Source organism: Allocoprococcus similis, from assembly GCF_054660775.1.
The window spans coordinates 1-57,671 of record NZ_BAAHSG010000034.1; the positions used below are offsets into that span (position 1 = coordinate 1).

Below are 57,671 nucleotides of genomic sequence, written 5' to 3' on the forward strand. Positions count from 1 at the left end.
AAGAAGAAAAACAGAGAAAGAAAGAAAACGGACAACAGAAGGAGGGGAAAGGGTAGATTAATTCTGAGGAAGAGATGATGATTGAGCTGGAATTTCCGGGATATGGAAAAAAACAATTTCTGAAAGCATTTGGCGAAGTGGAAGTTTTGAAAGGCTTATAGAGAATGGCAATACAAATTGCTTACTGAAAGACTTTATCGATAAAATATTTTTTCATGAAAGGGCATATGGAAGTGAATATTTCTTCACCTCCATATGCCCTTTCATGAAAAAGTGAAGATTTATTCATAGAATTATCGCGATAATTTTATTATAATTTCAATAAATTTTATGAATATTTTATTTATTTCTAAGGAGGTAGCAATATGGATGCTATGAAAATCGCCAACAGTATACCGATGTGGATCGCCTGTGGAATCCCGGTAATACTCGTTATCGCACAGGCCCTGATCTTTGCAAAAAAATCTTATTCGGCAGGAAAGAAGATCGGACTTACGGAAAAGCAGATGAAGAACGCGATCAAGAGCAGCGCGATCACTTCCATTGGACCATCTATTGTAATCTTAAGCGGAATGCTTTCCCTTCTGATCACTGTAGGAGGACCGATGGCGTGGATGAGACTTTCCCTGATCGGTTCGGTTATGTTTGAATCTATCGCAGCAGGTTTTGGTACTGCATCAGTTGGTGTACAGCTTGGAGCAGATACACTGACACCACTGGCACTTGATATGGCAGTATGGACCATGATCCTTGGATCGATCGGATGGATCATCTTTGCAACAATTTCTGCAAGCCGTATGGACAAGGTACAGCACAAAATTTCAGGTGGAGATCCGGCAAAACTGATGGCAATTTCAAGTGCGGCTATCATTGGTGCATTTAGTTCAATGTCATCTTCTCATCTGATCAAGCTGAATAAAAACTCAGTTGCCTGCGTACTCGGAGCTGTATTTATGGCAATACTTTTAACTATTTCAGAAAAAAAGAATATCAAGTGGCTGAAAGAATGGAATCTTACGATCTCAATTCTGGCAGCAATGATCATCACAGCTGTGATTTAAGGAGGAACGAACATGGAAAATAAAGGTTTTTATGAAGGCGAATATATGCCGCAGATGCATAAGATCGGTAAACTTACCGGATTTCTTGGAGCGATATTATCGTTCTTACCGGCACTTGTACTTGCAGTTGTTTATGGACTTCTTCCGAAACCGGCAGCACTTGCTACTGCATTCATTTCAGCAGCCAGCGCATTCGGATTCCTCTGGATCGTAGAGCCGATCTCTTACTTTACCGTACTTGGCCCGGTAGGTACATATATGGCATTCATGTCAGGAAATATTTCCAACATGAGAGTTCCTTGTGCCGGTATGGCACAGGTTGCAGCAGAAGTTGAACCAGGAACAGAAAAAGGTTCGATCATTTCAGTAATCGGTATGGCGACATCCATCGTCATCAACGTATCTGTGCTGACGATCGGAGTTATCCTCGGAAGCTCTGTACTTTCAGCAATGCCGGCAAGTGTGACAGAGGCATTGAATTATCTGCTTCCGGCACTGTTTGGTGCCCTGCTTATGCAGTTTGGACTGAAAAGAATCAAATTTGCAGGTGGTATGCTTGCATTTGCAATTCTCATCGGTATTGCAATCAACGCAGGTCTTTTCAACTGGCTTCCGGGAGCAGCAAACTATCTGACAACTCTTGCGAGTGTATTCGTAGCAATCGGTGTAACACTTGCAACCTATGGAAAGAAAAAAGAAGCCGGAAAGTAAGAATGGTGTATAATTAGGTGGAAAAGGAGAGGTAGATATGACGAAAAAAGAGATGCTTGGGCAGATGGAGGAGCTTAAGTCTACCTGCGTGGACATCTGCACTAATTTATGGAATAATCCTGAGACTGGCGGGAATGAGCAGAAGTCAGCGGATATGATCCGTGAGCTTCTTCATCACGAAGGTTTTGTAATTGTAAATGAAGAACATCTTCCACATGCATTTTATGCAGAGTACGGAAGTGGCAAACCGGTGATCGCAGTGCTTGGGGAATATGATGCACTTCCGGGACTTTCACAGAAATGCCAGATTACAAAAGAGCCGGTAACACCGGGGGCAGCAGGACATGGCTGTGGACACAACCTTCTGGGAGCAGGAGCTGTGACAGGTGCGATCATGATCAAACGGTTTCTTGAGCAGGAAGGAATTCCGGGAACCTTAAGATTCTATGGATGCCCGGAAGAAGAATTGTTAAGTGGAAAAGTAAAAATGGCATATTATCATATGTTTGATGGATGCGATATGGCACTGAGCTGGCACCCGATGTCTGCAAACATGATTTATGATGAAGGATATCTGGCTAGTGCATCTGCGAAGTTTTATTTCAAAGGAAAAACTTCACATGCAGCATTTGCACCGGAAAGAGGGCGGAGTGCACTTGACGCAGTGGAACTTATGAGTGTAGGCGCCAACTATTTAAGAGAGCATGTAGTTGACAAGGCAAGAATCCACTATACTACAGACAGTGGCGGATTTTCACCGAATATCGTGCCGGATAAAGCAAGCGCATGGTATTTTACAAGGGCTCCGCACATCAGTGATGTAAAAGATATTCTCCGCAGACTGACACTTATAGCAAAAGGTGCTGCAATGATGACAGAGACGGAGGTTGATACCAGGATTGAATATGGCTGCTGCGATATGGTCAGTGAAAAATCATTTGCAGATCTGACATGGAAGAACCTTCAGGAGGTCGGAACACCAACTTATACGGAAGAGGAAATGGAATTTGCAAGGCAGCTACAGGCTACCGTTGATCCGGCGATCAAAGACAGAGATCAGAGAATGTATGAAGCAAAAGAAAAGGCATTAGCAGATGGCGTTGTTTCCAGAAACGCCTGGGAAAAAGCACCGCTTACTGCTTCTTCGGACAGTGGAGATGTGAGCCAGATGATGCCGATGAACCTCTTTACCGCAGTTTGCTGGCCGGTTGGTGTTGCACCGCATACCTGGCAGAGCTGTGCATCTGCTGGAAGTACGATTGGACAGAAGGGTGCATTTTACGCAGCGAAAGTCATTGCGGCAACAGCATATGACCTGTATACACAGCCGGAACTGCGAAAAGAAATTCAGGACGAATTCGATGCGCAGGACAGAGAACCATATGCACCGATGTATGACGGTGAATAAGAACAAGAAAAAGTAAAGAAAAAAGGTCCCGGAGCCGTAAGGTTTCCGGGATTTTTATGAGGAAAAAAAGTAAGTGTGTGACTGGATTTGACAAGAATTTTCATGAATGTTACACTGAGAAAATAGGAGAAAAACAGACTGTTCGAGGGGGATAAGTGCAGTCAGGCAGGAGACAAAAATGGGTATCGCAATACAGGAATTATTATCGCAGGACTATTTTAAGGAGTTTTACGTTCTGGCGGGGGCAAAGGGACTGCACCGTGAGATCCAGGGGATCACAGTTATGGAGGCACCGGATGCATTTCACTGGACGAAAGGGAAGGAACTGGTACTTTCATCAGGGTACGTTATTGCAAAGGAACCAGATTGTATTGAAAAAGCGTTCCGGGAGGGAAGTGTCCAGAAATCGGCGGGAATGATGATCAAAAGAGAACGGTATCTGGAGAAGATACCGGAGGAGATACTGAGGCTTTTTGATCAGTATGAGGTGCCCCTTATCTCCATGCCGTTTTCAGCACCATGGATGGAAGTGATGAGCCAGATTAATACTGCTGTGCTGAACCGGACCATACGCAGGCTGCGGATCAATACCAGTCATATGACATTTCAGATGTCGAATTTTTCATATAAAGAGCAGAAGATCAAGCGGATCCTGCAGGCGATGGAGGCTGAGATGGGGTTCCCGGCATTTTTATATGATTTTGTAGAAGAAGAGGCGTATTACAGTTCGATGAATTTTCAGAAGATAGCGAAAGGATTCGGACTTGAAACAGAGGATTTCTGGGAGCCGTCAATGCCGTATACCCGGCATACACTTTGTGATTATATGGACATGGTGAGATACCGTCTTGTGAATCAGAGTCACCAGGAGGGACCGAGAATCAGCTGGATACGGATCCCGATTTCTGTAAATGGAAGTGTACAGGCGTATTTTGCCGTGATGGAAGCGCGGGAATTCCTGGATTATTATGATGAGTACAGTATCCGGATTGCCTATCTGATGCTGCAGGGATTATATGAGCAGATCGTAGCGGCACAGAACATGGGAAATATCGGATTTGAGAACTTTGTGTTATACGCTTTGAGTGCAACGGAAGATGATACACAGAAGATGATGTTTCAGGCGAATGTACAGGGGATTTCCATGAGTACAAAATACAGGTATGTATTGTTCCGGCGTGCGGACAATCAGGAAGAACTTCCAAACCGGAGAAAAGAGATCCTTGAGGCTTACCGGAAAAGCAGTCTGATCAAATATGCCAGAATCGCAATGATCGGAGAAAATGTGGGAATTCTTTTTTTGGAAGACAGAGAAGAAGACTGGGAGAAAGGTCATATCCTTGCACTTCTGGAAGAATTCCGGAGAAGAGTTCTGAAGAGCTGTCCGGAGACGGCACTGGAATTTGGTTATTCACTGGATGCCGCTTCTCTTGGGCATATCCGTCAGAGCATAGAGAAATGCCAGAAAGCACTGAATATGGGGAAAATGATTTATCCAAGCCTTTTTGCATGGGAGTATTCTCAGCTTGGTGCACTTGCATGGCTGGATATTCCGGAAGAAGAGCTTACTCATATGCTCTCGGCTTACAGTGTGCTCCTGAAAGATGAAAAGAATATCGAGCTTTTAAAGACTTTAAAAGTATATCTGGAAAATAATATGAACTACAGCGCAACGGCTGAGAAATTATATGTACATATCAATACGATCAGGAAGAGGATCGACAAGGTAAACGAACTTCTGCAGATTGACTGGAGCGATAATATTGCACGGCTGAATGCAGAGCTTTTACTGCGCTTTTTGAATCTGGAAGAAAAAATTTAACATTTCTTTGAACAGGAATTGATGATTTTCAGGGTAAAAGATGATACAATGTATATTGTGTGAAAAAAAAGACAAAGAGGGAGATGCCTATGCCAAAGAAACAGAAGGCAAAGATAAAGCAGAAAAATAAATGCCCTGAAAAGCTGATCCGGACAGAAGCTGCAAAAGAGATTGCAGAGATAGACTGTTCACTTCAGAATCAGAAGTATCAGCTCAGATGCAGAGCTGCAATCGATCTTCTTACAGCAAAGCTGAATATGATAAATGCAGATCTTTCGCGCAAGAAACGCCATGTTGTGATCAACCAGATCAGCAGCAGAGTGAAGACGGCAGAGAGTATTTATACAAAACTGATCAGGAAAGGTCTGGAGCCGGATTTTGACACGGCAAGAGCAGAACTGAAGGATCTGATCGGGATTCGTGTGGTCTGTCCATTTGAAGATGAAGTGTACGAGGTTGCAGATCGTCTGAAAGCGCAGGGAGATGTACAGATCATCCGGGAGAAAGATTATATTAAGAATCCCAAAAAGAACGGATACAAAAGTCTGCACCTGATTGTGGAGGTCCCAATTTATTCATCCAAAGGACCACTGAAGGAAAAGGTGGAGATCCAGCTCCGTACGGTGGCAATGGATTACTGGTCTGTGCTTAAGTACCAGTTATTTTATAAGAAGACAGAGAATGAAGAGGTTGCAAAGGAATTAAAAACCTATGCAGATGAAATTTCTGAGCTGGATGCAAAAATGCTGAAACTCAGGGATAAGATTGAAAAAATGTAGTAGAAACACAGGAAAAGAATGTGCGAAGGCGCATTCTTTTTTTGATACAATCAGGAAATCAATTGCATAGGCATTCCAGTTAGGTTATAATCTAGTACAGTATGGACAGATAAATTACAGAATGGATATGAGGAAATACCATGAAAATGATCAAGACAGATAAACTTGTATTTGAATATGCAAAGCGTGACGAAGAAGGTAATGTTATAGGGAAAAGCCGCGCTATTGATGAGGTATCGCTGGATATCGAGCCGGGACAGTTTATTGCAATCCTGGGGCATAATGGCTCTGGGAAGTCTACACTTGCAAAGCATATGAATGCTCTGCTGGTTCCGTCTGACGGAACTATGTGGGTAGACGGAATGGACACGAAGGAAGATGAGCATCTGTGGGATGTACGTCAGAGCGCCGGAATGGTATTCCAGAATCCGGATAACCAGATCATCGGAACAGTCGTTGAGGAAGATGTAGGATTTGGCCCGGAGAATCTGGGCGTGCCGACAGAGGAGATCTGGCAGAGAGTGGAAGACAGCCTGAAAGCGGTTGGGATGATTGAATACCGTCACCATTCACCGAATAAATTATCCGGTGGGCAAAAGCAGAGGGTTGCGATCGCCGGTGTCATGGCAATGCGTCCAAAGTGTATTGTACTGGATGAGCCAACTGCGATGCTGGATCCGAACGGAAGAAAAGAAGTACTTCGAAGTGTGATGGAGCTGAGAAAAAGAGAACACATTACAGTGATTCTGATCACTCATTATATGGAAGAGGTTGTAGATGCAGACCACGTATTCGTAATGGATCATGGTCATGTGGTAATGCAGGGAACACCGAGAGAAATCTTTTCACAGGTGGATACGTTAAAGCACTACAGACTGGATGTGCCGCAGGTGACGATTCTTGCTGACGAGCTGAGAAAAAGAGGACTTGATATTCCGGCGGGAGTTTTGAAGAAGGAAGAATTGGTGGAGATATTATGTCGATTAAATTAGAACATATCAATTATGTATACAGTGAAGGAACCGCATATGAAAAGCATGCGCTGAAGGATGTGTCTCTGGAAATCCCGCACGGTGAATTTGTCGGGATCATTGGTCACACCGGCTCCGGTAAATCGACACTGATCCAGCACCTGAACGGACTGATCAAGGCGACAAGCGGAGCACTTTATTACAACGGAGAGAATATTTACGGAGAAAACTATAACTTACGTGAGCTGAGAAATCAAGTCGGGCTGGTATTCCAGTATCCGGAGCATCAGCTTTTTGAGGTCAATGTACTTCAGGATGTCTGTTTTGGACCGAAGAATCAGGGACTTTCACCGGAAGAATGTGAAAAGCGGGCAAGAGAGGCATTGCAGCTTGTTGGTCTCAAAGAAAAATATTACGATCATTCCCCGTTTGATCTGTCAGGCGGACAGAAACGGCGTGCAGCAATCGCCGGGGTACTGGCAATGCGTCCGAAGGTACTGGTTCTGGATGAACCGACTGCAGGACTGGATCCGAAGGGAAGAGATGAGATCCTGGATCAGATTGCCTATCTGCACGAAAAAGCAGACATGACTGTCATTTTAGTTTCCCACAGTATGGAAGATATTGCAAAATATGTGGATCGTATTATTGTGATGAATAAAGGCAGTGTCATGTTTAATGATGTGCCAAAGAAAGTGTTTGCACACTACAAAGAACTGGAAAGTGTGGGACTTGCAGCACCACAGGTAACGTACATCATGCATGCGCTGAAGGAAAAGGGAATGGATGTTCCGACAGATGCAACCACGATAGAAGAAGCAGCGGATGGCATTATGAAAGCACTGAAGAAGGAGAGGGCAGCCAAATGATTCGAGACATAACGATTGGACAATATTATCCGGCTGACAGCCGTATCCATAAGCTGGATCCGCGTGTGAAGATTGTATGCACACTGCTGTATCTGATTTCTCTTTTTACATTTAAAAGTATTTTGGGATATGTACTTGCGACTGTGTTCCTGTTTGGATGCATCAAGCTGTCAAAAGTACCGTTCAAGTTCATCGTCAGAGGACTGAAGCCGATCGTCATTCTGCTTCTGATCACAGTAGGATTCAACTTATTTCTGACACCGGGCGGAGAGACACTGGTCCATGTAGGTTTTATCAAGATCACGGAGTACGGCTTAAGCACAGCGGTTTATATGGCGATCCGGCTGATCTATCTGATCATGGGATCCTCACTTATGACACTGACAACTACACCGAATTCACTGACAGACGGACTGGAGAAGCTCCTTAACCCGTTGAATAAGCTCCATGTACCGGTACATGAGATTTCGATGATGATGTCGATCGCACTTCGTTTTATTCCGATCCTTCTGGAGGAGACGGATAAGATCATGAAGGCACAGATTGCCAGAGGTGCGGATATGGAAAGTGGAAATCTGATCCAGAAGGCAAAGGCAATGATTCCGATCCTGGTTCCGCTTTTTGTATCCGCATTCCGTCGTGCCAATGATCTTGCAATGGCAATGGAAGCAAGATGTTACCGTGGCGGTGACGGTAGAACCAAGATGAAACCTCTGATCTATAAGAGTACAGACCATGTGGCGTATCTGATCACGATCCTGTATGTGGTGGCAGCATTTGTTGTCGGAAGATATGTTCCGTTTAAACTGTGGATCTTTTAAGGAGCTGTGGGATGAGAAGAATCAGATTAACCGTAGCTTATGATGGAACAAATTATTGTGGCTGGCAGATCCAGCCAAATGGAATTACGATCGAGGAAGTTCTGAATAAGGCAATCTGTAAGCTCACCGGAGAAGAGATCCAGGTGATCGGGGCGAGCCGGACGGATTCCGGGGTTCACGCAAGGGGAAATATTGCGGTATTTGACACCGAAAGCCGGATTCCGGCGGAGCGCTTTTCCTACGCACTGAATCAGCGGCTGCCGAAGGACATTGTAGTCGTGAGATCAGATGAAGTGGACCTTACCTGGCATCCACGTTATCAGGATACTCTGAAAACCTATGAATATCACATCATCAATACGAAAGTGCCGATTCCGACAGAGAGGCTTTATAATTACTTTGTAAGTTTTGATCTGGACGTGGAGCAGATGAGGCGCGGAGCGGCTTATCTGGTAGGAGAACACGATTTTGCACCATTTTGCTGTATCCGTACGAATGCAAAGACAACGGTGCGGACAATCACGGATTTGCAGATTCTGCAAAGCGGAGAGCATATTACGATTCGGATTACGGGAAATGGATTTTTGTATAACATGGTGCGCATCATAGCCGGGGTACTGGTGCGTGTCGGAAGAGGATTTTACGAACCGGAAAAGGTAAAGGAACTTTTGGAAGGCGGAGAAAGAACCAGGGAAGCGGTCACAGCACCGCCGCAGGGACTCTGCCTGATGGAAATCAGCTATCAGAATAAAGAATAGTGCATGAGTCTGCTTTTTAGGCAGGCTCATTTTTTTAACATGAAATTCCAAATAGAAGGTACTACATATCGGAGGAATTTTTACAATAGAAAAACCCTATAGAGGAGTTAATCTATTCGGATAAACAATAAGTAAAACAGGCAGTTTTATTGAAGAAATATTGTGAAAATGTTATCCTAATAATCAGAGGCATTTTGGAAAAACAGCATAGAAACAGGATGTCATTAAAGAGAGAAAAGGGAAGAAATATGAATTATGTAGGAATTGATATCGGATCAACAGCATCCAAGGTTGTTGTTGAAGGAGATAAGAAAGAACATTTCGTACTGCCGACAGGATGGAGCAGCAAAGAAACTTGTGAAAAGATCAAGAATAAGCTGCTTGAGATGGGGGTAGATGTTACCTCAGATGAGACAAAGGTAGTTGCTACAGGATATGGAAGAATCGCAGTTGATTTTGCAGATCATGTAATTACTGAGATTACCTGCCATGCCAGAGGTGGTCGTGAACTTGCAGGGGGGGACTGTTCAATCATTGATGTGGGAGGACAGGATACGAAGGTGATCGTTGTACAGAATGGAATGGTAGCCGATTTCCAGATGAATGATAAATGTTCGGCGGGAACCGGAAAGTTTCTGGAAATCATGGCGAACCGCCTGGGTGTTACGATCAATGAATTATTTGATATGGCGGCAGCAGGAGAAGTTATTCCGATCAGTTCACTTTGTACGGTATTTGCCGAATCTGAGGTGATCAACTATATCGGAGAAGGAAAAAAGCGTGAAGATATTGCGGCCGGAGTGGTAGATTCTGTTGCCAATAAAGTAGTGCAGCTTGCGCAGAAAAAGGAACTTGGAGACAGAGTGATCCTGACCGGAGGACTCAGTCACAGCATTTATTTCACAGGAATCCTGTCAGACAAGCTGGATCAGAAAGTGGAATCAGAAGAGTTTGGCCGTTTTGCGGGGGCATACGGGGCAGCACTTCTTGCCAGAGAAAAGAAAGACAGAAGGAGATAATGAAGATGGAACTGATTAAAGATTTGCCAGAGGTATTTGAAGAATTTGCGGAGCAGAGGCAGAAATCATTTTTGGCTGTTAAGGAGCTGAAAGAAAAAGGTGTTCCGGTTGTGGGATCTTACTGTACATATTTCCCGAAAGAGATTGCAATGGCGATGGGAGCAGGATGTGTAAGCCTTTGCTCGACTTCGGACGAGACGATTCCGGAGGCAGAAAAGGATCTTCCGAAGAATCTCTGTCCGCTGATCAAATCAAGTTATGGATTTGCAAAGACAGACAAATGTCCATTCTTCTATTTCTCAGACGTAGTAGTTGGGGAAACAACCTGCGATGGAAAGAAGAAGATGTATGAATATATGTCAGAGTTCAAAGATGTATTTGTCATGGAACTTCCGAATAGCCAGAGAGAACCGGGACTTCAGCTCTGGAAAGGCGAGATCATCCGTTTCAAGGAATATCTGGAACAGAAATTTGGCGTGACGATCACGGAAGAGCAGATCCGTGAAGCTGTAAAGACAGAGAATAAAGCACGTCAGTCCTTAAAGAAGCTTTATGAAGTAATGAAACATGATCCGGCTCCGATCAAAGGACAGGATCTGTTCAAAGTTCTGTACGGAAGCACCTTCAAATTTGACCGTTCCCTGATCCCGGGCGAAGTGGATGCTCTTACTGCGAAGATTGAAAAAGAATATGCAGAAGGCAAGATGGAAGAGAAGAAACCGCGTATTCTGATCACAGGATGTCCGATCGGAGGAGCAACAGAAAAAGTGATCCGTGCGGTAGAGGACAATGGCGGTATTGTTGTAACTTTTGAGAACTGCAGTGGTGCCAAATCTATTGACAAGATGGTGGATGAGGATGCCGAAGATATTTACGATGCAATCGCAAGAAGATATCTCAGCATCGGATGTTCGGTTATGACACCGAATCCGAATCGTCTGGAGCTTCTTGGAAGACTGATCGATGAATATCAGGTAGACGGTGTAGTGGATATGATCCTTCAGGCGTGTCATACTTACAATGTGGAGACTAATACGATCCGTAAGTTTGTAACAGGTGAAAAGGGAATTCCGTATATCAGTGTGGAAACTGATTACTCTCAGGCAGACATCGGACAGCTGAACACCAGACTTGCTGCGTTTGTTGAGATGCTGTAAATGAAGAGTATGACGAAGAAAAATGCGTTTCAGTTCCGCAGGGCGAATGAGGAGGATCTTCCTGAAATTTGCCGTATGGTAAAGCTTGCAGGAAAAATTGTTCCTGTGAAGGAATGGTTTGAGGCAGAGGACGAAAGATTTCTTGCAAAGCATATCTGTGAGGAAGGATTTACCCTGCTGGCAAAGAAGGATGGACAGACAGCGGCGATAATGATTGTCCGTATCCCGGGAATGGCAGAGGATAACCTGGGAGAATATCTGAAGATTTCCCGGGAAGAAATGGAAAGGGTTGCGCATCTGGAGATCGCAGTTGTAGAACCGGAGTATCAGGGATATGGTCTGCAATATGAGCTTTTCTGCCAGGCAGAAGAAATCGTAAAAAATAAGCAGATGCGGTATCTGATGGCAACAGTTCATCCGGATAATATATACAGTTTTCGCAATATGGAAAAGCTTGGAATGAAGGCAGTTCTTGAGACAAAGAAATATGGCGGGAAACGAAGATATGTCATGAGTAAAACATTAGAATACTAGAAAAAGAGCGAAAGGGCTTGCAGAAAGTGTAATGAAACATTTTTTGTAAGCTCTTTTTGTGTATCCCAAAAAGAAGTAAAATGAGAAATTTTCTTAACTGATAATTTCAATATTGACATACTAACTAATAATAATATAAACTATTCTAAGTTAGAACATACAAACAAAGAGGAAACAAAATGAAATTCAGAAATATGATCAATGCGGTCTGTCTGTGTGTATCTGTATTTGCAGGCGGATGCGGTCAAAGTGGACAGGATACGACAAAGAGTATAAAAAGTGAAAGTACAGCCAGTTCGAAAGAGAGTACGGAGCAGACTTCTACGGATACCGAGGCGTCGAAAGACATTTTTGCAATGGACACTTATATGACAGTGACTGCATATGGAGAAAAAGCACAGGAGGCAGTGGATGCTGCTGAGGCAGAGATTAAAAGACTGGATGCACTTTTATCGACGGGAAATGCAGACAGCGAGATTGCAAAACTGAATGAACAGAAAAGTGCAACACTTTCAGAAGATGGAGGATATCTTGTGAAGCGCGCACTGGAACTGAATAAGGAAACGGATGGGGCATTTGATATCGCAATTTATCCGGTTATGGAGGCGTGGGGATTTCCGACACAGAATTTCCGTGTGCCATCAGCTGACGAACTGACAGGGCTTCTGAAGCATGTGGATGCAGCGAAGATCTCATACGATAAGGATACGAGAGAACTCTCTTTTGAAGATGACCAGATGAAAATCGACCTCGGAGGAATTGCAAAAGGCTATACTTCTTCGCGGATTATGGATATTTTCAAAGAAAGCGGGATTACAAGTGGTCTGGTAAATCTGGGTGGAAATGTACAGGCACTCGGAACCAAGACAGACGGAAGCGACTGGCGGGTTGCGGTACAGAGTCCGGACGACACGGAGGATTATCTGGGAGTTTTATCCATTCGGGATAAAGCGGTGATCACATCCGGTGGATATGAACGCTATTTTGAACAAGATGGTATGACCTATCATCACATTATTGATCCGAAGACCGGATATCCGGCAGAGAACGGACTGGTATCTGTCACGATCGTAAGCTCGGACGGAACCCTTGCAGACGGACTTTCTACCTCGCTTTTTATCATGGGAGAAGAAAAAGCGGCAGAGTTCTGGAAGGCGCACAGCGATGAGTTTGAGGCGATCCTTGCGACAGATGATGGAACGATTTATGTGACAGAAGGTCTGAAAGACAGCTTTACAACGGATCTTGGCATGAAGGTTATTATGAAATAATTTGCATGAAATGAGAGGATAATGAGAGATGGACATCAAAGAAACCGGTAAAAAATTAAAACCGTTTGCACCCGTTCTTTCAGTTGCACTGGTTACGGCGTGCGTGGCAGGCTCCTTAAGCGGATATGAAGCGCCGGTCTATGCAGCGACGCAGGAAGAAACACCGGTAAAAAAAGAAGAGACAAAAGAGAAGAAAGAAGAAAAAAAGACAGCAGCCAAAGGTTCGTTTGATCTGGAGGACGGTGTGTATAAAGGAACCGGAACCGGGTACGCAGGAGATATTACGGTATCGGTACAGATCAAGGATAAGCAGATCGTTTCGATTGACATTCTGAGTTCTTCCGATGATGCGGCATTTTTCTCGCGGGCAAAAGCGGTGATCGACAAGATCATTGAAGGACAGACACTGGATGTGGATACTGTATCGGGAGCAACTTTCAGTTCCAGAGGAATCATCAGTGCGGTGAAAAATGCGCTGACCGGGGAAAAGGATAACAGCACGACAGGACAGGCACAGTCCGGCCAGACAGCGGCGGCAGCAGGAAGTTCGACCAGTGTGGCAAAAGTAGAGGATGCGGCAGCATATAAGGATGGAACCTACTACGGTTCAGGAACCGGATTTGGCGGTCCGCTGAAGGTTATGGTAGAAATCAGCGGAGGAAAGATTGCATCGATCCAGATTGTGGAGAACAGTGACGGAAGCGATTACATTTCCAAAGCAGCTTCTCTGATAGATTCTATCATCGCAAAGCAGAGCACCAATGTGGATACGGTGTCCGGGGCAACCTACAGTTCGGTCGGAATTATTCAGGCAGTGCGGGATGCACTGGGCCAGGCGGCGGTAAATGGTACATCAGATACTTCACAGAATAACAATAACAACAACAGTAATAACAATGGTTCATCAGACAACAATAATTCTACCGTAACCGGAACCGTTCCGTACAAGGAAGGAATCTATTACGGAACAGCAGAAGGCTACAGCGGGGATGTATCCGTTGCAGTCGTGATCCAGGAAAAGACGATCAAAGCGATCCTGATCACAGAAAGCTCCGATGATGAAGCGTTCTTCAATCGGGCAATGGATGTTGTGAAGAAAGTGATCAAGACACAGAAGACAGACGATGTAGATACCGTGTCAGGAGCAACCTACAGCTCCAAAGGACTGTTAAATGCAATCAAGAATGCACTGAAACAGGCTGAGAAAGTGACAAATGGAGAATCCATTGATGAGAAGCCGGATGTGACAGAGTTAGAAGAACTGATCGAGAAAGCTGAGAAGCTGGAAGAGGATGCATACACAGAGGCAAGCTGGGCAGTTCTTCAGACAAGACTTGCGGATGCAAAAGAAGCTCTGGAGGAAACGAAACAGACTGCGGTTGACAAAGCAGCAGAAAAGCTGAAAAAGGCAATCGCACAGCTTGAATCGAAGGATGGAAAAGACGAGGAAAATACGAAGTATTTCAGTGGAACCTATGAAGTGACCGTACCTTGTGAACCAGATGAAGACGAAGATTTTGAAGGATATAATCTGACGATGTCAGTGACGATCCGTGATGATAAGATTGTAGCGATTACAGATATTACAGGTGATGGTGCAAGCGACAATGACAGATATATCTTGAAAGCAGCAAATGGTACGTCAAGCATAAAAGGCGTGGTATCTCAGATCATAGAAAAAGGAATGTCGGAGGACATCGATACTGTTTCCCACGCAACCTGCTCTTCCAATGCAATCCTGGAAGGATGCAAAAAAGTACTGAAAGCAGCAGAAAGACCGACAGATACGGAGGCTGAATAACAATGAGAGAATTCTGGGTAAGACTGGTAAGTATGCTTGCAATCGTGGGGGTTCTTCTGGGATACAATTCGGTGCTGGATGCGCGCGCGAAAGAAGATGAGATTGCCCGGCTTTCCGCACAGGTTGTCGGAAACGGACAATCAGATAGCGAAAATGGAGATTCCACAAATTACAAGGACGGAACCTATACCGGGGAAGCCGATGGATTTGGTGGAACGATCCAGGTAGAAGTAAAGATTGAGAAAAGCAAGATCGCAGAAATCAATGTGGTATCTGCGGAAAAAGAAGACGGAGCATACCTTTCCATGGCGAAAGATATTATTCCGAAGATCATCGATGCACAGAGCGCGGATGTAGATACGATTAGCGGTGCGACATTCAGCTCGACCGGAATCAAAAACGCATCGGAGCAGGCGCTGGAAAAGGCGGTAAAGTAACGTGAAAAAGATGGATATTCATAATTTAACGGCGAAAGATATAAAAAAATTACATGTATGGCTGAGAGCATTGATCCAGGTACTGTATTTCCTGTTTATCCCATCTGTGTATACAGCGGCATTTGCCGGAGTGAAATACATATTTACACAGATCGGTGCAGGCGAGAAGGTTTCCATGACCTCATTTGTGACAGTACTGGTTGTGATCTGTATTTACACGATCCTGTTCGGAAGATTCTTCTGCGGATTTGCCTGTGCATTCGGTACGCTGGGAGACGGCGTGCATGCACTCTATGTGTGGATTTGTAAAAAGATAAAAAAGAAACCTCTTCAGATCGCGGATGCATGGACAGAAAAGCTCTGTTATCTGAAATATATTGTACTGGCACTGATTTCAATCCTGTGCTTTGCAGGTGTCTACAGCGAGGCAAAAGGAACCAGCCCGTGGGATGTATTTTCCATGCTACATGCCGGCAACTTTAAGCTTGGCGGATATCTGGTGGGACTCGTCCTTCTGGTTCTGATCATTGCAGGAATGTGCTTTGAAGAACGTTTTTTCTGCAGAAATTTCTGCCCGATGGGAGCAGTTTTTTCGCTGCTTCCGGTCCTGCCGTTTTTCGCTCTTCACAGAGATCGGGAAAACTGCATCAAAGGATGTAAGGCATGTACGAAGAAATGTCCTTCTAACATCGGACTTCCGGAAGACGGATCTCCAAAGGTAGAAGGTGACTGTTTCCAGTGCCAGAAATGTATCGATACCTGTCCGAAAGGAAATATTCATACCGGTGTGAAAGGGCTTTGCGGAAATGAATTCTGGTTTACGATTTTACGGGCAGTGATCTTACTAATGCTTCTGCTCTGGCTTGGTGTATAGAAGATGAAGAAGAAAGATCTAATACTTGGAGCAGGGATTATTGTGATTGCGCTTGCGATGCTGCTTGTGATGCAACTGACGAGAGGGGAAGAAGGAAATCAAATCCAGGTTACGCTGGATGGGAAAATCTATGGAACGTATTCCTTATCGAAGGATCAGACCATCGAAGTAAAGGATGGCGATTTCTATAACCGGATCCGGATTGAAGACGGAAAGGCGTATATGGAAGAGGCAAACTGCCCGGATGGATACTGCGAGGAACAGGGAAAGATCAGCGGGCATACACAGACGATCGTTTGTCTGCCGCATAAGCTTGTGGTAGAGGTTCTGGAAAATGAAAGTAAGCAGAATTCTGGAGTATCGGATTCGGAAGATGCAGCTCCGGATACAATCGCAAAATGATAAAGGGAATAGCAGATGAATAAAAACAGAAAACTTGCCAATATGGCAATGCTGGTTGCACTGGCGATGATATTCAGTTATGTGGAAAGCTTAATACCGATCAATTTCGGGATACCGGGAATGAAGCTCGGAGTTGCCAATCTGGTGACTGTGACCGGGCTGTATTTCCTGGAACTTCCGGAAGTATTTCTGGTGGTAGTTATGAGGATCCTTCTGACCGGCTTTTTGTTTGGAAATGGAATGTCGATCATATACAGTCTGGCAGGAGGAATCTTAAGCTTTCTGGTTATGGCACTGATGAAGAGGCTGAAAGGATTTTCCGTAGCCGGAGTCAGTATCGCCGGAGGCGTGTCACACAATATCGGTCAGATTATCGTGGCATCCATTGTAGTAGAGAATCTGAAACTGGTTTATTATCTTCCGGCACTTCTGATCGCCGGTACAGTGACCGGATTCGTGATGGGAATGATAAGTAAAAAGCTGCTTCCGATCGTAAAAAGAGAATCGGAGAGAGCAGCACAGGTAGTTTAAATTTTTTTTGATTATAGGTTAGTAGAAGCTGACTTAATAATAAATTTTATCAACAACAAGGAGGTAATTATGGGAAAGGGAACGATTAAGACAAAGGCTATGACAATGGCTGTGGCGATGTCGATGGTAGCTGGACTTTGCCCGTCGACGGTGTTTGCGGCAAACAGTGAGGATGTAGCGAAGGTTCAGGATGGAACATATACAGGGACTGCAGAGTGTACACCGGATGGAGATGCAGATTTTGATGAATATAATTTATCTTTATCTGTTACCATAAAGGACGGAAAAATAGAATCGATCACGGATATTGTCGGTGACGGCAGCAAAAAAAATAAAAGATATATTGAGGATGCGGCGGATGGAGTTGTACCGAAAATCGTAGCAATTAACGGAACAGATGGAATCGATGCAGTGTCTGAAGCAACCTGCTCCTCAAAGGCAATTGTTAATGCGGTAAATAATGCACTTGAAAATGCCACTAAAAAAGAGGAAAAAACGGTAGATACAACGACGTTAAATAATGCAATTGCATCGGCAGAAGCACTGAAAGAAGCAGATTACACAGCAGACAGCTGGAAAAATATGCGGGATAAACTGACGGCGGCAAAAGAAGCACTTGCGGCGAAAGAATCACAGGAGGCAGTGGATCAGGCAGCAAAAGCTCTGACAGATGCAGTAGGTGCACTGGTGAAAAAAACTCCGGAAGTACAGAAAGAAGTCTATGTATTAATGAACATCCCTTATGCAGATTTCTATAAAGCAGACGGTGTCGCAGGCGCAGATGCTGTTTCGTCAGCAACAAAGCAGAAAACAAGAGCATCCCTTGCAGCAGGTTCTTATCATGTAAATAGTGATGGTTCAGATATTACCGGTGTAACATTCCCGGTTAAGATCAGTGATGCATCTGTATTAGAAAAATATACACAGGTTACTGATGAAAGTGAAGTTACGATTACAACAAATATTAAAGGAAAAGAAAATACTGTTACATATAAGGGACAAGATGCATTATTTGAAAGCGCAAGCTATTCTTATTACACATTAAGTGATACACCGTCATATTATAAAGAGGCAACTGTAAATGAGGATGGAAGCCTCAGCTTTAGCAAAGTAAAGGGAGAAGAACCGACAACTTTGACAAATGCGAAAACTGAATTTTCTACGTCATCAAGATATGGTGATTACCAGTTAGATATTACGAGTGATGATCTGAAAAATGTGAATACTGTATATGGTGTAGTGGTCAGCACAGAAGAAGGAAGCAGTTATGGCCTTCGCCACGTGGAAAATATCTGGAAAAAAACAGAGCTTGCATGGAGTACAGGATTTGTAACTGAATCCCATGGAAATACATTGGATTCAAAAGATTATGCTTCCATGATGGGACAAACCATCAATAAAGTGACCTATTATACAGATGCCGGTATTTATGAAATCCCGATGAACCAGAAGGTGCAGACGAAATATGGCGGAGAGATCTCGGTTGCCGATGCTTCTGTAAATGCTGAAAATACAATAATTACAGTAAGCGGACTGCCAAGTGACTTTGCAGAAGAATATACAATCAATGGTTTAGATGCGGATGCATATTCTGTAGAGATAAATACAGAAGGAAAGACTCCGAAGAGAACGATCAAATTTAACAAAGAAATCGAAAAAGGGCGCTATACAGTAACTCTTAACGATAAAAACGGAAATTATGCACCAATCTCCACAACATTTAATGCTTATACAGAAACGATGCCGGCAAAATATAATGAGAATGACAAAGATCCGGCTGTGGTGAAAGCGGATGGTGTTGATGAAGAAGAATTCCAGACATATTTAAAAAATATTACATCAGTAACTGTGAATGGAAAAGAATATGCGGCTTCCGGGAAAAAAGCAGTAAAACTGATCACAGAAGACGGAAAACTGGATCTTTCACAGGATGCATTTAAAGATGCAAAAGCAGGAGAAGCATTTGCTGTAACAATCGCAGAAGACGGTTATCAGGCATATACATTTACTTATAAAGTACCGGAAGAAGACAGTGGGTATTCTTATGTTTATGTTGGTATGAGCTGGTCTGAATACTGGGCAAATGAAGGTGTCTATGCAGCAGGTGATACAGAATCCTCTGCTGATGTAGATTCACGTAATGAGTATGACAAGGGTGCTTTTGATGCAGTAACAAGAGCGACTGCAAATCATGGATTACATCGAGGAAGTTTCCAGTGCAGCGCAGTTATTGAAGATACAAATGGAAACGAATATGATCTTGCATACTGGAATGCAGACGGAAAAGCTGTAATGACAGACGGAAGTGTTTATACGAGATCAACCAATGAAGATAAAAAAGCAGTGTTTACTGCTGAGGACGGAAGCTCATTTATCCAGGCTGATTATAAAGTAACAGGTATCAAATATGTTCCGGTCAAAGTAAAAACAGCAGATCTGAATGCGTTAAAAGAAAAATATGCAGTTGTAGAAAACGGAGAGACATTAAGTGGAGGATTTTCTGAAAATCAGCTTCAGTCTTACACAGCAATTGCAGATGTAACAGCAAATACAAATGGTCTTAAGACAGCTGAAAAACAGGAAGATGGAAGCTTTGCATTCTCTGAAAGAACAACAGGTTCCTATTCAGGCTTAAAAGACACACAACTGGCAGTGGCAGCTGATATCACACCGAATGTCAGAGAGACAAAAGATGTGGGAAGTTTTGGAGAATTTATCCGTGTAGATTTAAATGGAAACTATGGCGGACTCGGTTCTGCGATGCAGGCTGTTGAATGGACTTATTACGGATATGATGCAAGCTATACAACACCGGTAAGAACATTTGGAACAAAATTTGCTGCAGATAACTGGATGCATAAATCTATGGGAATCCAGCTTGGACTTACAGATTCTCTCAGATGCCAGCTTCCTGATGGAACGGATGGAACCGGTTACTGGAAACTGACCGTCTATGGACTTGGTTATGCAGATTACAGCTATAATTTCCAGATCGGAACAGAAAATCTTGCGGCATCAAAAACTGCAACCGAAGAAGATATCAAAGCATTACAGGACAAGATTGATGAAGCAAGTGCATTAAATGAATCTGATTATACCAAAGACAGCTGGGATAAGATGATGAGTGAACTGGAAGAATCGAAAGAGCTTCTTGCACAGGAGAATCCGTTACAGTCAGCTGTGAAAGAGCAAACGCTCCATATGACAGAAGCAATTGAGGCTCTTGTAAAAGCAGACCAATATGTCCTCATGAATATTCCATACGCTGCATTCTACAAAGCCGAAACAACAGGTAATGATGTTGCTGTAGATGCATTTACCTCTGCAACAAAGAATAAGACCAGAACCACAAGTCTTGCAGGCGGATCTTACCATGAAAATACAGATGGATCTAAGATTGACGGTATCACTTATGCTGTAAAAGTAGATTCTTCGGTAGATCTTTCAAAATACAAAGAAGTAAAAGACAGTGATTCGGTGGAGATTACAGTTACAAACAGAGGAAAGACAATTACCACAACACTGACCGGAAAAGACACTTTGTTTGAAAATGATACTTATGCATATTATCCGCTTAAAGATACACCTGCAAACTATAAAGAAGTATCACTTGATGAAGAAGGAAATCTTGTATTCAGTGAAGTAAAAGGTAATGAAGCAACGAAAATAGAAGGAGTTACAGCTGAACTTTCAACCGAAACATCTTATGGAGATTATGAGCTTGATCTTGATGGACTTCCAGAAGAAATCAAATCAGATAATGTAAATGCAGTTGTAGTAAAGACAACAGACGGAACCGCTTATGGTATGCGTCATCTGGAAAATATCTGGAGAGGTACAGAACTTGCATGGTGTACTGGATTTACAGAGTCAGTTCACAATTGTCCGACATCTTCTGAACACTATAAATCTATGATGGGTAAGACGATTGACAGCATTGAGTATTATACAACAAATGGGGTATATACAATGGATATCGAAGATATCTATGTTCCTGTAAAATCAGAAACTACAAAAGCAGAAGTTGCAGATGCAGATATTGAAGCAGGCAAGACTACAATCAATGTACAGCTTCCGGATGGATTTGATCCGGAATACAGTGTGGCTGGACTGGATGTGTCGGTAGAAGGTAATGTGCTGACTTTTAAAGCAGCGACAGAGAGCAGAGCAGCAGCTTCTGTAAAACCTGGAAAATATACTCTCACAATTAAAGATAAGAACAAGAAATATGCAGATGTTGTTACAACATTTACATTGACAACAAAAGATATGCCTGCAGCATATGATGCAGAGAACAAGAAACTTGTAGAGGCAGCAGGATTTGACACAGATGCGCTTAAAGCTTATCTTGGAAATATTACTTCTGTAAATGTAAATGGTAAAGATTATGCAGCAAGTGGAAGAGGCTCCGTAGTTATTATCAATAAGGATGGTACGATCAAGACAGCTGCAGATCCGTTTAAGGATGCGGTAGCTGGAACGGAATTTCAGATTACAGTAGCTTCAACAGGTTATACAACTCCTCTTACATTTACTTACAAGATAGCAGAGACTCCGGCACCGGCAGAGGTTGATACAACAGCACTGGAAGCTGCAATTGCAGAAGCTGATAACCTTAAAGAAGCAGACTACACAGCAGAAAGCTGGAGTGTATACCAGGCAGCACTGCAGAGTGCACGTACTGCACTGGAAGCAAAGGAAAGTCAGGATGCAGTTGATCAGGCACTTGCTGCTTTAAATGCAGCAAAAGATGCACTGGTTAAAGCTGAAGAAGAACCAGTTGCAATCAATACTGCTTCTCTTGAAAAAGCAATTGCAGATGCAAAAGCGCTTAAAGAAGCAGATTACACAGCAGATAGCTGGAAAGCACTGCAGAGCGCACTTTCAGATGCCCAGAAAGCACTGGAAGCAAAAGAAAGCCAGGAAGCAGTAGATAATGCAACAAACAGCCTGAACAAAGCAATCAAGGCACTTGCAAAGAAAGACAGCTCATCTGTAAAGAAAACAGATGGTACAACAAATGGATCAAAGACAAGCGGAAGCGATTCTGTGAAGACCGGAGATCCGGCAAACGTACTTGGCTGGTTAGGACTTGCAGTTTCTTCGCTCGGAGTAGGTATGGGCGGCTTTGCCTGGAAGCGCAGAAAAAGAAAATAATGCAGATTCAGTAAACTGAAAAAATCAGCAAAGGGGATGAGCAGACAGAATGCTCATCCCTTTTTAACAGAATACTAATAGAAAAATACAATTTATTTTATAAATGGAATTGATATCTTAATGCTTTAGTGAGATAATAGAGCGATGTGAAAAACATAAATAAAATCAAAGGAGTGGAAAAATGCATTTAGAATTAAGAAAAATCAAAATTCAGAATATTGCATTTGGAGAGGAAAACGTAATTCGGGATCATGTTCTTTATCTGAACAAAGAATCATTGGCCGAAGAAGTCATGAAAGATAAGAGAATTAAAAAAGTTGATTTCGATATTGCAAGACCGGGGGAATCTGTGAGGATTATTCCGGTAAAGGATGTAATTGAACCACGTGCCAAACTGGAAGGAGATATTTTCCCGGGAATTTTCAAAGAGACAATGGAAGAGGGAGGATATGGCGTTACCTATGCACTGAAAGGGTGTGCAGTAACAACGACTGGACCAATCGTAGGCTTTCAGGAGGGACTGATCGATATGAGTGGACCGGCGGCAGAATATACACCATTTTCAAAGCTGAACCATTTGGTTATGGTGATCGAAAAACAGCCGGAATTTGATGCCCATGAACATGAACAGATGGTCAGAATGGCAGGAATCCGCCTGGCAGCATTTGTGGGACAGCTTGCAGTTGGACAGGAAGAGTATGAATCAGAAGAATATACATGGGACAGCATTGGAGAGAAATATGCACAGTATCCGGATCTTCCGAAAGTAGTCTATGTCTATAACTGCATGAGTCAGGGACTTCTGCATGATACATATTTCTATGGAAGAGATTCCAAGCAGATGGTTCCGACGATGATCACACCGCTCGAAGTGATGGATGGAGCACTGGTAAGCGGTAACTGTGTATCTCCGGGATCCAAGACTACGACCTGGCATCATCTGAATAACGCTGTGATCGAAGAATGTATGAAAAAGCATGGAAAAGAAATCAATTTCATGGGAATCGTGCTGAATCCGTTGATGGTAAGTCTGAAAGAAAAATACAGAGACTGTATGCTGACAGTCCGGATGGTTGAAATGCTTGGTGCGGACGGAGTCATTATTTCGCAGGAAGGATTTGGTAATCCGACAACGGATCTGATGCTTGTATGCCAGGGCCTTGAAAAGCGCGGAATCAAGACAGTGATCATTACAAATGAAGATGCCGGTGTCGATGGAATGTCAGAATCTCTTCCGGACAGTGTCACAGAGGCAGATGCAATTGTTTCAACCGGTAACAGTAATGCAACGATCATGCTTCCGAAGATGGAGAAAACAATCGGCGTATTAAGTGATGTTGCAAAGACAACAGGTGGTAATGTAGATTCTATTCAGGATGACGGAAGACTTCTGATTGAGATCCATGGAATCATGGGTGGTCACAATCTGCAGGGAAATACTTACCTGGGAGCAATTACAATTTAAGGAGCCGTAGAAAGATGAAGAAAGTTTTATTTTATACAAACCAGTTTTTTGGTCAGATTGGTGGAGAAGCAGAAGCTTATCAGAAGCCATTCATAGAGCAGGGAGCAAGAGGAAATGCACAGGCTTTTGTTCCGCTTCTCGAAGATGCCGAGATTGTGGCAACGATCGTGTGCGGAGATAACTATTATGCCGAGAATATGGATGAGGTAAAAGCGTTTGTTGAAGCGCAGATTACGGAACTCAGCCCGGACCTTATCATTGCGGGACCGGCGTTTAATGCAGGTAGGTTTGGAATCGCCTGTGCAGATATCTGTAAGGATGCCGTGCAGAAGATGCACGTAGAAGCAATCACAGGTCTTTATGAAGAGAATCCGGCAGTTGAGATGTACCGGAAAGATATCTATATTCTGAAAGTTGGTAAATCGGCAGCTGCAATGCGTAAGGCAGTAAAGCTTATGGCAGGATTCGCAAATAAGCTTCTTGCAGGGAAAGAAATTGGTCTGCCAAAAGAAGAAGGATATTATCCAAAAGGAAAGAGAGTGAATGTATTCCGTCAAAAGAATGGCGCTGAGCGTGCGATGGATATGTTGCTGAAAAAACTGAAAGGTGAACCATATGAAACAGAGCTGGAAATTTCTGTTTATGAAAAAGTAAAACCGGCAGAAGGACTGGATACTCTTGCAGGAAAAAAGATCGCACTTTGTACTTCCGGTGGAATTGTCGCATTTGGCAATCCGGACCATATGCCTGCTGCGACAGCAAAATTTTTCAAACAGTACAGTATTGAAGGCATGGATGGCTTAAAAGCGGGAGAGTTTGAATCTGTCCATGCAGGATACGACCCGGTCTATGCAAACCTGGATCCAAACAGAGTAGCACCGCTTGATGTGCTTCGCATGATGGAAAAAGAAGGAAAGATAGGAAGTATTTATCCATATCTGACTACAACCACCGGAAATTCAACTTCAGTAGCAGATGCAACCCGCATGGGAATGGAGATTGGTGCAATCCTGAGTAATGCAGGAGTAGATGGTGTAATTCTCACCAGTACCTGAGGTACCTGTACACGTTGCGGTGCAACGATTGTAAAACAGATTGAAAAAGCAGGAATTCCGGCAGTTCATGTATGTACAGTAACACCTATTTCCAATACAGTTGGTGCAGCAAGGATTTCCGGTGCAGAAGCAATCCCTTACCCAACAGGAAATCCGAATCTGACACCGGAAAAAGAACTTATCAGAAGAAGAGAGATTGTCGAGACAGCATTGGCAAAATTATTAAAATAACGGGGGGAAAAAAGATGGACTATGGTATTTTATCTTTAGCACCGGCGATCATTGCGCTGGCACTGGCATTTGCAACAAAGAATGCGTTGTTTTCTATATTGATCGGAGTTGTAGTCGGAGTTGCGATCACCGGTAATAATTTATTATTCGGATTTTCGGATCTGATGCAGAATGCACTTGGAAATGCGGATTTTATCTGGATCCTTGCACTGGAAGTATTTGTAGGAATCCTGGTGGCATTATTTCAGAAATCAGGTGCGATCCAGGCATTCTCGAATGTCGTTGGAAAAAAGAACCTGAAGCAGAGAGGAGCACAGTCTCTTGCGTTTCTGCTTGGTATTTTTATTTTCTTCAGCGATTACTTCAGCCCACTTTATGTAGGAACTGTTATGAAAGGAATTACAGATAAAGCACGCGTGTCAAGAGAAAAGCTTGCATACATCTGTGATTCGACATCAGCACCGGTTTGTACAGTTATTCCATTTTCTTCATGGGGAATTTATATGGCAGGTCTTCTGGTTGCACTTGGAACCAAGAATATTCCGGATACAAATGCAGCACAGAAAGTGATCATCCATATGGTGCCATATAACTTTTACGGAATTGCAGCTGTTCTGATGTGCGGACTGATCGCAGTGGGAATTATCCCGGATTATGGTCCTATGCGTAAAGCAGAAAAAAGAGCAAAAGAAGAAGGAAAAGTAATCAGCGATAAAGCAAGGCCAATGATGAGTGATGAGCTTGATAAAATCCAGTTAAAAGAAGGATGCAAGCCGAATCTGTTTCTGAATTTTCTGATGCCGGCGCTCATCATTATCGCAGTTACGATCGGAACTTATGTGTGTATGGGAAGTGCCAAAACACTGGAAGCATTTATCGCAGCCGTTGTATACCAGTTCATTGTAATGCTGATCCAGAAAATGGGAACGGTGAATGAACTTGTCGACACAGCAGTAGAAGGAATTAAGAGTGTTATGTCTGCGATGCTGATCCTTGCAATGGCATACTGCCTGAATTCTATCAGCAGCACACTTGGAACGGCAGATTATGCAATTTCTATTACAGAAAGCTGGATGACACCGACGATCCTTATGACATTGACTTTTGTAGTATCTGCTTTTATTGCATTCTTTACAGGAACTTCATGGGGAACCTATGCGATTGTTACACCGATCTGTGTACAGATGGCTCTGAATATATCGGGTGGAGCTTTAACACCGGTCGTATATGCTACAATAGCAGCTGTAATGGGTGGAGGATGCTTTGGTGATCATTGCTCACCGCTTTCTGATACCACGATTTTATCATCACTTGCAACCGGATCTGATCATATCGATCATGTAAAGACGCAGCTTCCATATGCACTTACGGCAGGAGTAGTTGCATGTATCGGTTTTCTGATTATTGGAGTGACCTGTGCATAGTTAAAAGTTGAATTTATAGAAAGTTGTTACTTGTACAAATTTGTAGAAGTAACGGCTTTTTTTAATTTCTTGCTATTTATTTTTCTAAAATGTATAATTTTTGGTAAAAGTATGATTTTTTGCATCGGAAGTATAGTTTTTGATAAATTCTTTATCATGTCTTATCTAAAATAAGAAGTAGGAAGATTATCAGGAATGGGGAAAAACGGTATGAAATTATTAAAACTTGTGATCGTAGATGACGAACCAATCCTTCTGCAGGGACTGGTTAAGACGTACAACTGGAACGAAATGGGATTTGAAGTTGCCGGTCAGGCACAGAGTGGGGAGCAGGCAATCGAAGTGATCAAAAAAGTGAAGCCCCATGTAGTACTGACGGATATCCGGATGAAACAGATTTCCGGTCTGATGGTGATGGAAGAGATCCAGAAGACAGAGCTGGATCCGGTTTTTATTGTACTCAGTGCATACCGTGACTTTAATTATGCACAGCAGGCGTGTGATCTTGGTGCATATGCATATCTGCTGAAACCAATCGAGGAAAATAAACTACAGGAGACTATGCAAGGTGCATACCAGACCTGTATGGAGAAACTGGAAAGCGAAGAGCGTTATGAAAGCTGGGAAAATATGGTCCGAAAAGATTCCACCAGTTTTCTCCAGGTTGTTGTACAGAAATATTTACAGAATAAAATTTCCTATGAAAAGATGCAGGAAGTATTTGCAATCCTGAAGGATGTGATCGAAGAGGGCGACCGTTTTATCGCAATATGTGTGGATCTTGATCTTACATATAAGATTACGGATGCACTGAATTACGAAGCAGCCAGGCTGGAATTGATACAATCTCTGGAAGAAAAGTTTTCAGAGCGGTATTTTTTCTGGCATTTTGAAAAGGCAGAAGGCTGTCATGTATTTCTGATCAAGACAAAGGAAAATGCGACGGTGCGCGAGATTGCACAGATTCTGGATCAGGTTAAGAAGGAACAGAAAAGTCCGGTTACCGCATCGATTTCTAAACCGTATAAAGGACTGGAGGGAATCCGCAGGAGTTACGAAGAGGCGCAGGGACTTTTCGAGCCAATCTGCAACAGAGCCACAGATGAGAATACTTTTTCCATACCTGTGAAAAAGGAAGAAAAAGCGGCAAAGAGTGATTGCGAAGAGGCAGGCCTTACGATCGTCAATGCTGTACGGAAGAATGCGTTTAAAGAGTTAAAACAGGCTTTTATTGCGTTGATCTACGCACTTCCACATGAGGAAGAGTTACAGATCCGTTATATACATAAGGTTATGCTACAAGCGGAGATGATGCTGAACGATACTTACGGAATGACGGAAAAACTGCAGAAACAGTTCCGGAATTATTATTCTAATATGGAGAGTCTGACAGCGGCACAGGCGGTAGATGTCAGTTATAGGATCCTCGGAGAAGCAATTGAGGAACGGGAAAAATACGCAGAAAGCGGAGAAAATAAATGTGCAAAGGAATACATGACAGTGGCACTTTCTTATATCAGTGAGCATTTGCAGGATGAAGAACTTTCTATTGTTCAGGTGGCAACGCAGATTTACCTGAATCCGGTATATTTCGGCCGTGTATTTAAAAATACATTTCATATGACCTTTAAAAAGTATCTCTTGCAGCAGAGAATGGAGAAAGCAAAGCGGCTGATCCAGGATGGATGTGAGAGTATAGGAACGGTATGTGAGCAGGTGGGAATCAGCAATGCATCCTATTTTTCGCATTTATTTAAAGAATATACAGGAAAATTACCGAGTGAATACAAAAAGGATTACGAAGAATGAAGAATTGGGTGATTAAATCCGGAATACAGAAAAAATACCTTCGATATACGATGGGGCTTCTGTTGCTGGCAATTTTGCTGTCAAGCATCGGTGTCTGGATTTATGTGAGGCAGAGTCTGACCACAGAGGTTACAGATAAATATGAATTTTTAAATGAGAAGATGGGGCTGGCTCTGGATACACTGTCAAAAGAGGCGGATGAAGGGACGGCAGAATGTATTACTTACGATCTGGTTCAGGAAAGTCTGAAAAAAGCTTCACTTGCAGATGTGGAAAAGAACTCCCTTCAAAAATATTTTGCCTATATGAATCTGGATCATGTGGCAGAATACTGTTATGTGGATAATAAAAAGAATGTTTATGCCAGATCTTACTCTCATATTGATTATGAAGATTTTTCAGACAGCCATCTGGAAGATTACATGGGAGATTCTTATGCGAAAACACAGTGGTTCTGGGCGAAGGATACTCTGTTTGGGACGGAGAAAGAAACATTGTTTATCGGAAGATATGTACACAGTATGGAATACGCCAGCAAACCAGGGCTGTTGCTTATCAAGATGAATGACAGCTTTCTGGAAACGATACTTGGAAAGAATCGGAGTATGACAGATGACGTGCAGATCGGAATTCTGGATAAGGAGGGGAATTTATGCGCTGCCTGGTGCCCGAAAGGGACGAAGATTGCGGATGCGGTAAAACAGGAAGTCTATAGGATCAGCGCACAGGAAACAAGCGGTATCCTTGCAAAGAGCCGGAAAGTAAGCGGTGGTGTCTGCTCGGTTTATAAAGAGAGCGGATCGGGAATGACGGTGTTCACAGTCGTTCCGTCGAGTGTAATGACGCAGGGAACGATGAGGGTACTTACGGTGCTGATCGGGATTTATCTGTTTGTGGCAGTGGTAGCGGTTGTGCTCAGTATCTATTTTTCCAAGCGTTTCACCAGTCCGATCCGGGAGATCAGTGAAGAGATGACACAGTTTGACGGAAATGATTTCAGTCGCCTGATTGAACTGAATACCAATACAGAACTGGATCAGATCGGACATTCCTACAATAAGATGCTAAAAAATATTGAGAATCTTCTGGCAGAGATCAAAGAACAGGAAGGGGTGCTCAGACGGACGGAGTTGAACATGCTTTTGGCACAGATCAACCCACATTTTCTTTATAATACGCTGGATACAATTTACATGCTTGCGCGGATAAACGGAGAAGAGACGACCATGAAGATGATTCAGGCACTTTCCAGATATCTGCGTCTGTCACTCAGCAAGGGCAGTGATATCGTGACGGTGGAGGACGAACTGGAAAATGTAAAGAGCTATATGGAAATCCAACAGATCCGGAATGCAAATCTGTTCCGGTATGAGATTGAGTGTAAGGTGGAAGAGAAGAGTACGTGGATGCTGAAGCTGATCTTGCAGCCACTTGTCGAGAATGCGATCAAGCACGGATTCTGCGAAATTTATGAGAATGGTCTGATCCGGATTGAGATTGCGAGGGAGGATAGCCAGCTGAAAATCGTGGTGTTCAATAATGGGAAGCCGATTGACCGGGAAATGATGGAAAAGATCAATGCCTTAAACGGGCATCCGATTCTGGAGGCGAAAAAATGCTTCCCGGATAAGGAACACGGATATGGAGTGGTGAATGTACTGACCAGACTGCGGCTGAAATATGGAGAGGATGTGCTGTTTTACTATGAGGCAGAAGAAAATGGAACCCGGTGTACAATCCAAATTCCGGATGACGGAAAGGAGAAACGTGATTTATAGAAAATATTTGCAATCGGTGTTTTGTATCGCGCTGGTTCTGACAGTGCTGACCGGATGTGGTAAAAATACGGGGCAGACAAGCCGGAGCACAGAGAAAAAGGAGATTGATATTCCGATCATTCTGACGGTAGATCCGACTTCCGGCAAGAAAACGGAACAGGATGTCGTTGATGCATTTAATGAAGAATATGCCGGTACGTATCATATGCAAGTGGAATGGATCATGGAGACGGAAGAGGAATACCGAAAAAATCTGAAACGGTTAAATGTCACCGACGAGCTTCCGGCTGTGATCTATGATGTGCGCACCCTGCCGTCCTTTTATCAGATGATGGTTGCGGATGGACGGATCGAGAATCTGAGTTCGTATCTGGAAGAGGATGAAGAGTGGAGGAATATGATCGAACCGGCGGTGATGGAAGGCTGTACGGATGAGGATGGCAATATCTATCTTGGACCGATCAGTACGGCGGCATTTGCGTGCTCCGGCATGTTCTGGAATCCGGAGCTTTTTGCGGAAGCAGGGATTGAGAAATTTCCGGAGACATGGGAAGAATTCTGGGACTGCTGTGACCGGCTGCAGGCAAACGGAATCACACCGCTTGGACTTCACACGGAAGGAACCGGCTGGGCGCCGATGCTGATTGCAACAGCAGAGGCAGCACACACGGAAGAAGGCTATGCATTTATGAAAGAGCTTCTCCCGGAAAGCTATTCCAATGATACCGGTCTTGAAATTGCAGAAACCTTGCAGAAATTGTTTCGGTATACAACAGAAGATGCAATTCATGCTGACTACGATGTGGCATACAATAATTTTGTCACAGGAAAGGTGGCAATGATCCCGAACGGATACTGGATGATCGACCAGTTGCCGGAAGAATGGAAAGAAAAGGTAAGATTTTCCGCATTTCCGGAAAATAAACTGATCGCCTCACCGGAAACCTTTGGCTGGGCGGTGGTTTCCACTTACAGCGAGGAGATCAAAGAAGGAGCTGTTGAATTTTTGAAATTCCGCACGAAATTCAATCTGGATGAGAAGAAAGAGCTGATGGACAAGAACGGACGCATTGAAATCAGCCAGCTCCTTCAGGATTATGTAAATGCCTACAATAACAATCCGCAGATCGTTCCGAACTATCAGGTGAAATGGAATTCCATCCTCCAGGAAGAAACACTCGGGGAGTGCCTTCCGGAGCTTGCCGCAGGGAAAATAACACCTGCACAGGTTGTGGAGGCTGCAAATGAGAGTATCCGGGAGTATGAAGCGGAGAGGTAGGAGAAGACGGACGCGACCGCCCGAACTTTGACAGGTCTCAGGCTTCACGCACGAACCATGGGAAGGAGCCTCTTAGGGCGCAAATTGTTTCAGCAATGGCTTCAACAATTTGCTGAGTCTCCTTCCCATCGTGCTCAAGGCGCCTGATCCCTGTCAAAGTTCGGGCGGTCGCTGGCGCATCCCTGAAGTCTTGGTGTGTGTTCAAGAGTTTTACGTTGAGGTAGAAAATAGAAAAATTGTTATGTTATCAATAGTCAGCCAACAGCCATATTCTCTGGCAGACCGACTTTGCACAATGGAGGAGAGACGCAATCCATCATGAAGGCCATTGCCGCGCATGATGGATGGTTTAAGCGGCTCGCCGGAATGGTTTGTGCAACGGAGGTCAGACGGAGAATATGGCTGTTGGCGTCCCTTTATCAATAACAAATTTTTTACATACCCCAAAGTATATTTTTTGGTATATGAGGTTTTCTATTTGCTACATCCTTTGCCTGGATTCTTGCTATTATCTAAGCATAGAAAAGAAATCCAGACGAGGAGGAACGGAAATTATGAAAAACAAAAAAAGATGGCTGGCACTGGGGCTGGTAGGAATCATGACACTTGGATGCTTTGCAGGATGTGGAAGCAAGGGCGATGACAAGAGTGCAGACAGTAAAGGGGACAGCAGCAAGGGTTCTGTATATTATCTGAACTTCAAACCGGAGCAGGATGAACAGTGGCAGCAGCTGGCAAAGGATTACACAAAAGAGACAGGTGTAGATGTAACGGTTGTTACAGCAGCTTCCGGAAACTATGAAACCACTCTGATGAGTGAAATGGGAAAGAGCGGAGCACCAACATTATTCCAGGTAAACGGACCTGTAGGACTTGCAAACTGGAAAGATTACTGCTACGACTTATCAGATTCTGATATTTACAAAGAACTCACAAGTGATGATTATGCACTGAAAGATGGAGATTCTGTAGCGGGTATCGGATATGTTATTGAAACATACGGAATTATCACAAATAAGACATTATTAAAAGAAGCAGGATATACACCGGATGACATCAAATCCTTTGCAGATCTGAAGAAAGTAGCAGAAGACATTACAAAGAGATCTTCTGAACTTGGATTCTCTGCATTTACTTCAGCAGGTATGGACGGATCTTCAGACTGGAGATTCAAGACACACCTTGCAAACCTTCCAATCTACTTTGAATATCAGGATGAAGGAATTAACACAACAGATGCAATCAAAGGTACATATCTTGACAATTACCGTGATATGTGGGATCTGTACATCAACAACAGCACATGTGCTCCAAAAGATCTTGCTGCAAAGACAGGTGACGATGCAAGAAATGAATTCCTGAATAAAAAAGCTGTATTCTATCAGAATGGTACATGGGAATATACACAGCTGATCGATGGCGGTCTTACAGATGATGATCTGACCATGCTTCCGATTTACTTTGGTGTAGGCGATGAAGCAAACCAGGGACTCTGCACAGGTACAGAAAATTACTGGTGCGTAAATAAAGACGCAGACGAAGCTGATATTCAGGCTACATTAGATTTTATGGACTGGTGTGTAACTTCAGATGAAGGAACAAAATGTATGGCAGACGATATGGGATTCAATATTCCGTTTAAGAAAGCTCAGGAATCTCAGAATCTCTTTATCAAAGAAGACAAACAGATGACAGAAGACGGAAAGACTCCGGTAGCATGGAACTTCTCAACAATGCCTTCAGAAGAGTGGAAAAATGGTGTTGGATCTGCACTGACAGCTTATGCAGCAGATCAGACAGATGCTAACTGGGATGCAGTAGTAAGCGCATTCGTAGATGGATGGGCATCAGAATACAAGCTTGCAAATGAATAAATAAGTTGCATAAAAAGAACTGACCTAGGGGCAGGCGGTCTGCCTGCCCCTTTTAAGTGAGAGGAGAGCCTGTACGAAGCGGGTTTTCTGGATATGGGAAACTACGTTTTCCCATATAAAAATAAAAAGTGAAATGAGAGCCACCTGGTAGGGAGATCCTTCCGGGCAAAAGGAAAAGAGGAGGATTTCTATGGAAAAGGCACTGAAAAAACATGCACCAATATTTGTTCTCCCAACATTTCTTGCATTTGTGATCGGATTTATCATTCCGTTTGCACAGGGATTTTATCTTTCTTTCTGTAAATTTACAACAGTAGGAAATGCAACATTTGTTGGAATATCAAATTATACAGCAGCGATCAAGGATACATCATTCACAAGTTCATTTAAATTTACAGTATTATTTGCGATTGTATCGATCTTACTGATCAACGTACTGGCATTTGGTCTGGCACTGCTTCTGACACAGAAGTTAAAGGGAACCAATATTTTCAGAACTATTTTCTTTATGCCGAACCTGATCGGTGGAATCGTACTTGGATATATCTGGCAGATCCTGATCAACTGTCTTCTTACGATCATCGGCCAGCCGCTTCTGGCACTGAATTCTTCAGCCGGTTACTGGGGACTTATCATTTTGATGTGCTGGCAGCAGATCGGATATATGATGATTATTTACATCGCAGGTCTTCAGAATGTACCGGATGATCTGATCGAAGCAGCAGAGATTGACGGAGCAGCAAAGTGGGATATCCTCTGGAAGATCAGAGTTCCGATGGTAATGTCTTCCATCACGATCTGTGTCTTCCTGACACTTACCAATTCATTTAAATTGTTTGACCAGAACCTTGCTCTTACAGGTGGAGATCCAAACCATGCGACAGAAATGCTGGCACTGAATATTTACCAGACATTCTACGCACGTGCCGGAATGCAGTGGAAAGGTTATGGGCAGGCAAAAGCAGTGATCTTCTGTGCTCTGGTTATCATTATTTCACTGGTACAGCTGAAAGCAACAAGATCTAAGGAGGTGCAGCAGTAATGAAAAAGAAGAAAAGTATTGCAAATACAATATGGACAGTTATTTTAACAATTGCGGCACTCGCCTGGATTTATCCGATCATTATGATCCTGATGAACTCTTTGAAAAAAGAATCAGCGATCAGTACAGGAACTGCATTTAAACTTCCAACTGCAGATGCATTTGCAGGAATCACAAACTATGTAGATGCCATTGCTTCAAAAGGATTTTTAAGCAGTCTTGGATACAGTACATTTATTACGATTACTTCTGTGGTTGCTATTCTTGTATGCTGTTCAATGTGTGCATGGTATATAACCCGTGTAAATAGTCCGATTTCAAAGATTTTATATTATCTGTTTGTATTTTCCATGGTTGTTCCTTTCCAGATGGTTATGTTCACCTTGTCACAGACAGCAGATACCTTACATCTGAATATGCCATGGAATATCTGGGTGATCTATCTCGGATTTGGTGCAGGTCTTGCGGTATTTATGTTCTGCGGATTTGTAAAATCCATTCCGGTAGAGATCGAGGAAGCTGCGATGATCGATGGATGTAATCCGCTGCAGACTTTCTTTTTGATCGATATCCATATCCTGAAGCCTACCATGATATCCGTAGGTATTCTGGAAGCAATGTGGGTATGGAATGACTACCTGCTTCCAACTCTTGTACTTGATATTAAGAAATATAAAACGATTCCAATGCTGATCCAGTATTTCCGCGGAAGTTACGGAAGAGTTGAAATGGGACCGATGATGGCAAGCATTATGCTTACAGTAATCCCGATCATCATTGTATATCTGGCAGGACAGAAATACATCATCAAGGGTGTTGCTGCCGGAGCTGTAAAGGGATAGAAAAATATAGTATAAATTTGGCGGACAGGTTGCTTGTCCGCTTTTTTTATATTGACATTTTGTTTGAAAAAATTAATATTTTTACAAAGTGATTGGGGACGAAATGACAGGGAATAAATAGAAAAAGCTTGCAAATTTTGAGAGTTTCCGTTAAGATATTGCGAAAATGGTAGAAAACATTGAGAAAGGAAAGAAGGTATGTTTCAGAAAATTATTGGGGCGGTCAGTTCATTTATGTACAGCAAACTTCTGGTGATTATGCTGATCGGAGCAGGTTTATATTTTACAATCCGGACAAGATTTCCACAGGCGCGTTTATTTAAGAGAGCTTGTGAGTCCGTGATGGAGAAGCCGGACGACAAAGAGGCAATCTCATCATTCCAGGCGCTTATGGTTTCAACGGCATCGAGAGTAGGAACGGGAAATATTGTCGGGGTGTCATCGGCAATCTGTATTGGGGGATTTGGTTCTGTATTCTGGATGTGGGTGATTGCGATTATCGGAAGTGCGTCTGCACTGATTGAAAGTACGCTGGCACAGATTTACAAGAAAAAGGGAGAGGATGGGAAATGCTATGGTGGTCCGGCTTATTATATCGAGGCGGCGCTGCATTGCAGACCACTGGCGATCGTGTTCTGTATTGCCATGATCATGACTTATGCGTTTGGATTCAATATGCTGGCATCCTACAATCTGCAGTCTACATTTTCCGGATTTTCTTTTTATGATCCGAAGATAAGCCCATGGATCATTGGCGGGATTCTGGCAGTTATGACCGGATGGTGTCTGCTTGGCGGCGGAAGCCGTATTGTAAAGGTGACATCGACGCTTGTGCCGGTGATGGGACTTGCATATATCGGGATTGCGCTGATTGTGGTTATCATCAATATCCGCAATGTACCGGAAATGTTCCTCCGTATTTTTGAGGAAGCGTTTGATTTCAAAGCAATTTTCGGAGCATTTGCAGGCTCCGCAATGATGCAGGGAATCCGCCGGGGGCTGTATTCCAACGAAGCCGGAATCGGTTCGGCGCCGAATGCATCCGCTTCTGCAAACGTCAGCCATCCGGTCAAACAGGGACTGGTTCAGATGCTGTCTGTCTTTATCGACACGCTGTTGCTGTGTACAGCAACAGCGATGATGTGTATGTCATCCGGCATTGATCCGACAAAAGAAATGCAGGGCGCGCCATGGGTTCAGGCTTCCCTTCAGGAGTCACTGGGAACAGTTGGACCGGTATTTATCACGGTGGCTATGGTATTTTTTGCGTTTACAACGTTGCTTGGAAATTGCTTCTATTGCGACAACCTTCTGACCTATATCCATAAAAAGGAACCAGACAGAAATTTTATGCGAGGGTTCCGTCTGGTATCGGCATTTGTTGTATTTCTGGGGGCAGGTATGGAAATGTCGCTTTTGTGGGATCTTTCGGATGTGCTGATGGGCGTGATGGCTCTGATCAATATTCCGGTGATCCTGATTTTGTCCGGGACGGCATTTAAGGCAATCCGGGATTATGAGGATCAGTTGAAGCGGGGAGTTAATCCGGTGTTTAAAAGTGCAGATATTGAGCTGGAGCAGAAGACGGATTTCTGGAATTAGGGAATCTGCGAGAGTGGTTCGGAAAATGATGGAAGGCTGCGAATTGGATTTGACAAAAGTTGTTTTGTGATAATTTGGTATGAAATCCGGCTTGACAAATTTTGAAGGATACGGTAGTATGACAAAAGAAGAGAAAATTACAGGCTATGAAGAGAACAAGTAGCAGATGACAAGGCTCAGACAGAAAGTAACCGGTTGATGAGAGGTGCACGAAGAGTCAGATGCGAATACATCTTGGAGCTTCACACCGAACGCGCGGAAGCGCAAGTAAGCTGTGACGGAGTGGCGGACGTTATACCTGCTGCGGTAATGTTAGTTACTGACTGAGGCATTCGGTGCGAGCCGGGTGTGAATTAAGGTGGTACCACGAGAGAATATACCTCGTCCTTAAAGGCTGATTGGCCGGAGGACGAGGTTTTTTTATTGGAAAAATTGAAGGGGTTCAGGACGGACGCTTTTTGAAGATTTTTCCAATTGTCTGCGGTTTCGGGAGCTGATACTTCTAAGTTTCTGAAGATTTGCTAAAAGCATCAGTGAAAATCCATAACTCGCTGCGCTCAGACAGATGGATTTTTACTGATAACGCAAATATTCAGAAACTAAAAAGTATGAGGCAACTCCCTGCAAAGGCAGAGCAATTGGAAAGATCTTCAAAAAGCTGACAGTCCAAAATACTTCAAAGAGTTCCAGACAGGAATACCGCCTCCGTCTCCGGGGGAGAAGATTGGCTGTGACTAAGATATAGGTTTTGAAAAAGAAAGGAAAGATTAGAAATGGGTATTTATGAAGAGCTGCAGGCTAGAGGATTGATTGCACAGGTTACGGATGAGCCGTTAATTAGGGATCTGGTGAATAATGGGAAGGCTACGTTTTATATTGGGTTTGACCCGACGGCGGACAGTCTGCATGTTGGACATTTTATGGCACTTTGTCTGATGAAGAGACTGCAGGAGGCTGGAAATAAGCCGATCGCTCTGATCGGGGGCGGTACTGCTATGATCGGGGATCCGTCTGGCAGAACGGATATGCGTCAGATGATGACTCCTGAGACAATTCAGCACAACTGTGATTGCTTTAAGAAGCAGATGAGCCGTTTTATTGATTTTTCAGACGGGAAAGCACTGATGGTAAACAATGCAGACTGGCTGATGGATCTGAATTATGTGGAAGTACTTCGTGAAGTCGGAGCACACTTCTCCGTAAACCGTATGCTGACAGCAGAATGCTACAAACAGCGTATGGAAAAGGGACTGAGCTTCCTTGAATTCAACTACATGATCATGCAGAGCTATGACTTCTATATGTTATACCAGAAATACGGCTGTAACCTTCAGTTTGGTGGAGATGACCAGTGGAGCAACATGCTTGGTGGTACAGAACTGATCCGTCGTAAGCTTGGTAAGGATGCAAGTGCAATGACAATTACTCTGCTTCTCAACTCAGAAGGTAAGAAGATGGGTAAGACACAGTCCGGTGCTGTATGGCTTGATCCGGAAAAAACGTCTCCGTTCGAATTCTACCAGTACTGGAGAAATGTGGCAGATGCAGACGTTCTGAAATGCCTGCGTATGCTCACATTCCTTCCACTTGAGCAGATTGATGAGATGGACAAATGGGAAGGTGCACAGCTTAACACAGCAAAAGAAATCCTTGCATTCGAACTGACAAAACTGGTTCACGGCGAAGAAGAAGCTACGAAGGCACAGGAAGGTGCACGTGCACTGTTCAGCTCAGGAAATGCAGCAGATATGCCGACCGAAGAGCTTTCTGATGAAGATTTTGCAGATGGAACTATCGATATCCTGACACTGCTTCACAAGAGTGGACTGGTTGCTTCCAAGTCAGAAGCACGCCGTGCTGTACAGCAGGGCGGAGTTGCTGTTGACGGAGAAAAGGTTTCTGATATTGCAGCAACATTTGCAAAAGCAGACTTTGAAGGTGACGGAAAGGTTGTCAGAAAAGGAAAGAAGAACTTCCGTAAAGTAATCGCAAAATAAGAGGGAAAAAGAATGAGTTTTGTAGAAATAAAATCAGAAGAAGTAAAAGAGAATCCATTTGATCTGATCGGAAAACAGTGGATGCTCATTACAGCAGGAAATGAAGAAAAATGCAACACCATGACTGCAAGTTGGGGCGGTGTTGGAATCATGTGGGGAAAACCAACTGCAACAGCCTATATCCGTGATTCCCGTTATACCAAAGAATTTGTGGACAGAGAAGATTATTTTACACTGGCATTCTTTGGAGAAGAGCAGAGAGAAGCATTAAATCTCTGTGGAAGAGTTTCCGGAAGGGACGAAGATAAGATTAAGGAAGCCGGTCTGACACCATATTATGTAGATGGAACAGTTGCGTTTGAAGAAGCAAAAATGATCTTTGTATGCAAGAAGGTTTATGTACAGCGCATGGGAGAAGAAAATTTTGTTGAGAAAGAGAATCTTGACAAATGGTATGCTGACAAAGATATGCATAACATGTATATGGGAGAAATTAAGAAGATTCTTGTGAAAGAGGATTAATCTATGTGTAGTAGAATACAGAAGCTGACTGTAGTTCTGGCCTCTGCATCACCGCGCAGGACAGAACTGCTGGAACAGGGAAATATAAAGCATGTAGTCATGCCGTCACACTGTGAGGAAGTAATTACATCCCAAGTTCCAGGCCAGGTTGTGGAAGAACTTTCTGTTCAGAAAGCAGAAGATGTCTATCAGCAGTATGAAACGGAAAATACAGGAGATTTTCTGGTGATCGGCTCAGATACGGTGGTTGCAGCGGATGGAACGATTCTCGGAAAGCCAAAGGATAAAGAGCAGGCATATCAGATGATTTCCATGCTTCAGGGAAAAGCACATCAGGTTTATACCGGTGTTACACTTTTGATAAAAAAGGACGGGGAAAAGATCCGGAAGACCTTCCATGAATGCAGTGATGTGCATGTATATCCGATGGACAAGGAAGAAATCAGGGAATATATTGCGACAGGAGAGCCGATGGACAAGGCAGGAGCCTATGGAATCCAAGGGGCATTTGGCGTGTATATCTGTGGGATTGAAGGTGATTATAATACGATCGTGGGTCTTCCTCTTGCGAGAGTCTATCAGGAAATGAAGGAATATATTTATTAGAAAAAGAAACCGGGAGAGATGACTTGTTGAGAAAGTCATTTCTTCCGGTTTTTTAGGATGAAAAAGTTTTATTTCAGATACTGTACACTGTACGGCGGCATCTCAAGCTGTCCGTTCATCTGGATTTCATTTCCGGTGAGCAGGTCGGTCATTGTGCCTCCGAGTTCTCCATTGTGCGCAGTAAACGGTGCGTCCGATGCATTGATCGCAACCAGCATCCGTTCATCATCAGTCCGACGCTCAAAGATGAGCTGATGGTTGGTCAGGACAACATTACGGTAGCTTCCGTGGCAGAGTGCATTGCTTCCGGTTCTGACGTGGATCATTTTTTTGATCTCTTCGGTCAGTTCATTTGGCTTTGATTCTTCAAAGCATGGACGAAGGGCGTAGTCATTATTTGGTGCTTTTACCCCTTCCTCACCCCATTCACTTCCATAATAAATACAAGGAACACCCGGCATACCAAGAAGAAGTCCGTAAGTCAGCGGCAGGTGGTTCTTGTTGGTCAGGATACTTGCAATTCGGGTTACATCGTGGTTGTCAACAAAAGACATCAGATGTTTTCCGCGGTAAATGCACCATTGTTCCGGTCCGTACTGACGATTCAGAGAGTGCGCAATCTCAAACATGTTCATGCTGTTGAAGCTGGAATAAATACCTTTATAGCATTCATAGTTGGTGCAGCTGTGCAGCAGTTCGTCATTGACGATCTGATTGTAGTCCCCGAAGAGAACCTCTCCGATCAGGGCAAAGTCAGGTTTTAATTCCTGGCAGAAACTGCGCAGACGTTTCATAAAATTGCGGTCCAGGCAGTATGCAACATCAAGCCGGAGACCGTCGATGTCAAATTCATCGATCCAGCCTTTTACACATTCCAGGAGATAATCTACAACAGCAGGATTGGCAAGATTCAGTTTGACCAGTTCAAAATGTCCTTCCCATCCCTCATACCAGAATCCATCATTATAACAGGAATTACCGTCAAAATTGATGCAGAACCAGTCCTTGTATGGAGAATCCCATTTCTTTTCCTGTACATCCTTAAATGCCCAGAAGCCGCGTCCTACGTGATTAAACACACCGTCAAGAACGATTTTTACATTGTGTGCATGGAGATCTTTGCATACTTCTGCGAAATCTTCATTGGTTCCGAGACGGCAGTCGATTTTTTTATAATCCCTGGTATCATAACCATGATTGTCTGATTCGAAAATTGGATTTAATAATATAGAAGAGATACCTAAGGATTCCAGATAACTGCTCCAGTCCTTTAATTTTAAAATCCGGGATACGGTTTTGCCGTCATTTGCGGTCGGAGCGCCACAGAATCCAATTGGATAGATCTGATAAAAAATTCCTTCATAAGCCCACATATTTTAGTACCTGCCTTTTAGTCAAAATTTGGATAAAAATCCCATACATCTATTGTATCAGATAGAATCAAATGATGGTATACTATTTAAAGCAAAAGTGGAATTTGTAAAAAATGTAATGATATGGTAATGTTTTTGAAAAAAGGGGAAAGGGAAGACATTTTTTGGTTGCAATTTATAGTAGCTTTTATTATAATTTAGAGTGCGTGAAAAGGTATTTGTGCATAATAATGCACAAATCATGGAGAGAAAAATGTGGCAGTTTATACTAGGAAGTACAGGATTTATTCTGTATTTTATTTATGATATCAACAGTGTTCGGATGAAGAATGCAGTATTACAAAAATTTTTTGCAGCTGGGAGTATTCTCGTTGTAGTATCGCTGATTGCAGAGCTTTATGCAGCATGGGGGAGCTGCCATCGAAAGATCGGAACAATGACCGGATTTGGATTAGGAGGATTCCTTTTCCTTTGTCTGCTCATTTATACGTTGTTTTTTGCGCTTCCCTTTGAAGAAACCTATTGTGAAGAAAATAAACTGCGTGCGGCTTATACGGAAGGTATGTATGGATTGTGCCGCCATCCTGGTGTTTTATGGTTTGCAGGAGCATATTTGTGCATGTGGGGAATGGTCGGTGGATGGAAACATGGGATTTATTTTTTACTTATGATTTTCTGGAATTATCTGTATATTATTTTTCAGGATCTGTGGACATTCCCACGGACATTTTTTAACTATAAAGAATATCAGCAAAGTACACCGTTTCTGATACCGAACAGAAAAAGTATACGGGTGTGCCTGCGTACTATCAGAAAAAATGATTGATCTGGAGCGGACAGTCTATGAATTTAAAAGAAAAATTAAAAAAACAACAGTATAATGAAATATGGCAGCAGTACTGTGGATTTCTGGATCTGTCGATGGACGGTTACATGAAAATCCAGCGGCGACTGATGGAAGAACAGATCCAGCTGTGGAGTAACTGTGGACTTGGACAGTCGATTTTGAAAGGAAAACATCCCCGAAATCTGGATGAATTCCGCAAAATGGTACCGCTGACGGAGTATGAAGATTACGCAGACATTCTTCTGACCAAGCAGCCTGATATGCTTCCGGGGAATCCGGTGATCTGGATTCAGACAACCTGGGAAGGCGGGAAACATCCGATTAAGGTTGCACCATATACAAGAAGTATGCTGGATACCTACCGGAATAATGTGACAGCATGTCTGATTTTATCGACCAGCAGGAAAAAGGGTTCTTTTGATGTTGCTTCTACGGACAAATTTCTGTATGCGCTGGCACCGCTTCCGTATGCTACCGGACTTTTCCCACTGGCACTCGGGGAAGAAATCGATATCGAGTTTCTTCCGGCAGTAAAAGATGCTGTGAATATGAGTTTTAGCGAACGAAACAAGCTGGGATTTAAAATGGCGATGAAAAAAGATCTGGGATTTTTCTTTGGTCTTGGAAGTGTGGCTTATGCGGTAAGTCTGAGCCTTTCTTCGATGACCGGTGGCGGCGGTATCCAACTATCAAGTCTTCTGAAATGCAGACCGCATATGATCTTCCGTATGATACAGGCAAAATACCGCTGCAAAAAGGAGAACCGGCAATTACTCCCAAAGGATTTATTCCATTTGAAAGGGTTCATGGTAGCAGGTACGGACAATCAGTGCTATAAAGATGATCTGGAAGAACTCTGGGGAATCCGGCCGATGGAATTGTTTGCCGGTACGGAACCATCTATAATGGGGACGGAGACCTGGACGAGAAAAGGAATGTATTTCTTCCCGGATACGGCATTTTATGAATTTATCACAGAGAAGGATATGTTGAAAAATCATGAAGATCCGTCTTATATTCCGCCGACATATCTGATGGATGAAGTCCAGCCGGGAGAAAAATATGAGCTCGTATTTACGATTTTGAAAGGCGGTGCATTCGCGAGATATCGCTGTGGTGATATGTACCGGTGCGTTGGACTGGAAAACAGGGAAGATGAAACACAGATCCCACGTTTTGAATATGTGGACCGGGTACCATGGATTATTGATATAGCAGGATTTACAAGGATTTCAGAAAATGGGATCCGAAATGTCATTCGTCTGTCAAAGCTCCCGATCACAAACTGGGTTGCGGCAAAGGAATATAATGAACAGAACCGCCCATATCTGCATATGTATGTAGAACTGGAACGGGAATCCTTGCTGAACAGTGCCATGAGCGCCGATATTTTAAAAGAGTTACTGAGTACATATTTTAAATATATTGATCAGGATTACCGTGACTTGAAGAAAATCCTGGGAATGGATCCTTTACAGGTTACAATTTTTACGTGCGGAACATTTGAAACTTATGAAAAAAAGACTGGGAAAAAACTGCATCAGATGAATCCTTCTTATTATGATTTGAAGGCGTTGCTGGAAGTGCAGGAATGTTTGAACAAAGTGAGATAAGAGGGAATTATGGGAACCTATGGATATATTTCAATCATAGCAATGGTGTGCTATGGATTTATGCTGCTGATGTTTCTGACAGCGAAGCGAAATAAAATTGTAAATAGCTTTCTGGTAGTGCTGGTTGGACTACTTTTCTGGGCTGGAGGATCGGCATTTATGCGTGTCCATCTGTGGCCAAGTTATGAATTCTGGTATCAGGTTTCCCTGCTTGGAATTTTACTACTGCCGTATGCATATTATTGCTTTATCCTGGCATTTGGCGGGGTGAAAAAAAGTCTGCCAGGGAAAATATATCTGGCTGTTATGCTGATCTGTTTTGTGGTAAATATCCGGCATGGGGTATTCCTGGGATGCCCGAATGTGGTGGAAAAGAATGGGCTTCCTACTTTTGTGTATGAGATTAAACCTACTATATTAGTACTCTTTTTCCCGGCGGGTATTTTTTTGATTTATCTTTTTCTTATTCTTGTGCGGATCTGCAAAGCGAATCCCAATATGAAAGTACAGTATGAACCGGTCATGGCAGGGGTTCTGGTGTTGTTTGCAGGGAATATGTTGCTTGGAATACCATTCTTCAGTGGATTTCCGATTGATATTTTAAGTGGCATTGTAAATGTATTTTTTCTGTTTTATGCACTGATACGCAGACGTCTGTTCCGATTGCAGATGCTGGCATCGCCCAGTCTGTGTTACGGTGTAGGATTCTTATTTTCTGTTATTGTATTTTTAAATATAATTCCATATTTGCAGAAAATCTTCCATATACAGATGGATAAGAATACAACGCTTTATGCCCTTGTTTTTGCAATTGTGTTTCTGGTGATTTATGCGCTGTTTACTTTTTTGTGGAAGCTTCTGGTACGCAGTGTGTTTGTCAAGGAAGAAAATTATCAGACAGAAAAAATCAGGGAGTTCAGCTCTGCAATTTCGAAGACGCTGGATTTAAATGAAATTCTGGATAAAACGATCAGTGTCATGAAAGAACTGATGGATGTTGGAAATATCTATATTTGTATGCAGGATGCACCAGGACAGCCATATCGGGGAGTGGCAAGTGATCAGCCACTGAATGATCTGACATTTACGATGGAAGAAGAAAACCCGATGATCCAGTGGCTGAAAGAACATGAAGAGCCGATCATTTACCGGGATTTTCGTTATACTGTGGAGTATAAGTCGATGTGGGAGAGTGAAAAACACCGGCTGGATAAGACGCATATCCGTTACTGTGCAGGACTGAAAGATGGAGAATGCCTGGTTGGTGTGATTCTGATCACAGATGCTTCGGCAAAAAAACGGCTGGTATATGATGAGGTGCAGCTGATCTCATCTGTTACGTCGGTTGCATCGATTGCGATTAAGAATTCAAGATTGTACGAGAGAGCCCGTCAGGAAGCCAGAACAGATGAGATGACCGGATTACTGAACCGGAAGTATTTCTACGAAGTGCTGAATGAAGAGCTTGAGAAAAACAGGGAGGCATCGCTGGCACTTGCGATCATCAATGTAGATGATTTTAAATTGTATAATCAGTTGTATGGGGTGAAAGAAGGAGATCTGTGTCTGCAGCGGATTGCAGATATCATCAGAAGCAGTGTCGGAGAAAGTGGATACACCGCCCGCTATGGAGGAAAGGAATTTGCGGTTCTTTTACCGGGATATGATCTTTTTTCTGCCAGAAATATGGTGGAATCTATTGCAAAACAGATTTACGTTATGAATAACCGCAGAACGGATATGAAGCTGAAAGCGGTAACTGTGAGTGCCGGTATCAGTGCGGCTCCTTATGCGGCAAGGAATGTGAAAGAGCTGATGGAAAATGTAGATCTGGCAGTTTATCATGTGAAACATAATGGAAAAAATGGGATCCAGGTCTTTGATATGATGTTCCAGAACAACAGTGTGGGGAACAATACAAGGAATCGTACCCATATTTATCAGGAGTATGAGTCTACGATTTATGCGCTGACGGCGGCAATTGATGCGAAGGATCACTATACGTTCAGCCATTCCAACAACGTAGCTTATTATGCAACGGCACTGGCATCTGCCCTTGGAATGAACGAAGATATGATAGAGATTATCCGGCAGGCAGCACTTCTGCATGATGTCGGTAAAATCGGCATTCCGGAGTATATACTCAATAAAGAGGGAAAACTGACAGATGAAGAATATGAGGTCATTAAAGGGCATGTAGAGGCATCGATCGATATTATCCGTCACCTTCCATCGCTGGATTATGTAATTCCGGCAGTCATCGGTCATCATGAGCGGTATGATGGAAAAGGATATCCACGCCGGATCGCAGGGGAAGATATTCCACTGACTGCGCGGATTTTGTGCGTGGCAGATTCTTTTGATGCCATGACATCCAAACGATGCTATAAAAAAGCATTTCCTGTTGGAGTGGCACGGGAGAAGCTTCTTCAGGATGCAGGCAGACAGTTTGATCCTGACCTGGTATGTAAGTTTGTTGAATGCCTGGATCATGGCAGTATTACACTGGTGAAGGAAGAAGAAACTGTGGACAGTCTGAAAGAAATGCTGTAGAAAATTCCTACAAAAAAGTGACGAAAACCAGCAAGAAACAGTTGACAAAAGCTTGTCAGTATAATATAATATGCAAGTATGACGTGAGAAGAAACAGTTTGCACCAAAGCCCCGGAGTGAACTTGTTTTCTATAGAATCTACAATGAAAATAATTAGTAAACCGAAATTCATAGGAGGTCAACCAATGAAAACTTACATGGCTAATCCAGATAAGATTGAAAGAAAATGGTATGTAGTTGACGCTGAAGGACAGACACTTGGACGTCTTGCAGCAGAAGTCGCTAAAGTTTTAAGAGGAAAAAACAAACCGGAATTTACACCGCACATTGATACAGGTGACAACGTAATTGTTATCAACGCTGAAAAGATCAAAGTTACAGGAAAGAAATTAGATCAGAAAGTATACTATCATCACTCAGATTATGTAGGAGGAATGAAAGAAACTACATTAAGAGAAATGATGGCAAAGAAACCGGAACAGGTTATCGAACTTGCTGTTAAAGGTATGCTTCCAAAAGGACCTTTGGGAAGAACAATGATCAAGAAACTTCATGTATATGCCGGAGCAGAACATGCTCATCAGGCACAGAAACCAGAAGTTTTAACATTTTAGTCAGAGGTTTGAAAGGAGGAAATAAAAGTGGCAACAGCTAAATTCTACGGAACAGGAAGAAGAAAAAAATCTATCGCAAGAGTATACCTTGTACCAGGTACAGGTAAGATCACAATCAATAAAAGAGATATCGACGAATATTTAGGACTTGAAACTCTTAAAGTTGTAGTTCGTCAGCCATTAGTTGCAACTGAAACAGTTGATAAATTTGACGTTCTCGTTAACGTACGTGGTGGTGGATACACAGGACAGGCAGGAGCAATCCGTCACGGAATCGCAAGAGCACTTCTTGAAGCAGATTCTGATTACAGACCGGTGCTTAAGAAAGCCGGATACCTTACACGTGATCCACGTATGAAAGAACGTAAGAAATACGGTCTCAAAGCAGCTCGTAGAGCACCACAGTTCTCTAAACGTTAATTTGGAGCAAAGTGTCAGCGAGAAAGACGAAGTTTTTCGAGTTCATTTTCAAAAATACAAACCTCAGAAACCTTGTGTTTCTGGGGTTTTTTGTCTGCTTATATTGAAAGAACATCAGTTTCCACATATAATAAAAGACAATGTGTAAAGAAATGAATCAGGGAGAATAATAAAATATGAGTATATTAAATGTAGAACATCTGACACACGGTTTTGGTGACCGTGCCATTTTTGATGATGTATCGTTCCGCCTTTTAAAAGGGGAGCACATCGGTCTTGTAGGAGCAAACGGAGAGGGTAAATCCACTTTTATGAGTATCGTTACCGGGAAACTTACGCCGGACGAGGGAAAGGTAGAATGGGCGAAGAATGTACGCGCAGGCTATCTGGATCAGCATGCAGTCCTTCAGAGCGGGATGACGATCCAGGACGCACTGAAAAGTGCATTTGATCCGCTTTTACAGAAGGAGCAGCGAATGAACGAGATCTGTGAGAGGCTTGGCGAAGTAGACGAGGATGAGATGAATCTTCTGATGGAAGAGCTTGGAACGATCCAGGATGAGTTGACACTGCATGATTTTTACACGATTGATGCAAAGGTAGAGGAAGTGGCAAGGGCACTGGGACTTCTGGATCTGGGGCTTGACCGTGATGTTACAGATCTAAGCGGAGGTCAGAGAACAAAGGTCCTTCTGGCAAAGCTTCTGCTTGAGAAGCCGGACATCCTGCTTCTGGATGAGCCGACCAATTATCTGGATGAAGAACATATTGCGTGGCTGAAAAGGTATCTTCTGGATTATGAAAATGCATTTATTCTGATTTCCCATGATATTCCGTTCCTGAATGAAGTGGTAAATATCATCTATCATATGGAGAACCAGGAACTGAATCGCTACGTGGGAGACTATGATCATTTCCAGGAGGTCTATGCAGTCAAGAAGGCACAGCTTGAGGCAGCATACCGCAGACAGCAGCAGGAGATCAGTGAACTGAAGGACTTTGTGGCAAGAAATAAAGCCCGTGTTTCTACAAGAAATATGGCGATGTCCAGACAGAAGAAGCTGGATAAAATGGATGTCATTGAGCTGGCAGCGGAAAAGCCGAAACCGGAATTTAAGTTCCGTTACGGACGGACTCCGGGAAAAATGTTATTTGAGACCAAAGATCTTGTAATCGGTTATGATGAACCACTTTCCAAGCCGCTGAATTTCCAGATGGAAAGAGGACACAAGATTGCGATTGTCGGAACCAATGGTATCGGAAAGACTACATTTTTGAAGAGTGTACTTGGTCTGATCCCGTCAATTTCCGGCGAGTGTGAGCTTGGGGAAAATCTTCAGATCGGCTATTTTGAACAGGAAGTTAAAGGAGAGAACAAGACAACCTGTATTGAAGAACTGTGGCAGGAATTTCCGTCATTTACCCAGTATGAGGTGCGTTCTGCCCTTGCAAAATGCGGACTCACTACGAAGCATATTGAGAGCCAGGTAAGGGTACTAAGTGGTGGTGAACAGGCAAAGGTAAGACTCTGTAAGCTGGTCAACAGGGACACGAATCTGCTGATCCTGGATGAGCCGACCAATCATCTTGACGTGGATGCAAAGGATTCTCTGAAAAAAGCGCTTCAGGAATACAAAGGAAGTATTCTTCTGATCTGCCATGAGCCGGAATTTTATCAGGATGTGGTAAATGAAGTGTGGGATATGAGCAAGTGGACGATGAAAGTATTTTAAAAGTGTTGTGCAGAAGACCTTTCGGGACTATCCTGAAAGGCCTTTTTGTGTTACTATTTATTTAGAGCGTATCATTTTGTCATTACTTTTTACAAAGCCGTTATATAAGCTTTACAGAAGTAAGATAGAGCCTGCAAAGTGCAACGTCTATAATAAAACGTGTTTCAGAAAAGAAAGGATGGGATAATATGCCGTCAACCTATGCACATTACATTTTCGGACAGCAGATCAGGGGCAGATTAAGCGGATATGAGAGAAAAGTTATTGATAAATACCCGGAGCTTTTTAATATTGGACTTCATGGACCTGATATTCTTTTTTATTACAGACCGCTTGGCAAGAACAAGGTCAATCAGTTGGGAAGCCGTATGCATAGCGAGAGCGGGGGAAAGTTCTTCGTTCATGCAGCGAAGGTTTTACATACACACGACCAGTATGAAAAGCATCTGGCTTATGTATATGGAGTGCTCTGCCATTTTGCGCTGGATGAGACCTGCCATGGTTACGTGGAACAGGCAGTAAAAGAAACTGGTCTTGCACATATTGCAGTGGAGGGCGAGCTGGACCGTAAGCTGATGATTATGAATGGAGAAAATCCAGTGAGCAGGAGACTGACCGGACATATTGTTCCTTCTATGAAAAATGCGGTAATTATAAAAGATTTTTATCGCGGAATTACAGCAAAGGAAGTCAAAAAAGCACTGAATGGAATGGTATTTTATGACAGGATTCTTGTCTGTCCATCTAAAATAAAGCGGATGGCACTTTATGCAGCACTTAAAGTGGCAGGACTTTATTATGATTTTCATGGGTTTATTATCAAGTATCATGAGAATGAATCCTGCAGGGAACAGATAAGAAGACTGCTTCATCTTTATGAAAAAGCAGTTCCGCTGGCAGACAAACTGATCTGCGAATACAAACCGTTTTTGGAAGGAAGCGCCACATTAGATTCTGTATATGCCTACACATTTGGTTCTCAGCTTCCGGGCAAGGAGGATACGCTAAATGAAAACAAAACTGACAAAACAGGAGAAAAACTGGATACTTTATGATGTCGGAAATTCTGCATTCACACTTCTGGCAGCAACCATTTTACCGATTTATTTCAACTATATCGCAGGAAAACAGGGACTTTCGGATGTACAGTATCTGGCATACTGGGGATATGCAGTGTCCATTGCAACCTTGCTTACAGCGCTTGCAGGACCGGTATTTGGAACTGTTGCAGATACAAAAGGCTATAAAAAACCAGTTTTTACAATTGCACTTGGAATCGGGGCAATTGCTTCGGTCGCTCTGGGTTTTGCAAAATACTGGCTGGCCTTTCTGGTAGTTTTTGTCATTGCAAAGGTCGGATATTCCGTAACGCTGGTATTTTATGATTCCATGCTTGTCGATGTGACATCGGAAGACCGGATGGATGAAGTCTCTTCTCAGGGCTATGCGTGGGGATATATCGGAAGCTGTGTACCGTTTGTAATCTGTCTTCTGGTTGTGTTAAATGCAGGGAAGATTGGAATTACAATGGAAATAGCAATGATGGTTTCCTTTGTGATCATCACGGTGTGGTGGGTAATTATGACATTACCACTTCTGAAAACTTATCACCAGAAGTATTATGTAGAAAAGAAGCAGCATGCTTTTTCAGAAAGCTTCAAAAGAATCGGCATTACACTGAAAAATGTAAAAAAGGAGAAGAAGGTTTTCCTGTTCCTTCTGGCGTTTTTCTTTTATATTGACGGGGTTTATACGATTATTGATATGGCAACTGCATATGGATCTGCACTTGGGCTTAGCAGTACAGGACTTCTTCTTGCATTGTTGCTTACGCAGATCGTAGCTTTCCCGTTTGCGATTATTTTCGGAAGACTGGCACAGAAATATTCTGCAGAAAAGCTGATCACAGTATGTATCGTGGCATATCTTGGAGTGGCAATTTTTGCGATTTTTCTGCATTACCAGTGGCAGTTCTGGGTTCTTGCAGTCTGGGTAGGTATGTTCCAGGGAGGTGTGCAGGCGCTTTCAAGATCTTACTTTACGAAGATCATACCGGCGAACCAGTCAGGTGAATTCTTTGGATTAATGGATATTTGCGGAAAAGGTGCGTCCTTTATGGGAACAACGATCGTGAGCCTGATCTCGCAGCTTACCGGCAATATCAATATTGGTGTGGGGATGATCGCTGTCTTGTTTGTGATCGGAATTATTTTATTCCGGAGAGCGGCAGCGCTAGAATAAAAACAAAGGATACAATAGATTTATGATGACAGAGCTTGAAAAATATTATAACAAATTCAACGAAGAGAAGCGGCTTAAGAGCCGCCATGGACAGGTAGAATTTATCACCTCAATGAAGTACATTCACAAATATCTTCCTAAGCGGGAGCATGGACAGGTAAAGATTCTGGATGTAGGAGCCGGAACCGGGCGCTACAGTGTTGCGCTTGCCGAAGAAGGGTACGATGTGACGGCGGTAGAGCTGGTGAAATACAATCTGGGAATTCTGAAAAAGAAGAACAGCTCTGTGAAAGCATATCAGGGAAATGCGCTGAAGCTGTCACGTTTTCCGGATAAGGAATTTGACCTGATCATCCTGTTTGGGCCGATGTATCATCTTTATACAAAGGAAGATAAAGTGAAGGCGCTGATGGAGGCGAAGCGTGTTCTGAAGGATGAGGGCACGATCCTGGTGGCTTATACAATGAATGAGTACAGTGTTCTGATGTATGGATTCCGGGAGAACCATATACAGGAATGTCTGGAAAATGGCAAGCTGGATGCGAATTACCGGGTATGTCCTTCACCGGAAGATTTGTATGATTATGTGCGCCTGGAGGATATTGACAGCTACAATGAAGCAGCAGGAATGGAACGGATCCAGATTATTTCGGCGGATGGACCATCCGATTATATGCGTCAGGTGTTAAATACGATGGATGAAAAGACCTTCCAGACGTTTATTGACTATCATCTGACTACGTGTGAACGCCCGGAACTGGTTGGTGCGGGATCACATACGGTAGATATTATAAGAAAGAAAAAAGATGGGGGAATAGAAAATGAAAGTAGCAGATATGCATTGTGATACGATTTTAGCGATTCTGAGAGGAAAGGAACAGGGAAAAGAGATTTCACTTCGTAAAAATAACTTAAATGTGGATCTTGAACGGATGAAAAAGGGGGATTATCTGATTCAGAATTTTGCCATTTTTCTGGATCTGGAGGATCCGATGCTTGCAGGAAGTCCATTCCGTTATGCAATGAAAATGGCGGATGTATTTTATCGGGAAATGGAGAAAAATAAAGACTGGATCCGGCCGGTCACGAAGTATGAAGAGATTGAAGAAAACCGGAAGAATGGAAGGATGTCGGCGTTGCTGACATTGGAAGAAGGAGAAATCTGTGAGGGCGATCCTGCCCTTTTAAGAGATTTTTACAGGATGGGGGCAAGGATGATGACTCTGACCTGGAACTATCCGAATCAGCTTGGATATCCGGCAAAAGCGACTGGCGGAGAATTTGCCGGAAAAGCCTTTTCAGAAGCCGGATATGGGCTTACAGCGCGTGGGATTGAGTTTCTGGAAGAGATGGAGAACCTGGGAATGATCATCGATGTGGCACATTTAAACGATGCAGGAATCCGGGATGTATTAAAGTTCACAAAGAAGCCTTTTGTAGCAAGCCATTCCAACGCGAGACATTTGTGCAGTCATCCGAGGAACCTGAATGATGAACTTCTGAAAGCGATCGGGGAAAGAGGCGGTGTGATCGGGCTGAATTATTATGCATATTTCCTGCGCGACTGGAAAGACGGAGAGACGGTTGTGAGCAGAGCGGAGGATATTGTGGCACATGCAAAATATATCCGTGATATGGCGGGAATAGAGGCTTTAGGACTTGGTTCAGACTTTGATGGTATGAATGGAGAACTGGAGATTGCATCCCCGGCAGATATGGAAAAGCTGGAAGATGTATTTAAAAAGAATGGATTTGCAGAGAGCGAGATCGAGAAGATATTCTATAAGAATGTAATTCGGATATATAGAGAACTGCTTGGGTAATTCCGGCAAAGCACATTTATAACATAGAAAACCCGGCTGTGGAGTGATCCACAAGCCGGGTTTTTTACTCTAGCATCTTTTGCAGTGATTACGCAACTGTTACATTAACAGCCTGAAGTCCGCGGTTTCCTTCTGTGATATCGAAAGTAACGTTCTGTCCTTCTTCAAGAGATTTGTATCCTTCTCCCGCGATTCCTGAAAAATGTACGAATACATCTTCTCCGGTGCTTTCGTTTGTGATGAATCCGTAGCCTTTCTGTGCGTTGAACCACTTAACTGTACCCTTGTTCATTAGTAGTACCTCCTAAAAAAATTGATGATGCCGATAAAAATAAAAATCACATATTTTTGTAAGTCATCAGACAGATGTTAATGATTTACAAAAATATGTGAAATCTAAATCTTATCTAAAACACAATTTCAGAATATCACGTGGTAGGACAAATGTCAAATCAAAATAGGAAAAAATAAATGTCTTTTTATTGACAGGAAGAAAAAGGAATGCTATTATTTTTAACATATTTAAAAAGTGAAATATTTGTACAAAGAGGTACTTTACTGTGGAGAAGAACGCAGGGAGTACCTCTTTTTTGACTTGCAAGAGGGTTTTTGACCTTTTGACCCCAACATCTTCTTTGATGTGAGAGTCAAAAGTATAAATGGGATGTAAGAAAGAGGTAGTGCAGATGAAAAATCATGAACTGGATGCAGTGGATCGTACAATTTTGAATATTTTACAGAGAAATGCCAAATGCCCATTGAAAGAGATTGCAGAGAAGGTGTATCTGTCTACACCGGCGGTATCGGCGCGGATTGAAAAGATGGAAAAAGAAGGATATATTCTCGGTTATCAGGCACAGGTGAATCCGGAAGCACTTGGATATCATATCAAGGCACTGATCAATCTGGAGGTTTCGCCGGAGGAAAAAAATGTGTTTTATCCGTTTGTGAGAAAGTGTTCAAATGTGATCGAATGCAACTGTGTGACCGGAGAATATTCTATGGTGTTAGAAGTGCTGTTTCCAAGCACAACAGAGCTGGATAAATTTATTGGAGAATTGCAGCGATTTGGAAGAACAAAGACACTGATCGTATTTTCGACTTCGGTTGAACACAGAGGAATCAATGCGGATATAGAAGAAACACTGGAGTGAGAAATATAATTTCCCGTAAATTGAAAAAGACCCGGAAACAAAAGTTTTCGAGTCTTTTTCTTCTTTAAGGGCTATATAAACAAGCAGTTTGAAATAGTCATTTTGATTATTCAGCAGCGATAGCAACTTCCGGAACAATTGTTTCGGTAGCTTTTTCAGATGCTTTGATATCTGCTGGTGTTTTTGCAAAACCTTTAAACACGATAGAACCAACAAATCCAGCTAAAGATCCGCCGATCGCAGCAAGTACGATTGCAGCAACAACCTTAAGCGGTGGATTAAATCCGAATGGAGCTAAAAGTCCAGGAATCGGAGATGCTGTTCCAGGAGCGTTATTGATGATGCCGAGCATAGCTGCTGCAAGTCCGGCAAGTCCGCCGCCAAAGAAGTTTGATCCGTAAATCGGGATCGGATTCTGTGTAATAATATCGGCCTGTGTAAGAGGTTCAAGCATTACCGCGATAACATTACTGCGCTCGCCAAGTTTTAAACGGTCGAAAATGATACCGTTTGTGAAAGAACCACCAACACATGCAATTGCTGCAATACCCATTGCAAGTCCATCAAGTCCGAGCATAGCAGTCAGGGCCATAGAACTAAGTGGTGAGGTACAGATCATCTTCATAATACCACCGAGCAGGAATCCCATGATAATTGGAGACTGTTCAGCAGCTGCAGAAATCATACGACCGATGTTGAGCAGTGTTGAATTAACGACCGGATCAACTGCGATGGCAATAATTCTTGCGAGCGGTGCGATTGCAAGAGCACCAACGATCAGATTCAGACCCTCTGGAAGTTTCTTTTCCAGGAACGGAGCTACAAAGCCTACAATATAACCTGCTACAAAACCAGGAAGGATTCCGTATCCTCCGACTGCGACACCTGCAACGACTGCAAGTACCGGATTACATCCCATACTGATCGGAACTAAAGTAGCTGCAGCGATTCCCCCGAAGCTGCCGGATACGGTTCCGAGTTCTGAGAAAAATGCAATTCCTAATAAATCACCTGTGATGTAATGGTGAACAGCTTCTACCAGGAACGAAGCAACAGCTGCATTAGCCATTCCGGACATTGCTTCTGATCCTTTTGGAAATTTCAGGCTGAATACAGAGAAACAGGCTAAAGTGAGAAGCAGTAAACCAATACCTTTTACGATTGTTAACATATGATATCCTCCTTAAAATTTATATTTATTCGCATCAGTTATCGTGATAACATAATAAAATGGAAGTTACAAAAAGATACAAAAAGTATCAAAATGAAATTTATTTTTGGAAAAAACTACAAATACGGGAAGGATTTATTGTATATAATGACGGTAACTATAAGTAATAATGAATTATAGGGAAAATATATAAATGATGTGAGTGGCAAAATTTACTTTTGACACTCACATCATTTATATAAAAAAGTCACATAAAGAGATGAAATAAGAAGCAGGAGAGGACCTGAAAATCAGGCTCTCTCGGTGCATTCCTGAATCAGTGCATTCAGGAAATTTTTAATTTTCACATTGCCGTGCCGTACACTTTTTCCACGGATGAAATCCATTTCCCTTCGAACCTGTTCAAAGTTATACAGGGAGTTGGCGTAGGTTGTAAACGTGTCATTGGCATAATCTTCAAGACCAAGGTTGGCAAGGTTGACCATTCCCATGTTGGCTGTCCGACGGATCCTTTGTTCCATGGATTTCGGATTGTCACTGAACCGACTGCATAGTTCGCTTAAAGTGACATTGTCAACTTTCTGGTTATGCTGGATCAGATAATCGACAAGGGAAATGATATCCTTGCTGCCACGTTCGCCGGTGATGCCAAGCTTTTGAAGAATTCCTTTTAACCGGATAATATAAGGTTTTTCAGCCGTATCATTTATAAATCCCTGTGGCTGTACAAAATTCTGCTGGGTCTGGAAAATCGTCTGTACCTGCTGCAATGTCCGGCGGGCAGTCAGGGATTCACTGACCTTCCGGAGTATGGATTCTACTTCGATACTGTTGATCGGCTTATGAATATAAAATTCGATGCCCGCAGAATAGGCATCTGAGATCATATCTTTGGAGGCAACCTGGGAAAGCATAATAAAAGTAAGATCCGGTGAATAAGATCGGGCACGTTTTACGAAAGTGATTCCGTCTATTTCGGGCATCAGAAGATCAACAATTACGATGTCTGGATTTATAAGAGGAAGATCCGAGAGGGCATCCACACCGTTTTCGGCAGTCCCGGCAATTTCTCCAAGTCCACGGTCCCGTATAATACGTTTTAATATATGCAGTACATTTTTATCATCATCAATGAGATAGAATTTCATTTATAAACCGCTCCATTTCTCTTTTGGTATAGTAAGTGTGAAAACTGTTTTTCCGGGAACGGAAGTTACCCGGATGGTTCCGCCCAGGCGGAGTTCGATAAAATCCTTTACCAGGCTAAGGCCAAGTCCCCGATTGACCTCGCCGGTTTCGTAGTTGATCTTTGTGGAAAAACCAGGTTCAAAGATTTGTTCCATATCCTCCGGATCGATTCCGGGTCCATGATCTTCAACTTCGATAACATAAGCAGAATCCGTGGAGGATTGACGGACAGAAAGCTCGACCAGATTTCCGTCTGCTGCTTCAATTGCATTGTTGAAAAGATTGCGGAAGATTGAGAGCAGAAGATAATGATTCTGTGTATAAAGATTTTCTTCCAGCTGTATATTAAAAGAAAGTCGTTTCCCTTTTGGAAGGGATGCATCCAGGCTGCTTTTCAGAATGGTGAGGATATCATCCAGGCTCATTCCGTCATTTTCAGAATTTACTTTCATTGAAGAGGAAAGTCCTCTTACGATCAGATTGTAGTCTTTTTTGATCTCGTGGACATCCCGTGCGATCTGAAGTGCAGTGCGGGTGAGGGATTCGTCTATATTCCGGTCACTCATATCGTGGTAAAGCCGGTATGCGGTGCTCATGGTGTTCTCTATCATATGTGTGCCTTTCTGCATCAGGACAACTTCACCGTTAAGCTCAGAAATCAAAAGAAGAAGGTTCTGGTATCTCCGTGCATGTTCAGCACTCAGAAGACTGAACTTGTAATGGCTGAGACAGAACAGGAAAAGACCTGCAAGTGCAGTACGCAGAAGCGCAACCAGAAGGACACCTGCCTGGGACTGAAAAGAAAAAGCGTCAATCCCCCTACGGGTCAGCAGTTCTGTTATATTTGCCAGATAGTCAAAAAGAAACATCCAGGGCAGAGAATACATCGAAAGTTCATAGTCATTTTTACGGCAGTAGAGGAAAAAAAGGATTCCGTAGACCAGATAGAAAAACATTTCCGGAAAATAGCTCTGTGGATTCCAGCTGCCAAAGCGAAGCCAGTGCATCAGCGTACGGGAAAAGAAAACACAG

At 43.0% G+C, this 57,671-nt stretch carries 48 protein-coding genes (1 of these 48 running past the window's edge); 43 read left to right on the forward strand and 5 right to left on the reverse strand.

The window, feature by feature from the left end:
* Positions 1-365 precede the first annotated feature (365 nt).
* The 32 genes from ACYQ5K_RS12610 (at position 366) to ACYQ5K_RS12765 (ending at position 39,909) form a co-directional block, all read left to right on the forward strand.
* Positions 366-1,061 (forward strand): DUF5058 family protein, encoded by a 696-nt coding sequence (locus ACYQ5K_RS12610; RefSeq protein WP_008373153.1) that lies wholly within the window; start codon positions 366-368, stop codon positions 1,059-1,061.
* A 12-nt stretch (positions 1,062-1,073) separates the two neighbouring features.
* On the forward strand, positions 1,074-1,772 hold the full coding sequence (locus ACYQ5K_RS12615) for a hypothetical protein (protein WP_173688785.1): 699 nt from the start codon (positions 1,074-1,076) through the stop codon (positions 1,770-1,772).
* Between the two features lie 37 nt (positions 1,773-1,809).
* Positions 1,810-3,180, forward strand: a complete 1,371-nt coding sequence (locus ACYQ5K_RS12620; protein ID WP_173688784.1) for an amidohydrolase — start codon at positions 1,810-1,812, stop codon at positions 3,178-3,180.
* 178 nt (positions 3,181-3,358) lie between these two features.
* A complete protein-coding gene (locus ACYQ5K_RS12625; RefSeq protein ID WP_173688783.1) occupies positions 3,359-5,002 on the forward strand; it encodes a PucR family transcriptional regulator in 1,644 nt (547 codons plus the stop codon).
* Positions 5,003-5,091: 89 nt separating this feature from the next.
* Positions 5,092-5,781: a GTP pyrophosphokinase gene (locus tag ACYQ5K_RS12630; protein ID WP_173688782.1), complete on the forward strand. Its 690-nt coding sequence runs from the start codon at positions 5,092-5,094 to the stop codon at positions 5,779-5,781.
* A gap of 140 nt (positions 5,782-5,921) precedes the next feature.
* Positions 5,922-6,773 carry an energy-coupling factor transporter ATPase gene (locus ACYQ5K_RS12635; RefSeq protein WP_173688781.1) on the forward strand — a complete coding sequence of 284 codons (852 nt, stop codon included), beginning with the start codon at positions 5,922-5,924 and terminating at the stop codon, positions 6,771-6,773.
* A complete protein-coding gene (locus ACYQ5K_RS12640) occupies positions 6,758-7,621 on the forward strand; it encodes an energy-coupling factor transporter ATPase (protein ID WP_173688780.1) in 864 nt (287 codons plus the stop codon). The genes ACYQ5K_RS12635 and ACYQ5K_RS12640 overlap by 16 nt, the downstream gene beginning before the upstream one ends.
* Complete coding sequence (locus tag ACYQ5K_RS12645; protein WP_173688779.1) at positions 7,618-8,442, forward strand: energy-coupling factor transporter transmembrane component T family protein; 825 nt, start codon at positions 7,618-7,620, stop codon at positions 8,440-8,442. The genes ACYQ5K_RS12640 and ACYQ5K_RS12645 overlap by 4 nt, the downstream gene beginning before the upstream one ends.
* A gap of 11 nt (positions 8,443-8,453) precedes the next feature.
* A complete protein-coding gene (gene truA, locus ACYQ5K_RS12650; protein WP_173688778.1) occupies positions 8,454-9,200 on the forward strand; it encodes a tRNA pseudouridine(38-40) synthase TruA in 747 nt (248 codons plus the stop codon).
* Positions 9,201-9,448: 248 nt separating this feature from the next.
* Positions 9,449-10,219, forward strand: a complete 771-nt coding sequence (locus tag ACYQ5K_RS12655) for an acyl-CoA dehydratase activase (protein ID WP_173688777.1) — start codon at positions 9,449-9,451, stop codon at positions 10,217-10,219.
* 5 nt (positions 10,220-10,224) lie between these two features.
* On the forward strand, positions 10,225-11,376 hold the full coding sequence (locus ACYQ5K_RS12660; protein ID WP_173688776.1) for a double-cubane-cluster-containing anaerobic reductase: 1,152 nt from the start codon (positions 10,225-10,227) through the stop codon (positions 11,374-11,376).
* Positions 11,377-11,910 carry a GNAT family N-acetyltransferase gene (locus ACYQ5K_RS12665; protein WP_173688775.1) on the forward strand — a complete coding sequence of 178 codons (534 nt, stop codon included), beginning with the start codon at positions 11,377-11,379 and terminating at the stop codon, positions 11,908-11,910.
* 179 nt (positions 11,911-12,089) lie between these two features.
* Positions 12,090-13,181: an FAD:protein FMN transferase gene (locus ACYQ5K_RS12670; RefSeq protein WP_459777710.1), complete on the forward strand. Its 1,092-nt coding sequence runs from the start codon at positions 12,090-12,092 to the stop codon at positions 13,179-13,181.
* Between the two features lie 28 nt (positions 13,182-13,209).
* Complete coding sequence (locus tag ACYQ5K_RS12675) at positions 13,210-14,982, forward strand: FMN-binding protein (RefSeq protein WP_173688773.1); 1,773 nt, start codon at positions 13,210-13,212, stop codon at positions 14,980-14,982.
* A 2-nt stretch (positions 14,983-14,984) separates the two neighbouring features.
* Positions 14,985-15,419 carry an FMN-binding protein gene (locus ACYQ5K_RS12680; protein WP_173688772.1) on the forward strand — a complete coding sequence of 145 codons (435 nt, stop codon included), beginning with the start codon at positions 14,985-14,987 and terminating at the stop codon, positions 15,417-15,419.
* Between the two features lie 10 nt (positions 15,420-15,429).
* Complete coding sequence (locus tag ACYQ5K_RS12685) at positions 15,430-16,293, forward strand: 4Fe-4S binding protein (RefSeq protein WP_173688796.1); 864 nt, start codon at positions 15,430-15,432, stop codon at positions 16,291-16,293.
* 3 nt (positions 16,294-16,296) lie between these two features.
* Positions 16,297-16,695 carry a NusG domain II-containing protein gene (locus ACYQ5K_RS12690; RefSeq protein ID WP_173688771.1) on the forward strand — a complete coding sequence of 133 codons (399 nt, stop codon included), beginning with the start codon at positions 16,297-16,299 and terminating at the stop codon, positions 16,693-16,695.
* Between the two features lie 15 nt (positions 16,696-16,710).
* Positions 16,711-17,226 (forward strand): Gx transporter family protein, encoded by a 516-nt coding sequence (locus ACYQ5K_RS12695; RefSeq protein ID WP_173688770.1) that lies wholly within the window; start codon positions 16,711-16,713, stop codon positions 17,224-17,226.
* Positions 17,227-17,295: 69 nt separating this feature from the next.
* Positions 17,296-22,383 (forward strand): penicillin-binding Tp47 domain C-containing protein, encoded by a 5,088-nt coding sequence (locus ACYQ5K_RS12700; RefSeq protein WP_459777711.1) that lies wholly within the window; start codon positions 17,296-17,298, stop codon positions 22,381-22,383.
* A 181-nt stretch (positions 22,384-22,564) separates the two neighbouring features.
* Complete coding sequence (locus ACYQ5K_RS12705; RefSeq protein ID WP_173688768.1) at positions 22,565-23,848, forward strand: glycine/sarcosine/betaine reductase component B subunit; 1,284 nt, start codon at positions 22,565-22,567, stop codon at positions 23,846-23,848.
* 14 nt (positions 23,849-23,862) lie between these two features.
* On the forward strand, positions 23,863-25,134 hold the full coding sequence (locus tag ACYQ5K_RS12710; protein ID WP_173688767.1) for a glycine/betaine/sarcosine/D-proline family reductase selenoprotein B: 1,272 nt from the start codon (positions 23,863-23,865) through the stop codon (positions 25,132-25,134).
* A 14-nt stretch (positions 25,135-25,148) separates the two neighbouring features.
* Positions 25,149-26,558 (forward strand): Na+/H+ antiporter NhaC family protein, encoded by a 1,410-nt coding sequence (locus tag ACYQ5K_RS12715; RefSeq protein WP_459777712.1) that lies wholly within the window; start codon positions 25,149-25,151, stop codon positions 26,556-26,558.
* Positions 26,559-26,768: 210 nt separating this feature from the next.
* A complete protein-coding gene (locus ACYQ5K_RS12720; RefSeq protein WP_459777713.1) occupies positions 26,769-28,367 on the forward strand; it encodes a response regulator in 1,599 nt (532 codons plus the stop codon).
* The gene (locus tag ACYQ5K_RS12725; RefSeq protein ID WP_243259128.1) at positions 28,364-30,145 is read left to right on the forward strand and encodes a sensor histidine kinase; all 1,782 of its coding nucleotides are present in this window, start codon (positions 28,364-28,366) and stop codon (positions 30,143-30,145) included. The genes ACYQ5K_RS12720 and ACYQ5K_RS12725 overlap by 4 nt, the downstream gene beginning before the upstream one ends.
* A complete protein-coding gene (locus tag ACYQ5K_RS12730; RefSeq protein ID WP_330613989.1) occupies positions 30,135-31,424 on the forward strand; it encodes an ABC transporter substrate-binding protein in 1,290 nt (429 codons plus the stop codon). The genes ACYQ5K_RS12725 and ACYQ5K_RS12730 overlap by 11 nt, the downstream gene beginning before the upstream one ends.
* A gap of 554 nt (positions 31,425-31,978) precedes the next feature.
* Positions 31,979-33,298, forward strand: a complete 1,320-nt coding sequence (locus ACYQ5K_RS12735) for an ABC transporter substrate-binding protein (protein WP_195230516.1) — start codon at positions 31,979-31,981, stop codon at positions 33,296-33,298.
* Between the two features lie 190 nt (positions 33,299-33,488).
* Positions 33,489-34,340: a carbohydrate ABC transporter permease gene (locus ACYQ5K_RS12740; RefSeq protein ID WP_008373199.1), complete on the forward strand. Its 852-nt coding sequence runs from the start codon at positions 33,489-33,491 to the stop codon at positions 34,338-34,340.
* The gene (locus tag ACYQ5K_RS12745) at positions 34,340-35,182 is read left to right on the forward strand and encodes a carbohydrate ABC transporter permease (RefSeq protein WP_173688762.1); all 843 of its coding nucleotides are present in this window, start codon (positions 34,340-34,342) and stop codon (positions 35,180-35,182) included. Before ACYQ5K_RS12740 ends, ACYQ5K_RS12745 begins: the two co-directional genes overlap by 1 nt.
* Positions 35,183-35,380: 198 nt before the next feature.
* Positions 35,381-36,784, forward strand: coding sequence for an alanine/glycine:cation symporter family protein (locus ACYQ5K_RS12750; protein WP_173688761.1), 1,404 nt, complete (start codon positions 35,381-35,383; stop codon positions 36,782-36,784).
* A 773-nt stretch (positions 36,785-37,557) separates the two neighbouring features.
* Positions 37,558-38,781, forward strand: coding sequence for a tyrosine--tRNA ligase (gene tyrS / locus ACYQ5K_RS12755; protein ID WP_173688760.1), 1,224 nt, complete (start codon positions 37,558-37,560; stop codon positions 38,779-38,781).
* Between the two features lie 12 nt (positions 38,782-38,793).
* On the forward strand, positions 38,794-39,303 hold the full coding sequence (locus ACYQ5K_RS12760) for a flavin reductase family protein (RefSeq protein WP_173688759.1): 510 nt from the start codon (positions 38,794-38,796) through the stop codon (positions 39,301-39,303).
* Between the two features lie 3 nt (positions 39,304-39,306).
* Positions 39,307-39,909 (forward strand): Maf family protein, encoded by a 603-nt coding sequence (locus ACYQ5K_RS12765; RefSeq protein WP_459777714.1) that lies wholly within the window; start codon positions 39,307-39,309, stop codon positions 39,907-39,909.
* Between the two features lie 68 nt (positions 39,910-39,977).
* Here the strand turns inward: ACYQ5K_RS12765 and ACYQ5K_RS12770 are convergent, their stop codons facing one another.
* Entirely contained in the window at positions 39,978-41,282 is a 1,305-nt protein-coding gene (locus ACYQ5K_RS12770) for an alpha-amylase family glycosyl hydrolase (protein WP_459777715.1), read from the reverse strand.
* 253 nt (positions 41,283-41,535) lie between these two features.
* On the opposite strand from ACYQ5K_RS12770, the gene ACYQ5K_RS12775 reads away from it, so the two are divergent.
* From ACYQ5K_RS12775 to ACYQ5K_RS12820, 10 genes are all read left to right on the forward strand, one after another.
* On the forward strand, positions 41,536-42,108 hold the full coding sequence (locus tag ACYQ5K_RS12775) for a hypothetical protein (RefSeq protein WP_178025593.1): 573 nt from the start codon (positions 41,536-41,538) through the stop codon (positions 42,106-42,108).
* A gap of 17 nt (positions 42,109-42,125) precedes the next feature.
* Positions 42,126-43,742 carry a GH3 domain-containing protein gene (locus ACYQ5K_RS12780; RefSeq protein ID WP_173688756.1) on the forward strand — a complete coding sequence of 539 codons (1,617 nt, stop codon included), beginning with the start codon at positions 42,126-42,128 and terminating at the stop codon, positions 43,740-43,742.
* 9 nt (positions 43,743-43,751) lie between these two features.
* The gene (locus tag ACYQ5K_RS12785) at positions 43,752-46,295 is read left to right on the forward strand and encodes an HD domain-containing phosphohydrolase (protein WP_195230509.1); all 2,544 of its coding nucleotides are present in this window, start codon (positions 43,752-43,754) and stop codon (positions 46,293-46,295) included.
* 185 nt (positions 46,296-46,480) lie between these two features.
* Positions 46,481-46,909 (forward strand): 50S ribosomal protein L13, encoded by a 429-nt coding sequence (gene rplM / locus ACYQ5K_RS12790; RefSeq protein ID WP_022220779.1) that lies wholly within the window; start codon positions 46,481-46,483, stop codon positions 46,907-46,909.
* A gap of 27 nt (positions 46,910-46,936) precedes the next feature.
* Entirely contained in the window at positions 46,937-47,329 is a 393-nt protein-coding gene (gene rpsI / locus ACYQ5K_RS12795) for a 30S ribosomal protein S9 (protein ID WP_008373223.1), read from the forward strand.
* Positions 47,330-47,505: 176 nt separating this feature from the next.
* Positions 47,506-49,062: an ABC-F family ATP-binding cassette domain-containing protein gene (locus tag ACYQ5K_RS12800; RefSeq protein ID WP_173688755.1), complete on the forward strand. Its 1,557-nt coding sequence runs from the start codon at positions 47,506-47,508 to the stop codon at positions 49,060-49,062.
* Positions 49,063-49,250: 188 nt separating this feature from the next.
* Positions 49,251-50,117 carry a zinc dependent phospholipase C family protein gene (locus ACYQ5K_RS12805; protein WP_173688754.1) on the forward strand — a complete coding sequence of 289 codons (867 nt, stop codon included), beginning with the start codon at positions 49,251-49,253 and terminating at the stop codon, positions 50,115-50,117.
* Entirely contained in the window at positions 50,071-51,303 is a 1,233-nt protein-coding gene (locus ACYQ5K_RS12810; RefSeq protein WP_173688753.1) for an MFS transporter, read from the forward strand. Before ACYQ5K_RS12805 ends, ACYQ5K_RS12810 begins: the two co-directional genes overlap by 47 nt.
* A gap of 22 nt (positions 51,304-51,325) precedes the next feature.
* Positions 51,326-52,150: a class I SAM-dependent methyltransferase gene (locus tag ACYQ5K_RS12815; RefSeq protein ID WP_173688752.1), complete on the forward strand. Its 825-nt coding sequence runs from the start codon at positions 51,326-51,328 to the stop codon at positions 52,148-52,150.
* Positions 52,125-53,126, forward strand: a complete 1,002-nt coding sequence (locus ACYQ5K_RS12820) for a dipeptidase (protein ID WP_173688751.1) — start codon at positions 52,125-52,127, stop codon at positions 53,124-53,126. Before ACYQ5K_RS12815 ends, ACYQ5K_RS12820 begins: the two co-directional genes overlap by 26 nt.
* An 88-nt stretch (positions 53,127-53,214) precedes the next feature.
* On the opposite strand, the gene ACYQ5K_RS12825 is transcribed toward ACYQ5K_RS12820, so the two are convergent.
* Positions 53,215-53,418, reverse strand: coding sequence for a cold-shock protein (locus ACYQ5K_RS12825; RefSeq protein WP_008373270.1), 204 nt, complete (start codon positions 53,416-53,418; stop codon positions 53,215-53,217).
* 409 nt (positions 53,419-53,827) lie between these two features.
* Between ACYQ5K_RS12825 and ACYQ5K_RS12830 the strand changes: the two genes are divergently transcribed.
* Positions 53,828-54,280, forward strand: coding sequence for an Lrp/AsnC family transcriptional regulator (locus ACYQ5K_RS12830; RefSeq protein ID WP_044999139.1), 453 nt, complete (start codon positions 53,828-53,830; stop codon positions 54,278-54,280).
* Between the two features lie 106 nt (positions 54,281-54,386).
* Here ACYQ5K_RS12830 and ACYQ5K_RS12835 read toward each other — a convergent pair whose 3' ends face one another.
* From ACYQ5K_RS12835 to ACYQ5K_RS12845, 3 genes are all read right to left on the reverse strand, one after another.
* Positions 54,387-55,451, reverse strand: a complete 1,065-nt coding sequence (locus ACYQ5K_RS12835; protein WP_055260833.1) for a PTS sugar transporter subunit IIC — start codon at positions 55,449-55,451, stop codon at positions 54,387-54,389.
* Between the two features lie 290 nt (positions 55,452-55,741).
* Positions 55,742-56,599, reverse strand: coding sequence for a response regulator (locus ACYQ5K_RS12840; protein WP_459777716.1), 858 nt, complete (start codon positions 56,597-56,599; stop codon positions 55,742-55,744).
* Positions 56,600-57,671: the 3' portion of a sensor histidine kinase gene (locus tag ACYQ5K_RS12845; RefSeq protein WP_243868812.1), read on the reverse strand. 191 nt of this gene lie beyond the right edge of the window; only the last 1,072 of its 1,263 coding nucleotides appear in the window; its start codon lies beyond the right edge, outside the window; the stop codon is at positions 56,600-56,602.

Bases quoted from the DNA above. Each gene is read 5' to 3' on its own strand.
- ACYQ5K_RS12825 (WP_008373270.1), bottom strand. From the start codon at position 53,418: ATGAACAAGGGTACAGTTAAGTGGTTCAACGCACAGAAAGGCTACGGA.
- ACYQ5K_RS12785 (WP_195230509.1), top strand. From the start codon at position 43,752: ATGGGAACCTATGGATATATTTCAATCATAGCAATGGTGTGCTATGGA.
- ACYQ5K_RS12675 (WP_173688773.1), top strand. From the start codon at position 13,210: ATGGACATCAAAGAAACCGGTAAAAAATTAAAACCGTTTGCACCCGTT.
- ACYQ5K_RS12665 (WP_173688775.1), top strand. From the start codon at position 11,377: ATGAAGAGTATGACGAAGAAAAATGCGTTTCAGTTCCGCAGGGCGAAT.
- ACYQ5K_RS12735 (WP_195230516.1), top strand. From the start codon at position 31,979: ATGAAAAACAAAAAAAGATGGCTGGCACTGGGGCTGGTAGGAATCATG.
- ACYQ5K_RS12770 (WP_459777715.1), bottom strand. From the start codon at position 41,282: ATGTGGGCTTATGAAGGAATTTTTTATCAGATCTATCCAATTGGATTC.
- ACYQ5K_RS12760 (WP_173688759.1), top strand. From the start codon at position 38,794: ATGAGTTTTGTAGAAATAAAATCAGAAGAAGTAAAAGAGAATCCATTT.
- ACYQ5K_RS12685 (WP_173688796.1), top strand. From the start codon at position 15,430: ATGGATATTCATAATTTAACGGCGAAAGATATAAAAAAATTACATGTA.
- ACYQ5K_RS12700 (WP_459777711.1), top strand. From the start codon at position 17,296: ATGGGAAAGGGAACGATTAAGACAAAGGCTATGACAATGGCTGTGGCG.
- ACYQ5K_RS12720 (WP_459777713.1), top strand. From the start codon at position 26,769: ATGAAATTATTAAAACTTGTGATCGTAGATGACGAACCAATCCTTCTG.
- ACYQ5K_RS12815 (WP_173688752.1), top strand. From the start codon at position 51,326: ATGATGACAGAGCTTGAAAAATATTATAACAAATTCAACGAAGAGAAG.
- ACYQ5K_RS12725 (WP_243259128.1), top strand. From the start codon at position 28,364: ATGAAGAATTGGGTGATTAAATCCGGAATACAGAAAAAATACCTTCGA.
- ACYQ5K_RS12615 (WP_173688785.1), top strand. From the start codon at position 1,074: ATGGAAAATAAAGGTTTTTATGAAGGCGAATATATGCCGCAGATGCAT.
- ACYQ5K_RS12780 (WP_173688756.1), top strand. From the start codon at position 42,126: ATGAATTTAAAAGAAAAATTAAAAAAACAACAGTATAATGAAATATGG.
- ACYQ5K_RS12640 (WP_173688780.1), top strand. From the start codon at position 6,758: ATGTCGATTAAATTAGAACATATCAATTATGTATACAGTGAAGGAACC.
- ACYQ5K_RS12840 (WP_459777716.1), bottom strand. From the start codon at position 56,599: ATGAAATTCTATCTCATTGATGATGATAAAAATGTACTGCATATATTA.
- ACYQ5K_RS12820 (WP_173688751.1), top strand. From the start codon at position 52,125: ATGAAAGTAGCAGATATGCATTGTGATACGATTTTAGCGATTCTGAGA.
- ACYQ5K_RS12705 (WP_173688768.1), top strand. From the start codon at position 22,565: ATGCATTTAGAATTAAGAAAAATCAAAATTCAGAATATTGCATTTGGA.
- ACYQ5K_RS12750 (WP_173688761.1), top strand. From the start codon at position 35,381: ATGTTTCAGAAAATTATTGGGGCGGTCAGTTCATTTATGTACAGCAAA.
- ACYQ5K_RS12645 (WP_173688779.1), top strand. From the start codon at position 7,618: ATGATTCGAGACATAACGATTGGACAATATTATCCGGCTGACAGCCGT.
- ACYQ5K_RS12775 (WP_178025593.1), top strand. From the start codon at position 41,536: ATGTGGCAGTTTATACTAGGAAGTACAGGATTTATTCTGTATTTTATT.
- ACYQ5K_RS12670 (WP_459777710.1), top strand. From the start codon at position 12,090: ATGAAATTCAGAAATATGATCAATGCGGTCTGTCTGTGTGTATCTGTA.
- ACYQ5K_RS12635 (WP_173688781.1), top strand. From the start codon at position 5,922: ATGAAAATGATCAAGACAGATAAACTTGTATTTGAATATGCAAAGCGT.
- truA (WP_173688778.1), top strand. From the start codon at position 8,454: ATGAGAAGAATCAGATTAACCGTAGCTTATGATGGAACAAATTATTGT.
- ACYQ5K_RS12810 (WP_173688753.1), top strand. From the start codon at position 50,071: ATGAAAACAAAACTGACAAAACAGGAGAAAAACTGGATACTTTATGAT.
- ACYQ5K_RS12835 (WP_055260833.1), bottom strand. From the start codon at position 55,451: ATGTTAACAATCGTAAAAGGTATTGGTTTACTGCTTCTCACTTTAGCC.
- ACYQ5K_RS12620 (WP_173688784.1), top strand. From the start codon at position 1,810: ATGACGAAAAAAGAGATGCTTGGGCAGATGGAGGAGCTTAAGTCTACC.
- ACYQ5K_RS12805 (WP_173688754.1), top strand. From the start codon at position 49,251: ATGCCGTCAACCTATGCACATTACATTTTCGGACAGCAGATCAGGGGC.
- ACYQ5K_RS12610 (WP_008373153.1), top strand. From the start codon at position 366: ATGGATGCTATGAAAATCGCCAACAGTATACCGATGTGGATCGCCTGT.
- ACYQ5K_RS12745 (WP_173688762.1), top strand. From the start codon at position 34,340: ATGAAAAAGAAGAAAAGTATTGCAAATACAATATGGACAGTTATTTTA.
- ACYQ5K_RS12740 (WP_008373199.1), top strand. From the start codon at position 33,489: ATGGAAAAGGCACTGAAAAAACATGCACCAATATTTGTTCTCCCAACA.
- ACYQ5K_RS12765 (WP_459777714.1), top strand. From the start codon at position 39,307: ATGTGTAGTAGAATACAGAAGCTGACTGTAGTTCTGGCCTCTGCATCA.
- ACYQ5K_RS12695 (WP_173688770.1), top strand. From the start codon at position 16,711: ATGAATAAAAACAGAAAACTTGCCAATATGGCAATGCTGGTTGCACTG.
- tyrS (WP_173688760.1), top strand. From the start codon at position 37,558: ATGGGTATTTATGAAGAGCTGCAGGCTAGAGGATTGATTGCACAGGTT.
- ACYQ5K_RS12800 (WP_173688755.1), top strand. From the start codon at position 47,506: ATGAGTATATTAAATGTAGAACATCTGACACACGGTTTTGGTGACCGT.
- ACYQ5K_RS12715 (WP_459777712.1), top strand. From the start codon at position 25,149: ATGGACTATGGTATTTTATCTTTAGCACCGGCGATCATTGCGCTGGCA.
- ACYQ5K_RS12680 (WP_173688772.1), top strand. From the start codon at position 14,985: ATGAGAGAATTCTGGGTAAGACTGGTAAGTATGCTTGCAATCGTGGGG.
- ACYQ5K_RS12660 (WP_173688776.1), top strand. From the start codon at position 10,225: ATGGAACTGATTAAAGATTTGCCAGAGGTATTTGAAGAATTTGCGGAG.
- ACYQ5K_RS12625 (WP_173688783.1), top strand. From the start codon at position 3,359: ATGGGTATCGCAATACAGGAATTATTATCGCAGGACTATTTTAAGGAG.
- ACYQ5K_RS12690 (WP_173688771.1), top strand. From the start codon at position 16,297: ATGAAGAAGAAAGATCTAATACTTGGAGCAGGGATTATTGTGATTGCG.
- ACYQ5K_RS12655 (WP_173688777.1), top strand. From the start codon at position 9,449: ATGAATTATGTAGGAATTGATATCGGATCAACAGCATCCAAGGTTGTT.
- rplM (WP_022220779.1), top strand. From the start codon at position 46,481: ATGAAAACTTACATGGCTAATCCAGATAAGATTGAAAGAAAATGGTAT.
- ACYQ5K_RS12630 (WP_173688782.1), top strand. From the start codon at position 5,092: ATGCCAAAGAAACAGAAGGCAAAGATAAAGCAGAAAAATAAATGCCCT.